The organism is Stenotrophomonas sp. I18B00994, from assembly GCF_014145825.1.
In the GTDB taxonomy this organism is placed as follows: Bacteria; Pseudomonadota; Gammaproteobacteria; order Xanthomonadales; family Xanthomonadaceae; genus Stenotrophomonas; species Stenotrophomonas maltophilia.
Genome location: NZ_JACIUW010000002.1, coordinates 278161 through 335434 on the forward strand (window position 1 = coordinate 278161; position 57274 = coordinate 335434).

Annotated in this window: 50 protein-coding genes (2 of these 50 running past the window's edge); 32 read left to right on the forward strand and 18 right to left on the reverse strand. The window is 67.0% G+C overall.

The features are described 5' to 3' along the window. From H4O10_RS03245 to creB, 7 genes are all read right to left on the reverse strand, one after another. Positions 1–96, reverse strand: partial view of a Fur family transcriptional regulator gene (locus H4O10_RS03245; RefSeq protein ID WP_049403563.1) — the 5' portion only. Its footprint begins 396 nt before the window's first position; only the first 96 of its 492 coding nucleotides appear in the window; its start codon is at positions 94–96; the stop codon falls past the left edge of the window. Positions 97–130: 34 nt separating this feature from the next. Further along, complete coding sequence (gene gltX / locus H4O10_RS03250) at positions 131–1534, reverse strand: glutamate--tRNA ligase (protein ID WP_049403562.1); 1404 nt, start codon at positions 1532–1534, stop codon at positions 131–133. A gap of 153 nt (positions 1535–1687) precedes the next feature. Further along, on the reverse strand, positions 1688–3265 hold the full coding sequence (locus H4O10_RS03255) for a M20/M25/M40 family metallo-hydrolase (RefSeq protein ID WP_033835533.1): 1578 nt from the start codon (positions 3263–3265) through the stop codon (positions 1688–1690). 169 nt (positions 3266–3434) lie between these two features. Continuing rightward, positions 3435–3845, reverse strand: coding sequence for a hypothetical protein (locus tag H4O10_RS03260; protein ID WP_049452253.1), 411 nt, complete (start codon positions 3843–3845; stop codon positions 3435–3437). A gap of 10 nt (positions 3846–3855) precedes the next feature. Further along, complete coding sequence (gene creD / locus H4O10_RS03265; RefSeq protein ID WP_049397509.1) at positions 3856–5175, reverse strand: cell envelope integrity protein CreD; 1320 nt, start codon at positions 5173–5175, stop codon at positions 3856–3858. 81 nt (positions 5176–5256) lie between these two features. Further along, positions 5257–6717 (reverse strand): two-component system sensor histidine kinase CreC, encoded by a 1461-nt coding sequence (creC, locus tag H4O10_RS03270; protein WP_049433040.1) that lies wholly within the window; start codon positions 6715–6717, stop codon positions 5257–5259. A gap of 3 nt (positions 6718–6720) precedes the next feature. Beyond that, complete coding sequence (gene creB, locus H4O10_RS03275; protein ID WP_080047689.1) at positions 6721–7446, reverse strand: two-component system response regulator CreB; 726 nt, start codon at positions 7444–7446, stop codon at positions 6721–6723. Positions 7447–7481: 35 nt separating this feature from the next. On the opposite strand from creB, the gene rlmJ reads away from it, so the two are divergent. The 4 genes from rlmJ (at position 7482) to H4O10_RS03295 (ending at position 13256) form a co-directional block, all read left to right on the forward strand. Further along, positions 7482–8339 (forward strand): 23S rRNA (adenine(2030)-N(6))-methyltransferase RlmJ, encoded by an 858-nt coding sequence (gene rlmJ, locus H4O10_RS03280; protein ID WP_005408683.1) that lies wholly within the window; start codon positions 7482–7484, stop codon positions 8337–8339. Between the two features lie 95 nt (positions 8340–8434). Continuing rightward, positions 8435–8980: a GNAT family N-acetyltransferase gene (locus H4O10_RS03285; RefSeq protein WP_004150340.1), complete on the forward strand. Its 546-nt coding sequence runs from the start codon at positions 8435–8437 to the stop codon at positions 8978–8980. A gap of 149 nt (positions 8981–9129) precedes the next feature. Continuing rightward, entirely contained in the window at positions 9130–12594 is a 3465-nt protein-coding gene (mfd, locus tag H4O10_RS03290; RefSeq protein ID WP_049453700.1) for a transcription-repair coupling factor, read from the forward strand. 44 nt (positions 12595–12638) lie between these two features. Further along, a complete protein-coding gene (locus H4O10_RS03295) occupies positions 12639–13256 on the forward strand; it encodes an HD domain-containing phosphohydrolase (protein WP_033835529.1) in 618 nt (205 codons plus the stop codon). A 199-nt stretch (positions 13257–13455) separates the two neighbouring features. On the opposite strand, the gene H4O10_RS03300 is transcribed toward H4O10_RS03295, so the two are convergent. Together H4O10_RS03300 and gpmA are read right to left on the reverse strand one after the other, a co-directional pair. Continuing rightward, on the reverse strand, positions 13456–15549 hold the full coding sequence (locus H4O10_RS03300; protein WP_033834514.1) for a M13 family metallopeptidase: 2094 nt from the start codon (positions 15547–15549) through the stop codon (positions 13456–13458). A gap of 161 nt (positions 15550–15710) precedes the next feature. Continuing rightward, entirely contained in the window at positions 15711–16460 is a 750-nt protein-coding gene (gpmA, locus tag H4O10_RS03305; RefSeq protein WP_033834513.1) for a 2,3-diphosphoglycerate-dependent phosphoglycerate mutase, read from the reverse strand. Between the two features lie 94 nt (positions 16461–16554). On the opposite strand from gpmA, the gene nfi reads away from it, so the two are divergent. After that, a complete protein-coding gene (gene nfi, locus H4O10_RS03310; RefSeq protein ID WP_033834512.1) occupies positions 16555–17229 on the forward strand; it encodes a deoxyribonuclease V in 675 nt (224 codons plus the stop codon). Between the two features lie 38 nt (positions 17230–17267). Here the strand turns inward: nfi and H4O10_RS03315 are convergent, their stop codons facing one another. Then, complete coding sequence (locus tag H4O10_RS03315; RefSeq protein WP_049404787.1) at positions 17268–18248, reverse strand: cation diffusion facilitator family transporter; 981 nt, start codon at positions 18246–18248, stop codon at positions 17268–17270. 221 nt (positions 18249–18469) lie between these two features. Here H4O10_RS03315 and H4O10_RS03320 point away from each other — a divergent pair, with 221 nt between their 5' ends. Next, positions 18470–19396, forward strand: a complete 927-nt coding sequence (locus tag H4O10_RS03320; protein ID WP_005408676.1) for a hypothetical protein — start codon at positions 18470–18472, stop codon at positions 19394–19396. A gap of 45 nt (positions 19397–19441) precedes the next feature. Here H4O10_RS03320 and H4O10_RS03325 read toward each other — a convergent pair whose 3' ends face one another. Next, a complete protein-coding gene (locus H4O10_RS03325) occupies positions 19442–21691 on the reverse strand; it encodes a TonB-dependent siderophore receptor (RefSeq protein ID WP_049452113.1) in 2250 nt (749 codons plus the stop codon). A 287-nt stretch (positions 21692–21978) separates the two neighbouring features. On the opposite strand from H4O10_RS03325, the gene H4O10_RS03330 reads away from it, so the two are divergent. Next, positions 21979–23394, forward strand: coding sequence for a GGDEF domain-containing protein (locus H4O10_RS03330; RefSeq protein ID WP_049452114.1), 1416 nt, complete (start codon positions 21979–21981; stop codon positions 23392–23394). A gap of 82 nt (positions 23395–23476) precedes the next feature. On the opposite strand, the gene H4O10_RS03335 is transcribed toward H4O10_RS03330, so the two are convergent. Further along, entirely contained in the window at positions 23477–24691 is a 1215-nt protein-coding gene (locus H4O10_RS03335; protein WP_049452107.1) for an MFS transporter, read from the reverse strand. A gap of 78 nt (positions 24692–24769) precedes the next feature. On the opposite strand from H4O10_RS03335, the gene H4O10_RS03340 reads away from it, so the two are divergent. From H4O10_RS03340 to map, 15 genes are all read left to right on the forward strand, one after another. Then, complete coding sequence (locus H4O10_RS03340) at positions 24770–25219, forward strand: helix-turn-helix domain-containing protein (protein ID WP_005408672.1); 450 nt, start codon at positions 24770–24772, stop codon at positions 25217–25219. A 73-nt stretch (positions 25220–25292) separates the two neighbouring features. Continuing rightward, positions 25293–26420, forward strand: coding sequence for a metallophosphoesterase (locus tag H4O10_RS03345; protein WP_049452108.1), 1128 nt, complete (start codon positions 25293–25295; stop codon positions 26418–26420). 131 nt (positions 26421–26551) lie between these two features. Then, on the forward strand, positions 26552–27235 hold the full coding sequence (locus tag H4O10_RS03350) for a response regulator (protein WP_005408670.1): 684 nt from the start codon (positions 26552–26554) through the stop codon (positions 27233–27235). Next, positions 27232–28611 (forward strand): sensor histidine kinase, encoded by a 1380-nt coding sequence (locus H4O10_RS03355; RefSeq protein WP_049404778.1) that lies wholly within the window; start codon positions 27232–27234, stop codon positions 28609–28611. The genes H4O10_RS03350 and H4O10_RS03355 overlap by 4 nt, the downstream gene beginning before the upstream one ends. A 79-nt stretch (positions 28612–28690) precedes the next feature. Next, positions 28691–29527, forward strand: a complete 837-nt coding sequence (locus H4O10_RS03360; RefSeq protein ID WP_049404776.1) for an alpha/beta fold hydrolase — start codon at positions 28691–28693, stop codon at positions 29525–29527. 1 nt (position 29528) lies between these two features. Beyond that, complete coding sequence (locus H4O10_RS03365; RefSeq protein ID WP_049404774.1) at positions 29529–29888, forward strand: EamA family transporter; 360 nt, start codon at positions 29529–29531, stop codon at positions 29886–29888. Continuing rightward, positions 29885–30283, forward strand: coding sequence for a DMT family transporter (locus tag H4O10_RS03370; protein ID WP_005408666.1), 399 nt, complete (start codon positions 29885–29887; stop codon positions 30281–30283). Before H4O10_RS03365 ends, H4O10_RS03370 begins: the two co-directional genes overlap by 4 nt. Positions 30284–30293: 10 nt before the next feature. Beyond that, positions 30294–31496, forward strand: coding sequence for a DegT/DnrJ/EryC1/StrS family aminotransferase (locus H4O10_RS03375; RefSeq protein ID WP_049452109.1), 1203 nt, complete (start codon positions 30294–30296; stop codon positions 31494–31496). Positions 31497–31670: 174 nt separating this feature from the next. Next, positions 31671–32387, forward strand: a complete 717-nt coding sequence (locus H4O10_RS03380; protein WP_005408664.1) for an MtnX-like HAD-IB family phosphatase — start codon at positions 31671–31673, stop codon at positions 32385–32387. Between the two features lie 63 nt (positions 32388–32450). Beyond that, positions 32451–33851, forward strand: a complete 1401-nt coding sequence (locus H4O10_RS03385; RefSeq protein ID WP_049452110.1) for an aminotransferase class III-fold pyridoxal phosphate-dependent enzyme — start codon at positions 32451–32453, stop codon at positions 33849–33851. A gap of 29 nt (positions 33852–33880) precedes the next feature. Beyond that, entirely contained in the window at positions 33881–34945 is a 1065-nt protein-coding gene (locus H4O10_RS03390; RefSeq protein WP_049452111.1) for a GNAT family N-acetyltransferase, read from the forward strand. 3 nt (positions 34946–34948) lie between these two features. Further along, positions 34949–35833: an arginase family protein gene (locus H4O10_RS03395; RefSeq protein WP_049404767.1), complete on the forward strand. Its 885-nt coding sequence runs from the start codon at positions 34949–34951 to the stop codon at positions 35831–35833. Positions 35834–36040: 207 nt separating this feature from the next. Beyond that, a complete protein-coding gene (locus tag H4O10_RS03400; RefSeq protein ID WP_049452177.1) occupies positions 36041–36400 on the forward strand; it encodes a VOC family protein in 360 nt (119 codons plus the stop codon). Positions 36401–36467: 67 nt separating this feature from the next. Further along, a complete protein-coding gene (locus H4O10_RS03405) occupies positions 36468–36680 on the forward strand; it encodes a ParD-like family protein (protein ID WP_005412680.1) in 213 nt (70 codons plus the stop codon). Positions 36681–36690: 10 nt separating this feature from the next. Continuing rightward, positions 36691–37473: a type I methionyl aminopeptidase gene (gene map, locus H4O10_RS03410; RefSeq protein ID WP_176425428.1), complete on the forward strand. Its 783-nt coding sequence runs from the start codon at positions 36691–36693 to the stop codon at positions 37471–37473. Here the strand turns inward: map and H4O10_RS03415 are convergent. Further along, positions 37470–38084, reverse strand: a complete 615-nt coding sequence (locus H4O10_RS03415) for a LysE/ArgO family amino acid transporter (protein WP_033834501.1) — start codon at positions 38082–38084, stop codon at positions 37470–37472. The genes map and H4O10_RS03415 overlap by 4 nt on opposite strands. A gap of 106 nt (positions 38085–38190) precedes the next feature. On the opposite strand from H4O10_RS03415, the gene H4O10_RS03420 reads away from it, so the two are divergent. From H4O10_RS03420 to H4O10_RS03440, 5 genes are all read left to right on the forward strand, one after another. After that, complete coding sequence (locus H4O10_RS03420; protein ID WP_012479551.1) at positions 38191–39087, forward strand: LysR family transcriptional regulator ArgP; 897 nt, start codon at positions 38191–38193, stop codon at positions 39085–39087. Positions 39088–39165: 78 nt separating this feature from the next. Beyond that, positions 39166–40566: a TolC family protein gene (locus tag H4O10_RS03425; RefSeq protein ID WP_049452175.1), complete on the forward strand. Its 1401-nt coding sequence runs from the start codon at positions 39166–39168 to the stop codon at positions 40564–40566. Continuing rightward, positions 40559–41572: an efflux RND transporter periplasmic adaptor subunit gene (locus H4O10_RS03430; protein ID WP_033834499.1), complete on the forward strand. Its 1014-nt coding sequence runs from the start codon at positions 40559–40561 to the stop codon at positions 41570–41572. The genes H4O10_RS03425 and H4O10_RS03430 overlap by 8 nt, the downstream gene beginning before the upstream one ends. After that, the gene (locus H4O10_RS03435) at positions 41557–42744 is read left to right on the forward strand and encodes an ABC transporter permease (RefSeq protein WP_033834498.1); all 1188 of its coding nucleotides are present in this window, start codon (positions 41557–41559) and stop codon (positions 42742–42744) included. Before H4O10_RS03430 ends, H4O10_RS03435 begins: the two co-directional genes overlap by 16 nt. After that, a complete protein-coding gene (locus H4O10_RS03440) occupies positions 42741–43868 on the forward strand; it encodes an ABC transporter permease (protein WP_033834497.1) in 1128 nt (375 codons plus the stop codon). Before H4O10_RS03435 ends, H4O10_RS03440 begins: the two co-directional genes overlap by 4 nt. A gap of 128 nt (positions 43869–43996) precedes the next feature. On the opposite strand, the gene H4O10_RS03445 is transcribed toward H4O10_RS03440, so the two are convergent. Together H4O10_RS03445 and H4O10_RS03450 are read right to left on the reverse strand one after the other, a co-directional pair. After that, on the reverse strand, positions 43997–44365 hold the full coding sequence (locus H4O10_RS03445) for a glycine zipper 2TM domain-containing protein (protein ID WP_049452172.1): 369 nt from the start codon (positions 44363–44365) through the stop codon (positions 43997–43999). A gap of 165 nt (positions 44366–44530) precedes the next feature. Continuing rightward, positions 44531–46753, reverse strand: coding sequence for a methyl-accepting chemotaxis protein (locus H4O10_RS03450; protein WP_088470601.1), 2223 nt, complete (start codon positions 46751–46753; stop codon positions 44531–44533). Positions 46754–47033: 280 nt separating this feature from the next. Between H4O10_RS03450 and H4O10_RS03455 the strand changes: the two genes are divergently transcribed. Then, positions 47034–47393, forward strand: a complete 360-nt coding sequence (locus H4O10_RS03455) for a ribonuclease inhibitor (RefSeq protein WP_033834496.1) — start codon at positions 47034–47036, stop codon at positions 47391–47393. A 29-nt stretch (positions 47394–47422) separates the two neighbouring features. Here H4O10_RS03455 and H4O10_RS03460 read toward each other — a convergent pair whose 3' ends face one another. After that, positions 47423–48415 (reverse strand): glycosyltransferase, encoded by a 993-nt coding sequence (locus tag H4O10_RS03460; RefSeq protein ID WP_049404756.1) that lies wholly within the window; start codon positions 48413–48415, stop codon positions 47423–47425. Further along, positions 48415–49692 carry an O-antigen ligase family protein gene (locus H4O10_RS03465; RefSeq protein WP_033834494.1) on the reverse strand — a complete coding sequence of 426 codons (1278 nt, stop codon included), beginning with the start codon at positions 49690–49692 and terminating at the stop codon, positions 48415–48417. The genes H4O10_RS03460 and H4O10_RS03465 overlap by 1 nt, the downstream gene beginning before the upstream one ends. Before the next feature lie 340 nt (positions 49693–50032). On the opposite strand from H4O10_RS03465, the gene mutS reads away from it, so the two are divergent. The 4 genes from mutS (at position 50033) to H4O10_RS03485 (ending at position 57080) form a co-directional block, all read left to right on the forward strand. Next, positions 50033–52588 carry a DNA mismatch repair protein MutS gene (gene mutS, locus H4O10_RS03470; protein ID WP_049454356.1) on the forward strand — a complete coding sequence of 852 codons (2556 nt, stop codon included), beginning with the start codon at positions 50033–50035 and terminating at the stop codon, positions 52586–52588. Between the two features lie 199 nt (positions 52589–52787). After that, positions 52788–54545, forward strand: coding sequence for a hypothetical protein (locus H4O10_RS03475; protein ID WP_049404752.1), 1758 nt, complete (start codon positions 52788–52790; stop codon positions 54543–54545). Positions 54546–54857: 312 nt separating this feature from the next. Continuing rightward, a complete protein-coding gene (locus H4O10_RS03480) occupies positions 54858–56369 on the forward strand; it encodes a catalase (protein ID WP_012479536.1) in 1512 nt (503 codons plus the stop codon). Between the two features lie 108 nt (positions 56370–56477). Next, a complete protein-coding gene (locus H4O10_RS03485) occupies positions 56478–57080 on the forward strand; it encodes a DUF937 domain-containing protein (RefSeq protein WP_005408604.1) in 603 nt (200 codons plus the stop codon). A 38-nt stretch (positions 57081–57118) separates the two neighbouring features. Here the strand turns inward: H4O10_RS03485 and H4O10_RS03490 are convergent, their stop codons facing one another. Next, positions 57119–57274: the 3' end of an RNA-binding S4 domain-containing protein gene (locus tag H4O10_RS03490; RefSeq protein ID WP_005408603.1), read on the reverse strand. The gene runs 252 nt beyond the window's last position; only the last 156 of its 408 coding nucleotides appear in the window; its start codon lies beyond the right edge, outside the window; it ends in the stop codon at positions 57119–57121.

The window sequence follows — 57274 nt, forward strand, 5'->3', positions numbered from 1 at the left end:
TTCGCGCGAGACGCGCTCGACCACCGCCACGAAATCCGATGCGTCGTGGACGTGGTGGTGCGGGGCGGTACAGGCAATGGCGGTCTTGGCGGGCATGCGTGTTCTCCGGTTCGGGCCTGGCAAGGATGCCTCAGGCCGTTGCTACCTTGGTGATGGCCACATCAATGCGTTTCAAGGCCTGCTCGCGGCCGGCCAGGTACACGGTATGGGAAATGTCAGGGCTGACCTGGGTGCCGGTGATGGCCACGCGCAGCGGCTGGGCGACCTTGCCCATGCCGATCTCCAGCGCTGCGGCCGCGTCATGCAGGGCCACCCCCACCGACTCGGCGGTCCATTCCGGCAGCGCGGCCAGCAGCTCGCGGGCCTTGCCCAGCGCCACCTCGGCACCGGCCTTGAAGTGCTTGGCCACCGCTGCTTCGTCGTACTCGGTCAGCGGCTGGTACCAGACCACGGCCTTCTCGGCCATTTCCTTCAGGGTCTGCACGCGTTCACGCAGGGCGATCACCACATCCTCCGGAGCCGGGCCGGCGGCCACGTCCAGCCCCAGCTTCTGCAGCTGGTAGACCAGGTGCGGCACGATCGCGGCTACGTCCTCGGTCTTCAGGAAGTGCTGGTTGACCCAGCCCAGCTTGGCCATGTCCAGGCGCGAGGCCTTGGAATTGCAGTCCTTCACGTCGAACAGGTCGATCAGTTCCTGGCGGCTGAACAGCTCCTGGTCACCATGCGACCAGCCCAGGCGGGCCAGGTAGCTCAGCAGCGCGTCCGGCAGGTAGCCGGCGTCCTTGTACTGCATCACGTCAGCCGCACCGGTGCGCTTGGACAGCTTGGCGCCCTGCTCGTCCAGGATCATCGGCATGTGGCCGAACCTGGGCACCGGCGCGCCGATGCCTTCATACAGGTTGATCTGGCGCGGGGTGTTGTTGATGTGGTCGTCGCCGCGGATGACCTCGGTGATGCCCATGTCCCAGTCGTCCACCACCACCGCGAAGTTGTAGGTGGGGTAGCCGTCCGGGCGGAAGATGACCATGTCATCGAGCTCGCTGTTGGCGATCTCGATACGGCCCTTGATCAGGTCGTCGAACACCACCGTACCTTCCAGCGGGTTCTTGAAGCGGATGACGCGGTTCGGATCATCCCTGCGCGGCAGGCCCAGCTCGCGCGCAGCGCCGTTGTAGCGCGGCTTCTCCTGCCTGGCCATGGCGGCCTCGCGCATCGCGTCCAGCTCTTCGCGGGTCTCGTATGCGTAATACGCCTTGCCGTCGGCCACCAGCTGTTCGGCCACTTCCAGGTAACGGGCGACGCGGTCGGTCTGGTAGATCGGGCCTTCGTCATAGTCCAGACCCAGCCACTCCATCGCCTCCAGGATCGCGTCGATCGCGCCTTGGGTGCTGCGTTCACGGTCGGTGTCCTCGATGCGCAGCACGAACTCGCCGCCACGGTGGCGGGCCTCCAGCCAGCAGTACAGCGCAGTGCGGGCACCACCGATGTGCAGGTAGCCGGTGGGACTGGGGGCGAAGCGGGTGCGGCAGGTCATGGACGGCTCGAGGAACGGGAATCCCCCGATTTTACCAGCCCTCCGCCCCTGACGGAAAAAGCGGACGGAGGGGATTAGGTCGCGATTGCCCAGCCTGGGGCGCTGCAACCGGGAAACGGAGGGGAGAAACGACTTAATCCCCTCCGTCCCCTTTTACGGTTCCACCTTGCGCGGGAACGGCTGCTCGCGCATCGCGGCGTTGTAGGCGAACGAGGCGACGATGGCTGCGGCCTGCTTCAGGTCCTCCGGTTCGGCGTGGTCCCAGGTGTCCAGGTGGCTGTGGTGGACATTGGTGAAGTAGTCCAGCCGGTCCTGGATGAACTGGAAGCCCGGCAGGCCGATGCGGTCGAAGCTGATGTGGTCGGTGCTGCCGGTGTTGCGGGTGGCCACGGTGGTGGCACCCACGTCATGGAACGGCGCCAGCCAGGCTTCGAAGATCGGCATCGCCGCCAGGTTTTCCTGCGCATAGATGCCGCGGAAGCGGCCCGAGCCGTTGTCCATGTTGAAGTAGACCTGGAACTTGCCGTAATCACGGGTCTTCTGCAGCGCGCCGGTGGGCTCGCGCAGCGAGGCCGGCAGCGCCTTCTGCGCCGGGTCGGTGGGTTCCGGGAAACGACCGAAGTGCTTGGCCACATAGGCCTGCGAGCCGATCAGGCCCTGTTCCTCGCCGCTCCACAGCGCCACGCGGATGGTGCGCCTGGGCTTGGCGCCTGTCGCCTTGAGGATGCGCATCGCCTCCATCATCACCGCCACGCCAGCCGCGTTGTCGGCCGCACCGGTACCGCTGTGCCAGGAATCCAGGTGCGCGCCGATCATCACCACTTCATCGGGCTTGCTGCTGCCACGGATCTCGGCCAGCGTGTTGTAACCGGGCTGGTCGGCCTCATCGGTGAAGCGTGCTGCAACATCCACGCGCAGGCGCACCGTCTGCTTGGCCTCCAGCGCGCGCACCAGCGGATTGAAGTGCTCGCTGATCATCGCCAGCTCGGGGATGCCCACCGACTCGCCGGCCTTGCGCGAACCGCCACCGGCAACGCGGATGATGCCGTTGTCCCAGCTGCTGATGCTGATCGAGGCCAGCGCGCCCTCTTCCACGAAGAACGCATTGACCTTGGTCGCCAGCTGCTGGCGTTCCTGGTACTCCTTGACCCGCTTGGCACGCTCGGCGGTGGCGTCCTTGTCCTTGGGCAGGGTGAACTCCTGCAGGCCTTCCAGCGAGGTGGCGTCGTGGCGATGCGAATCCGCCTCGGTGCCGCGCTTGTACTCGCGCGCCTCGCCCAGCAGCAGGATCTTGCCGCGCAGCTTGCCGCGGTACTTCTCGATGTCTTCGGGCTTCTTGATCTCGACCTGGACCAGCTCGCCCTCAACCGGCCCCTTGGTGCCCGGCGTCCAGGCCTTGGGCAGTGCATGCAGCGGCTGCACGCGGTCGCCCAGCATCTCCACGCTCGCCGAAGTGAACTCCCAGCCGCGCCCGAAGTCGTCGAAGGCCTCGTCGTGGACGTTGTCCAGCTTCCATTCGCTGAACTTGCCGCGGGTCCAGGCGTTGGCGCGGCCCATCGCCGGCGAGTTGGTCAGGCGCGGGCCGATGCGCTCGGTGAGATAGCTGAAGGTGTCCATCACCTGCGAACGGTGGAAGGCCTCCTGGCGGATGCGGCTGACCATGTCCAGGTCCACCGTCTCGCGCTGCTGCGCTCCTGCGTTACCACCCATCGCCAGCGCTGCGGCCAGCATGCCCCACTTCAACACATCGCACCCCTGCCCTTCGGCTCGATCATCAACTCGTCGAGTCTAGCCAGCGGGGGCGCGGGGATACCGTCCCATCGGTCATGGGCGGGAGCGTGCGAACCAAGGTTCGCACCCACAACAGTAGATCCACGCCATGTGTGGATGAACAGCCCAATCACCCGCTCCATCCCAACCACAACTGTGCCCGTTCCGGCAGCAGCAGCAACCAGTGCCGCCGGTCGATGCTGCTGCAGCCGTACACCGCCGCGTGTGCCGGCCAGTCATCCGGAAGGCGACCGATACCGATCTCGGCCAGCGCCTCCGCCCCGGCCTTCCATGGCCGATAGCGCGGCACCCGGCCAGCCACCGCGCCGCGTCCCTGCCGCGCGCCCTGCAGCCAGCGCAGTCCCTGCCCCTGCAATCCTTCGCAGGTCACCGCCGCCAGCTGGAAGCGGACCAGGCCGGGGGCGATCCGCGCCCCCGGCAGGGCCGCCAGCACGCCATGTGCCTGCAGCAGTGCATCCACTTCCAGCAGGGCCGGAATGCCCTGCCGTGCCCGTTGCCGCAATCCCTGGCGCCAGCCCATGGCCTGCTCCTTACTTCAGTTCCGCGCCGAGCGCGTACCAGTCGACCCGGCGGGTCACCCACATCGCCAGCGCCAGGATCACGAACAGCAGCAGCGAACCCATCAGCAGCGCGTTGTTCTCCGACACCAGCAGGCCATACAGCGCGCCGTACAGCACGGTCAGCAGCGCAGCGAAGCCGAGACCGCGCTTCCAGTGGCCCAGCACATTGGCCAGGTACACCGCCTGCAGGCCGATACAGGCCACGGCCGATACCAGGTAGGCCTTCCAGAACGCGATGTGCTCGGACAGGCTGATCAGCAGCAGGAAGAAGATCGCCAGCGCCAGGCCCACCATCAGGTACTGCAACGGGTGGATGCGCAGCGACTTGATCAGCTCGAACAGGATGAAGCCGACGAAGGTGAGCAGCACGAACAGCACGCCGTATTTCGAGGCACGGTCGGCCTGGGTGTAGGTATCGACCGGATCGACCAGCGACACCGTCACCGCCTGCGATTCGACCGCACCATCATTGCGCAGCTGGCGCTGGGCATCGGAGGCCAGCGAGGACACCGCCCAGCGTGCATCGAAGCCCTGCGCATCGACGCGTCGCTCATTGGGCAGGAACGCACCGCTGAACGACGGATGCGGCCAGCTCGAACGTAGCGCGATGTGGGTGTCATCGCCCACCGGCACCACCGACAGCATGCGGCTGCCATCCAGGCGCAGCTCCAGTTCAACCGTGCTGGCAGCCAGCGTGCCGCCCTGATCCGCAGCGAAACCGGCCACCGGTGCGTGCAGGCCTCGCCCCACCTCGCTGGCCGCGCCAACGCCCGGCAGCAACCGCAGCTGCTTGCCATCCACGCGCAGGTTCGGCGTACCCACCAGGCCCCGCACATCGGATACACCAACCGCGACATACGGCTGGCCGTAACTGCGGCCGGCCTTCACCGGATAGTCGTCTGCGGCGAAGGTCGCCTTCATCTGGCCGTTCCAGCTGTACACCGGTACCTTGAACAGGCCGACTTCGCGCTGGCTCGGTAGCATCTCGCCGCCCACCTCCAGCGACGCCGGCATCTGCAGCCAGTGCCCCTCGGTGACCTGTATCTCGGTCTTCTTGACGCCCAGCGGGTCGACCAGTTCAACCTGCTTGCGTTCCACCCATGGCACCACCCGCACCGGGCCCACCAGCTGCTGTGCACCGGCGCGGCTGTCGGCCACCCGCGAGAACGCCTCGTCGCGGTACGCGCTGCGTTCGTTGATGACCCCGCGGATCATGGTCAGCGGCACCAGCAGCAGCAGGATCAGCCCGCCGACAATGGCGAACCTCAGCAGCATCTTCAGGGATTTCATGGTCCATCCTCGTTGGAGAGGGCTGCAGGATGGACCGCTGGGGTGAGCAGGGTTTGTGGCGAATTTGAAGCGAGTGTGAAGTCAGCGGCGCGGGCGCTGGCCCGGCGCACCCGATGGCAGCCACAGGCTGGCCACGGTGCCGCCGCCCTCGCGGACGTCGACACTGGCGCGTCCATCGTGCAGGCGCGCGACTTCCTGCACGAATGGCAGGCCCAGGCCGGAACTGCGCCGCCCGCTGCCGGGCCGCGCCAGCGAATAGAAGCGCTCGAACACCCGTTCGCGCGCATAGTCCGGGATGCCGGCACCGCGATCGGCCACCTGCAGGCGCACGCCCTGCCCGTCCACCTCGGCCTGCAGCGCGATCTCCGCGCCGGACGGCGAGAAGGCAATCGCGTTGTCGATCAGGTTGTGCAGCGCCTGCCGCAGCAGGTAGCCGTCGCCCTGCACCCGCAGGTCGGGCACGTTGCCGATGTGGACCCGCACACCGGCCGCCTGTGCACGCACCTGCGCGGCCGCGGCCGCATCGGCCAGCAATGCCGGCAATGCAATCGGGTCGCGGGTCTGCAGCCAGCCGTGCTGTTCCACTTCGGCCAGCGCCAGCAGCTTGTCGATGGTCTCGGTCAGCCGCTCCTGCTGATCGACAATGCTGCGCGCGAAATGCACGCGGTCCGCTTCGGGCAACGGCTCCTGCAGCAGTTCGGCGGCACCGCGGATCGCCGCCAGCGGGCTCTTCATCTCGTGCGTCAGCGACTGCACGTACTGCTCGACGTAGGCCTTGCCTTCGAGCTTGCGGCGCATCGTTTCCAGCGCCTGGCCGAGATCGCCGATCTCGTCGCGACGGCGCCGTGGTGGTGGCACCGGTTCGCCCGCGCTGACCGCGCGTGCATAGCGGCTGAGCTGGCCGAGACCAGTGGTCAGCCACATCGTCACCAGCACGCCGACCAGCGCCGACAATCCGATGAGCCAGGCACCGCGCTCGATGATGGCGCGCTGGCTGGCAGCGATGAACGGATCAATGCTGCGGTTGGGCTGTGCCAGGCTGAGCACGCCGATCAGGGTGCGGCCATCGGCCGGGTCGTATACCGGCGCCGCCACATGCATCACCGTATCGCCTTCCTCGCCCGGAATCTCGGGGCTGGAACGGGCACCGTACTCGCCACGCAGGGTGCGGTAGACATCATTCCAGCGCGAATTGTCGCGGCCAAGGTCACGGCCCAGCGAGTCGTAGATGACGATGCCCTTGGCATCGGTGATGGTCACCCGGTAATCCAGCGAGCGCTTCGGGAAACGCCAGACCATTGCCTTCAGGTCGCGCTGCCGTGCCTTGGCCAGGTTGCGGGTGAAGCTGCCGCTGCGGATGGTGCCGTCCTTGACGTCGGCGGCGGCCATCTCGGCCAGCACGTTGGCCGCATCGACCAGGGTCGATTCCATCGCCTGGCGCACACCCGGCTTCACTTCGTTGACGAACACGCGCATCACGAAGAAGGCCGCGATGCCGGTGATCAGGAAGAAGCCCAGGAACAGCTTCAGCACCAGGCGCATCGGCTAGACCTCCAGCGCGTAGCCAAGGCCACGGTGGGTGCGGATCGGGTCGTCGCTGGCACCGGCCGCGCGCAGCTTGGCACGCAGCGTCTTTACATGGGTATCGACGGTGCGGTCGGCACTGTCGGCGCTGCTGTCCCAGCCACGGTCCATCAGCTGGGCACGGCTGAGGATGGCACCGGGTCGCTGCAGCAGCGCCTCCAGCAGCGCGTACTCGTAGCGGGTCAGATCCAGTGCCTGGCCACGGAAGCGGATGCGCCGGCCTTCGCGGTCGATGGCGAACGCGCCATGTTCCTGCCAGCCTGCATCGGCGCTGGGCGCTGCGATGACCGGCGCCGCACGGCGCAGGCGTGCACGCACCCGCGCCACCAGCTCGCGCGGCGAGAACGGCTTGGTCATGTAGTCGTCGGCGCCCAGCTCCAGGCCGAGCACGCGGTCCACTTCATCGTTGCGGGCGGTCAGGAAGATCACCGGCAGCTGCGCCACCGGCCCGGGCTGCGCGCGCAGCCGTCGGCAGACCTCGAAGCCGCCCAGGTCGGGCAGGCCCACGTCCAGCACCACCACGTCGATATCCCCGGCCTGCAGCCGCTGCAGCGCCTCCCCGCCCAACAGGCAGTGGCTGGCGGCATAGCCCTCGCTGCGCAGCGCATAGAGCACGGTTTCGGCGATGGCGGCTTCGTCCTCGACTACCAGGACATGGGCAACGGGAGCTGTCATGGCGCGCAGCATAGCCGCTGCGGCCGCCGCCCCGTACACTGCCGGCCATGAACTATCGCCACGCCTTCCATGCCGGCAACCACGCCGATGTGCTCAAGCACATCGTGCAGCTGGCCCTGATCGACAGCTTCAAGCGCAAGGACAGCCCGTTCTTCGTGCTCGACACCCACGGCGGTGCCGGCCGCTACCTGCTGGCCAGCGAAGAGAGCCGCAAGACCCTGGAGGCCGAATCCGGGATCATGCGGCTGATGGCCCAGCCCAAGCTGCCGGAGGTGGTCGAGCGCTACCTGAAGGCGGTCCAGGCCGACAACCCGGTGGGAGCGCTGACCAACTACCCGGGCTCGCCGCTGCTGAGCGCACAGGCGATGCGTGCCCAGGACCGCATGGCGGTCTGCGAGCTGCAGGAAGCCGAAACGGCCACGCTGAAGGCCCTGTTTGCCCATGACAGCCGCGTCGATGTGCGCGCTGGCGATGGCTATGCCCTGCTGCGCTCGCTGCTGCCGCCGAAGTTCAACGGCAGCAAGATCGGTCGTGGCCTGGTGCTGATCGATCCGCCGTACGAGGCGCAGGACGCCGAATACCAGAACATCCTGGCTGCCCTGGCCGAGACCCTGGCACGCTGGCCGCAGGCCACCTGTGCGGTCTGGTTCCCGATCAAGCAGCGCCGCACCATCCTGCATTTCCTGCGCAAGGCCACTGCCCTGCCGGTCAAGTCGGCGATGACGATCGAGTTCCTGGTGCGCCCGGACGACTCGCCGCTGCGCCTCAACGGCAGCGGCATGCTGCTGCTCAACCCGCCGTGGCAGTTCGACCGGGTGGTCGGCCCGGCCCTGCCGGCGCTGCGCCAGCACCTGGGCGAACCGGGGGCCAGCACCCGCCTGGATTGGCTCAAAGCCCCCGAATAACGGCCTTCACGAGGCTGTACCGCCGTGAGCCTTTCGTTCACGGAATGCAGCCCCGGTGATGCCACAATCGATGGACCACCAAGGAATCACCCGGTATGGCCACTCGCAACCGCATGCCGCCCTGGCATGAGATCTTCAAGGCTCCCAGCGGCCACGAGCTGCTGATCCGCCCCATCCGCCCGGAAGATGGCGCACCGCTGCAAGCGGCGTTCAGCCTGTTCGGGCCGGAAGAAATCCGTGATCGTTTCCTGCAGGCGGTGACCGAGCTGTCACCGGAAACCACCCAGCGCCTGACCCACCCCAATCCCAAGACCGAGATCACCCTGGTCGCAGCCGAATCCCTGCCCGCTGGCGAAGCGGTGGTCGGCGCGGTCGCCCGGGCCTCGATCATTCCCGGTACCCGTGAAGCCGAGTACGCGATCCTGATCAGCCGCTTCCTCATTGGCCAGGGCCTGGGCCGGCAGCTGATGCGCAAGCTGGTGAAGTGGGGCCGCGGCAAGTACCTCGACCGCCTGTACGGCGACGTTGCCGCCGAGAACGAGCCGATGAAGCAGCTGGCCGCCTCGCTGGGCTTCAAGCCGGTGCCGCACCCGACCGGTGCCGAAGGCCTGGTGCGGATGGTGCTGGAGCTGGACAACTGACGGATGCGCCGGGCCCTGCCCGGCCATGCCTCCCGGTAGTGCCGGCCGCTGGCCGGCATTGTGTTCCCCCAACGGCTCGTGAGGCTGCCGGCAAACGGCCGGCACGACCCACCGGGCTTCGATCGGGCTTCTGCTAAAATCCGGGGTCCATGTCGCGTACCTCATACCCCGCCCCGCCGCTGCCGCGCACCGGCCAGCTCCGCGCCTGGTGGCGCGCCCCCGCCTCGCCGACCGCCCTGGCCTGGTACCTGGCCCAGGCCGCGCGTGCGCATGACGCCCCGCTGCTGGTGATCGCCCGTGACAACCACGGTGCCAACCAGCTCGAAGCCGACCTGCAGACCCTGCTTGGCGGTGACCCGGCCCTGCCGGTGGTCGCCTTCCCGGACTGGGAAACCCTGCCCTACGACCGCTTCAGCCCGCATCCGGACATCATCTCGCAGCGCTTGTCCGCCCTGCACCGCCTGCCGGCGCTGAAGCGCGGCCTGGTGATCGTGCCGGTGCAGACCCTGCTGCAGCAGCTGGCCCCGCGCAGCTACGTGATCGGTGGCAGCTTCGACCTGAAGGTCGGCCAGCGCTTGGACCTGGACGCCGAGAGGCGGCGCCTGGAAAGCGCCGGCTACCGCAACGTGCCGCAGGTGATGGACCCGGGTGACTTCGCCGTGCGCGGTGGCCTGCTCGACGTGTTCCCGATGGGGGCCGACGAGCCCCTGCGGATCGAGCTGCTGGACGAGGACATCGACTCGATCCGCGCCTTCGACCCGGAAACCCAGCGCTCGCTGGACAAGGTCGACGCCGTGCACATGCTGCCCGGCCGCGAAGTGCCGATGGACGAGGCCAGCATCGCCCGCGTGCTGGCCACGCTGCGCGAGCGCTTCGACGTGGACACCCGGCGCAGTTCGCTGTACCAGGATCTGAAGTCCGGGCTGGCCCCGGCCGGCGTCGAGTACTACCTGCCGCTGTTCTTCGAACGCACCGCGACCCTGTTCGACTACCTGCCCGACGGCAGCCTGCCGGTGGTCTGTGCCGGTGCGTATGAAGCGTCCGTCGCGTTCTGGGCGCAGACCGCGGACCGCTATGAGCAGCGCCGCCATGATGTGGAGCGCCCGCTGCTGCCGCCTTCGGCGTTGTACCTGTCGCCGGAGCTGCTGCGCGAGCGCCTGAACGATGCCCCGCGCATCGAGGTGTGGTCGGCTGACCACGCGCGCATCGCCGATGCCCATGCGCTGGGTGACCAGCCGCTGCCGCCGCTGCCGGTGGCCGCGCGCGAGGCCCCCGCTGGCGACGCGCTGAAATCCTTCCTCGGCCACTATCCGGGCCGGGTACTGATCGCCGCCGATTCGCCCGGACGTCGCGAGGCCCTGCTGGAAGTGCTGCAGGCCGCCGAGCTGAAGCCGCCGGTGGTGGCCGACCTGCCCAGCTTCCTCGCCGACGATGCGCGCTTCGCGATCGCGGTGGCACCGCTGGAAGATGGCTTCGCACTGGACGATCCGCGCATCGCGGTGCTGACCGAGCGCCAGCTGTTCCCCGAGCGCGCCGGCAGCACCCGCCGCACGCGCCGTGCCGGCCGCGAGCCGGAAGCGATCATCCGCGACCTCGGCGAACTGACCGAGGGTGCACCGATCGTGCACGAGGACCATGGTGTCGGCCGCTACCGTGGCCTGATCGCGATGGACGTCGGCGGCATGCCCGGCGAGTTCCTTGAAATCGAATACGCCAAGGGCGACCGCCTGTATGTGCCGGTCGCCCAGCTGCACCTCATCAGCCGCTACTCCGGCGCTTCAGCGGAAACCGCGCCGCTGCATTCGCTCGGTGGCGAGCAGTGGAGCAAGGCCAAGCGCAAGGCCGCCGAAAAGGTGCGCGACGTCGCTGCCGAACTGCTGGAGATCCAGGCCCGTCGCCAGGCGCGTGCCGGCCTGGCACTGCAGGTGGACCGTGCGATGTACGAGCCGTTCGCAGCCGGATTCCCGTTCGAGGAAACCCCCGATCAGCTGGCCGCCATCGACGCCACCCTGCGCGACCTCGCCAGCAGCCAGCCGATGGACCGTGTGGTCTGCGGCGACGTCGGCTTCGGCAAGACCGAGGTGGCGGTGCGTGCGGCATTCGCCGCCGCCAGTGCCGGCAAGCAGGTGGCCGTGCTGGTGCCGACTACGCTGCTGGCCGAACAGCATTACCGCAACTTCCGCGACCGCTTCGCCGATTACCCGCTGAAGGTCGAGGTGCTGTCGCGCTTCAAGAGCACCAAGGAGATCAAGGCCGAGCTGGAAAAGGTCGCTGCCGGCACCATCGACGTCATCGTCGGCACCCATCGCCTGCTGCAGCCCGACGTGAAGTTCAAGGACCTGGGCATGGTCATCGTCGACGAAGAGCAGCGTTTCGGCGTGCGTCAGAAGGAAGCCCTGAAGGCGCTGCGCGCCAACGTGCACCTGCTGACCCTGACCGCCACGCCGATCCCGCGCACCTTGAACATGGCCATGGCCGGCCTGCGCGACCTGTCGATCATCGCCACGCCGCCGCCGAACCGGCTGGCGGTGCAGACCTTCATCACCCAGTGGGACAACGCGCTGCTGCGCGAAGCCTTCCAGCGCGAGCTGGCACGTGGCGGCCAGCTGTACTTCCTGCACAACGACGTGGAAAGCATCGGCCGCATGCAGCGCGAGCTGTCCGAGCTGGTGCCGGAAGCGCGCATCGGCATCGCCCACGGGCAGATGCCCGAGCGCGAGCTGGAAAAGGTGATGCTGGACTTCCAGAAGCAGCGCTTCAACGTGCTGCTGTCGACCACGATCATCGAATCGGGCATCGACATCCCCAACGCCAACACCATCATCATCAACCGCGCCGACCGCTTCGGCCTGGCCCAGCTGCACCAGCTGCGTGGCCGCGTGGGCCGTTCGCACCACCGTGCCTACGCCTACCTGATCACCCCCGACCGCCGCGCGATCACCCCCGACGCTGAGAAGCGCCTGGAAGCGATCGCCTCGATGGACGAGTTGGGCGCCGGCTTCACCCTGGCCACGCACGATCTGGAGATCCGCGGTGCCGGCGAACTGCTCGGCGAGGACCAGAGCGGGCAGATGGCCGAGGTCGGCTTCAGCCTGTACACCGAGCTGCTGGAGCGCGCGGTACGCAGCATCAAGCAGGGCAAGCTGCCCGACCTGGATGCCGGCGAGGAAGTGCGTGGTGCCGAGGTCGAGCTGCATGTGCCGGCACTGATCCCGGAAGACTACCTGCCGGACGTGCATACCCGCCTGACCCTGTACAAGCGTATTTCCAGCGCGCGCGACAGCGATGCGCTGCGCGAACTGCAGGTGGAGATGATCGATCGCTTCGGCCTGCTGCCGGATGCGGCCAAGCACCTGTTCGCCATCGCCGAGCTGAAGCTGAAGGCCAATACGCTGGGCATCCGCAAGCTGGACCTGGGCGAAAACGGTGGCCGCATCGTGTTCGAGTCCAAGCCGAACATCGATCCGATGGCGGTGATCCAGCTGATCCAGAAACAGCCAAACCTCTATGCCATGGAAGGGCCCGACAAGCTTCGCATCAAGCATCCGCTGCCGTTGCCGGAGGACCGCTTCAACGCGGCCCGCGCCCTTCTGACCACCCTCGCCCCGGGTTGATCGCCCCCGAATACCCCGCACCGGTCCCCACCCGGTGCGGGCGGATGACCATGTTTCCTGACGCCGTACCCGCCCCCGACCTGCTGCATGCACAGGCCTGCCTGATCGATGCCCTCTCGATGTCGCTGCAGATGCGCGACGCTTACACCCGCCACCATTGCGACCGCGTTGGCCTGCTCGCGCAGCGCCTGGCCACGCACTGCGATCTGGATGACGATGCCAGTGCGCAGATCGGCCTGGCAGCGCGCTTCCATGACATCGGCAAGATCGGCATTCCCGATGAGGTGCTGCTGGCCCCGCGCCGGCATACCGACGAGGAGCGCGCGATCATGCGCGAGCATCCGGTGCGCGGTGAGCATATCTTCCTGGCCACCGGCCGCAGCGATGCGGCACCGGTTGCGCGGCTGATCCGCGCCCATCACGAGGCGTTCGATGGCAGTGGCTATCCCGATGGGCTGCGCGGCGAGAGCATTCCGTTGGGCTCACGCATCGTCACCGTTGCGGATGCCTATGACGCGATGACCAGCGTGCGTCCCTACCGTGCCGCGATGGAGCACGAGACGGCTCTGCGCATCATCGACGAGCAATCCGGTGGCCTGATCGATCCTTACGTTCTGCAACGCTTCCATCGCCTGCTGGCGCAGGAACCTGAGCTGGCCTGAGATCTTCCCGCACGTGAAACGACCCGCCGGTAGAGTCGACTGTTAGTCGACTATCGCGCGCAGCGCGGGATTTTCGCCATCTGTACGAAGAGCAGTCGACTAACAGTCGACTCTACCAGTCGGCGCTGTGCTGCCGGCCTGGAAGACAAAAGGCCCGGCGTTCGCCGGGCCTTTCGCATCACGCATCACGGGTGATCGGTTACCAGATCACCACGCGCTTGTCGTCGGCACGCACCATCGCGTCGCCGGCCTTGCACTGGAACGCCGCAGCGAAGGACGGCATGTTCGACGGTGCACCGTTGGCTCGGAAGTTGGCCGGCGCATGCGGGTCGGTGTTCAGGCGTACGCGCAGCTCACCGTCGGTGAAGTTGCGGCGCCACACGGTGGCCCAGTTCATGAAGAAGCGCTGGTCCTGGCTGTGGCCATCCACTTCCACATTCGCCTTCGGGTCTTCCTTCAGCGCCATCTGCAGTGCGTCGTAGGCCACGGTCAGGCCACCCAGATCGCCGATGTTCTCGCCCAGGGTCAGCTTGCCCTTCACGAACACGCCCGGCACCGACTCGTAGCCATCGAACTGTGCAACCAGCTGGTCGGTACGCTCGGTGAAGGCCTTGCGGTCGGCGTCGGTCCACCAGTTGTCGAAATTGCCGTTGGCGGCGAACTGGCTGCCCGAGTCGTCGTAGCCGTGCATCATTTCGTGGCCGATGACCGCACCGATTCCGCCGTAGTTCAGCGCCGGATCGGCCTTGGCGTCGAAGAACGGCGCCTGCAGGATCGCCGCCGGGAACACGATCTCGTTCTTGGTGGCGTTGTAGTAGGCGTTGACCGTCTGCGGGGTCATGCCCCACTCGGTCTTGTCCACCGGCTTGCCGATCTTGTCCAGCATGTAGCGGTAGTTGAACGCACGCGCCGCCTGCATGTTGCCGAGGTAGCTGTCGCCGTTGGTCTGCAGGCCCGCCCAGTCACGCCACTTGTCCGGGTAGCCGATCTTCGGGGTGAAGCTGGCCCACTTTTCCAGTGCCTTCTTCTTCGTTTCCTCGCCCATCCACGGCAGCTGCTCCAGACGCGCCTTCAATGCCTGCGACAGGTTCTCCACCAGGTGCTGCATGGCCACCTTCGACTCGGCCGGGAACACGGCGTCGACGTACAGCTGGCCCAGCGCTTCACCCATGCCACCGTTGACGGACTCCAGCACGCGCTTCCAGCGCGGCTGCATTTCCTTCTGGCCGCGCAGGGTGGTGCCGTAGAAATCGAAGTTGGCCTTCTCGAACTGGCTGCTCAGGTACGGCGAGGCGTCGTCGATGGTGTGGAAGCGCAGGTAGGCCTGCCAGGTGCTGGCCGGCACATCGGCCAGCATCTTGTCCATTTCACCGAAGAAGCCCGGCTGGGCCAGCGAGAACTTCTGCGCGGCCGGCACTTTCAGGGTGTCGAACAGCGCGGTCCAGCTGAAGTTCGGGGTCAGCTTGTCGGCGTCTGCGGCGCTGAGCGGGTTGTAGCGCTTGGCCGGGTCACGCATTTCGATGCGCGACATCGAGGCCTTGGCCAGGCGGGTTTCAAAGGCCATCACTGCCTTGGCCTGCTCGGCCGCCTGCGCGGCTTCCACGCCGGACAGGGTCAGCACCTGCGCGATGTACGCCACGTAGGCATCGCGGATCTTGGCCTGCGCATCGTCGAAGTAGTAGCCCTTCTCAGGCAGGCCCAGGCCGCCCTGGCCGACGTAGGCGATGACGTTGGCCGAATCCTTGTAATCAGCATTGGCAAACAGCGAGAACAGCACGCCCTTGCCCTCGGCCTGGCTGTCGCGCAGGTACTGGGTGATGGCGGCGGTATCGTTCAGCGCGGTGATCTTGTCCAGCTGCGGCTGCAGCGGCGCGAGGCCGGCGGCTTCGATCTTGGCTTCGTCATTGCCGGTCTTCCAGATGTCACCGATCTTGGCTTCCACCGAGCCGGCCTTGGCCTGGCTGGCGGCGGCCTGCTGCACCAGCGCGTGCTGCACTTCCAGCGAGCGCTCGCGCAGGATCTCGAAGCTGCCCCAGGTGGTCTGGTCACCCGGCACCGGGTTGGCCTTCAGCCACTTGCTGTTGACGAAGCCATTGAGGTCGGTACAGGCCGAGATGGCCGGATCGAGGTCGGCGCTGTTGAGTGAGATCAGCGGCGTCTTGATCTGCGACAGGTCGAAGGCCTGCTTGGCGTCGGCACCGGCCGCCGGTGCGGTTTCGTTCTTGCCACAGGCCGCCAGCGAGGCAGCGATGGCGATGGTCAGGCCCAGCGGGACCAGGTTGCGGACGTTCATGAGGCTCTCCTGCGGGTAATTTCACAGGGTAGCCGGGGAGGCCCTCCACAGGGACCGGCCAAAGGTCACAGGGGGAACGCCCGTGGTCGCAAGCGGGTGTGTGCGGACCGTTGGTCCGCACACACCCAGCAGAAGAATACCCACCAACGGTGGGTATCTACTTATTTCGCCTTGCCCTGGTTGGCCACGGCCTCAGCAGCCTTGCGTGCCGCTTCCGGGTCGCCCAGGTAGCGGAACGACTGCACGGTCAGGTCATCGTTCAGTTCGAACAGCAGCGGGATGCCGGTCGGGATGTTCAGCTCGAGGATTTCCTCGCGCGAGACGTTGTTGAGGTACTTGTACAACGCACGCAGCGAGTTGCCGTGGGCGGTGACCAGCACGGTCTTGCCGTCCTTCAGCTGCGGCGCGATCGCGTCGTGCCAGTACGGCAGCACGCGGTCCAGGGTGGTGGCCAGCGATTCGGTGCCCGGCAGCGCGTTGCGGTCCAGACCGGCGTAACGGCGGTCATGGATCGGGTGGCCCGGATCTTCCAGTTCCATCGGCGGTGGCGGGATGTCGTACGAACGACGCCAGACCTTGACCTGCTCTTCGCCGTGCTTGGCCGCGGTCTCGGCCTTGTCCAGCCCCTGCAGGCCGCCATAGTGCCGCTCGTTGAGGCGCCAGGACTTGTTCACCGGCAGCCAGTCCTGCTGAAGCTCGGCCAGCGCACCCTGCAGGGTGTGGATGGCACGCTTGAGCACCGAGGTGTGGGCGACGTCGAACTGCAGGCCTTCCTCGCGCATCAGGCGACCGGCGGCGGCCGCTTCCCGGCGTCCCTGCTCGGTCAGGTCGACATCGACCCAGCCGGTGAAGCGGTTGTCCAGGTTCCACTGGCTCTGGCCATGGCGCAACAGTACGAGTTTACGGGTCACTGCAGGGTCTCCAACGCGAGGAAAGGCAGGCCGCCATTGTAGCCCCGGCCGCCACTCACCGGGCCGTGGCGCCACCCATGCGATGCTGTGGCCAATGAATACGGTGATCGACCCCGGACGCTGGGAAGGCAGCGTCGCCGCGGCCCGCGCGCAGCAGCTCCAGCTGGCCGGCCGCGTGGAGCGCCAGGACCGCCTGCCCAACGACGTGCGCTGGCTGGCCGGGCTGGATGTGGGCTTTGAGGACAACGGTGCCACCACCCGCGCCGCAGCGGTCCTACTGGATGCGAAGACATTGCAGCCCGTGGCGCAGGAAATAGCGCGCATTCCCACGGTGATGCCGTACGTTCCCGGCCTGCTCAGCTTCCGCGAGCTGCCAGCGTTGTTGGCCGCGCTGGCACTGCTGCCGCGGGCGCCGGATCTGGTGTTCGTCGATGGCCACGGCATCAGCCATCCGCGCCGGCTGGGCGTGGCCGCGCACTTGGGCGTGGTCACCGACCTGCCGAGCATCGGTGTGGCCAAGTCGAAACTGGTCGGCCGCTTCGTCGAACCGGGCGCCGAAGCAGGCGCGCATACGCCATTGATGGACGGTGACGAGCAGCTCGGCTGGGTGCTGCGCAGCAAGGTGCGCAGCAAGCCGCTGTTCGTGGCCGGCGGCCATCGGGTCAGTGCCGATACCGCGCTGGACTGGGTGCAGCGCACCCTGCGCGGTTACCGGCTGCCGGAGCCGACCCGGCTGGCGGATCGGCTGGCTTCACGTCGGGACGAATAGCTGCGCCGGGCATCTCCCGGCACGCGCGTCATCTTCGATCAGCGATGCACGTGACCGCGATGGCCCTGCGCGTCCTCGCCGTGGTCATGACCTTCATGGCCCTCGTGCTCGCCGCCCTTCACCGGCGCCGGTTCACCACAGGCCTCACCGCAGTGGTCCGCTTCAAGCTGCAGCGTCACGTGCTCGATGCCGAAGTCATCGTGCAGGCGCCCGCTCAGCTCACGGCGCAGCGCATCGGCTTCGGTGCCGTCGCGCATCACGACATGCGCGGTCAGCGCCGGCGTGCTGGAGGCCAGCGCCCACACGTGCAGGTCATGCACGTCCATTACCGCGGCGTGGCTGGACAGGCTGTCGCGCACCTTGGCCACGTCCATGCCCTTGGGCACGCCTTCCAGCAGCACGTTGATCGCCTCGCGCATCAGCACCCAGGTGCGCGGCAACACCCACAGGCCGATCAGCACCGCCAGGATCGGATCGATCGGCTTCCAGCCGGTGAACTGGATCAGCACCGCACCCGCAATCACCGCCACCGAGCCGAGCATGTCCGCCCACACTTCCAGGTAGGCGCCCTTCACGTTGAGACTCTCGCCGCTGCCGGCCTGCAGCAGGCGCATCGAGATCAGGTTGATGACCAGCCCGGCCGAGGCGATCACCAGCATGCCGGTGGAGGCGATCTCCTGCGGCTTGCTGAAGCGCCCGACGGCTTCCCACAGGATGTAGCCGGCAACCACGAACAGCATCGCGCCGTTGATCATTGCGCCCAGCGCTTCCAGGCGCGCATAGCCGTAGGTGCGACGCGCATCCGGCGGGCGCCGGCTCAGCCGCACCGCGACCAGCGCGATCATCAGGGCCAGCGCGTCGGTGGCCATGTGTGCCGCGTCGGACAACAGCGCCAGGCTGTTGGTCCAGAACGCGCCCACCACTTCGACGACGAGGAAGGTGGAGGTCAGGCCGAGCGCCCACCACAAGGGTTTCTCGTGGCGGATCTCGGATGGCAGGTGATCGTGGTCGTGGCCCATGGCAACAGCTCCTTTGCGATGGAGGCAGGCTACGCCGGCGGCCGTGGGGAAACTATCACGGTGTTTATAACATTGCAGACTGCACGTCGCGGCTCGCCGCAGCTTGCGCCCGTGCCGGGCCACACTATGATGACCGCATCCCCTCTGGATGGGGAACGGGCAGCCGGATCGCTTCGGCGTTGCGGCCCGCAATGGACACCCAAGCACAAGGAATCCGGAACATGTGGACTACCAAGACCCCCTGGGTCGCCGTCGCCGTGGCCTGCGCGCTGGGCACGGCCGCAAGCGCCTCGGCCAAGACCTGCCAGCAGAACTTCCAGGCGGTAGGCGATCCCCGCAATGGCCAGTTCTTCACCTCCGAAGTCACCCTCCCCGGCCTGAAGCCCCGCAGCGCCCTGGGCCAGCTGCGCAAGGCAGCGCTTGATGAGGGCAACAACTTCGTCAGCGGAGATGTCATCACCGAGACCGAAGGCCAGATGTACGTGCTGCAGACCGACACCAAGATGCCGCTGGTCAGCATCATCACCGCCTCCAATGGCGGCAACGTGGTGGTCGGTACCAAGCTGTCACGCGGGCAGACCGCCAAGGAAGAGGACGCACGCAGCGCGCTGTGTGGCTGGCTGGACAAGCTCAAGACCGGCCCCGAAGGCGAGGCGATCGCGGAAGCCGTGCGTGTCTCCAGCGGTTTCGACAAGCCGATCCAGGCCACTGCGGTCGGCATGTCCACCGAAATGGGCAAGGACGCCAAGCGGCTGCAGCGGGAAATCAACACCGCACCGCTCAGGGCGCTGTTCTCCGGCACCAGCACCCCGCCGGATACCGATGCGATGTACCAGCCGTTGCTCGTCAAGTATTTCGGCCGTCGTTTCATCATCGATGGCCAGGTGTACACCGCCCAGCCCAACCGCTTTGCCAAGACCTTCGAGGTGGGCTATCTGGTCACCAAGATGAAGGGCATCGGTGGCATCGGCGGACGCCAGTCGAACGACGACAACAATGCCAACTTCACCGTGCACTGTGCGCTTGCGCCGGATCAGATGGCGCTGGGCGCCACCCTGCGCGAGAACGACTGGGTGAAACTGGAAGGCGTGGTCGACAAGATGGACACCGGTGGCGTCCACCTGCGCGATTGCCGGCAGGTGAAGTAGCCTTCAGGCTGCGCCGGGGAACGCCCCGGCGCAGGCCTCATCGGGTCAGAACCCGAAGCGCAGGCTGGCCCAGTACGCGCGGCCCGGCTCGTTGTAGGTCGCCGCGCCGGCATCGCTGCTGTTGGCCTCGCGGAACAGGCGCTTGTCGGCCAGGTTGTTCACGCCGAAGCCGAAGCTGACCGTCTCGGTCACCTTGTAGCGCGCGCTCACGCCCCAGATGTTGTACGCACCGCGATCCTGCAGTGCGATCGATGGGTCGCAGGTGCCGGTGCAGCGCGGATCATTGTTGATGTTGGTGGTGGCCGGCTTCTGCTTGCCGTAGAACGTGCCGGTCAGCAGCAGCGACAGCTTGTCGGTGGCCTGCCAGTCCAGCATCGTGTTGACGGTGTACTTCGGAATCACCGACAGCGGCTGGCCGGTGCGCTTGTTCTCGTTCTCCACCATGTAGGTGAAGTTGTTGCTCCACTTCAGGCGGTTGCCCTGCTCGCCCAGCAGCGGGATCACCAGGTTGCCTTCCAGCCCCTGCACGATCGCCTTCGGCGCGTTCTCCCAGCGGAAGATGCGGCCCCTGGTGTCGGCAGTCAGGCCGATCTGGGTGTAGCCGGCCTGGATCTTGTCCTTGTAGTCGTTATGGAAGTACGTCAACGAGGCCTGCCAGCCGCTCTGCGGTGCCCACTCGATGCCGAGTTCCTTGTTCAGGCTGGTTTCCGCCTTCAGGTCCGCATTGCCGCGCATGTAGCAGCCGGCGCCAAGGCTCGGCAGTGCATTCGGGCAGCCATTGCCACGGGTGTAATACAGATAGTCCGGATTCGACTGGTACAGGTTCGGCGCCTTGAACGCCCGGGCGATGCCGCCCTTCACCACCCAGTCGCCGTTGATGCGGAACTGCGCGTTGAGGCTGGGGCTGGTGTTGTTGCCGAACTGGCTGTGGTGGTCGAAGCGCAGGCCCGGGGTAACGATCCAGCGCTCACCCAGGTAGATGTTGTCTTCGACGAACACGGCGGTGGTCTGCGCATCGGCCTTGCCCCGCGCACGATCGGCCGACAGCCCCGGGATGCCGCCGCCGCTGCTGCTGGACTGGCTCATCGAGTACGGGTCGGTCAGGCGGCTGTCCAGGTATTCAAAGCCAAGCGTCCAGATGTTCTCGGCACCACCCAGCGTGGTCGGGAAGCTCACTTCGCCGTCCAGCTGGTAGTTGCGCAGTCGCGAGGTCGACCAGTCGGTGCCGTTGAAGCTGCCTTCCGGGCCACCGGCCAGGCCTTCGTTGATGCGTGAGTTGTTCACCGCCTCCACCGCAGCTGTCACCCGCGAGGTCACGTCGCCCCAGCGGCCACGATGGGTGATCGCGCCGGTGTTGCGGTACATGCGGTTGGTCTCCGCTTCGCCCTCGGCCAGTGCCGCCAGGTCAACGCCGGTCGAGGTACCGGTGGTGCTGACCGCGCGATCACCAGCGTAGATGTTGCCCTGGCGGCTGGTGCCGGCTTCGAACTCCACCACCTGGTTGGCGGTCACGTCCCAGCGCAGCAGCGCGTTGACATCGCGGTTCTTGACACCCTCGCGGCCGGCCGGCGGCACCGCGTTGGGGTTGGTAGCGTACTGGCGGTTGAGCTCCAGCGAGTCCGCGTCGGTCTTGTTGAGATTGCCGTACAGGCGGAACGACAGGGTGTCGGTCATCGGCCCACTCAGCTGCAGGCCGACGCGTTCGCTGCCACCTTCGGCGCTGTGTTCGGGCACCAGCCCATACAGGTCCACCGCACCGGTCAGGTCGCCGGTCGGGCGCTTGGTGATGATGTTGACCACGCCGCCGGAGGCACCGGAGCCATAGCGTGCCGCCGCCGGGCCGCGCAGCACTTCGATGCGCTCGATCATTTCCGCCGGCACCCAGTTGGTGTCACCGCGGGTATTGCGCTCGCCGCTGCGCCCCATGCGCACGGCATCGCGTGCGCCGATGCGCTTGCCATCGACCAGGATCAGGGTGTTTTCCGGGCCCATGCCACGCAGGTCGATCTGGCGGTTGTTGCCGTACTGGCCCGAGGCGCTGTTGCCGGTCAGGTTGACGCCCGGCATGGTCCGCAACAGCTCGGCGATGTCGTTGGCTGGCGGGCGCCGGGCGATATCCTCGGCGGTGATGGTCGAGGTACCCAGTGCCTGGCGCGCGATCTGCGAGGCGGTAACGTGCACCGTGTCGATATCGGTGGCGTCGGTTTCGGCCTGGGCGGTCAGGGCGCTGCCGGCCAGCAGAGCGGCAACGGCAAGCGCCAGCGGGCGCGGCGAATGGACAACGGCAGGAGACATGATCAGGACCTTCTGGCAGGGCTGCGGGGCCTCTGGCAAAGGGCTTGAGGCAACGACGAGGGGGGAGGCGGAGCCGTCCTGCAGGCACCTGCAGTCCGCTCCGTGCGCGCATTCTCCCATCAATGCGAGTGATTCTCAAATGCGTTCACTCATTGCCGCAGCGGCGTCGATGTGCTTTGCGCACCGTGCAAGCCTGCACCGCGCGTAAACTGGCCGGCTACCCCGCCATCAACCGTATGCCGCCGCGGCCGATACCCGTGGTTTGCCGTACGCAGTCAGAGATCGACGTGGAACCACCCCAACTGGACGATGCCAGCCAGCCGCTGGCCGAGGCCTGGCAGCAATGCCTGCTACAGGCCGGCCCTGCCGCCACCGCGCTGCTCAAGGCCGCTGCCTCCGATGCCCCACCCGCGCTGGCCCAGCGCTTTTACGAAGTGCTGCTGCAGGACGGGCGCGCACGCCGCTTCCTGTCCCACGACCAGGTCAAGCAGCGCCTGCAGCCGGCCATGCAGCGCTGGCTGGTACAGCTGCTGACCACCGACGCCGCTGGCATCGCCACCACGGTCGCCTCGCAGCGGGTGATCGGCGACGTACACGCACGGGTCGGCATCCCGGTCGACCTGGTCACCCGCGGTGCGCGCGTGCTCAAGCACGAGCTGTTCGTGCGCCTGCGCGACGACGCGCCCGACAGCGCGACCGCGTTCGCCGCCATCGCCTGCCTCAGCGCGATCATGGACATCGCCATGGAAGGCATGACCCTGGCCTACACCCATGCGCGCGAGCGCTCCACCCGTGCCGACGCCGCCTACCGGCTGTTCTCGCTGGTACAGAACGTCGGTACCGAACGCGAGCGCCAGCGCGCATTGCTGCTGGACTGGGAGAACGCCCTGCTCTATGCCCTCGCCGGCCACGTGCAGGCCAGCGACAACGCCAGCCTGGCCACCTCGGACTTCGGCCTGTGGTTCACCCACAAGGGCATCCCCAGCTTCGGCGAAAGCAGCGAAACGCAGCAGGTGGGCCAGTTGATGGCCCGCATTGACGGCCACCTGCAGCGCGCCAGTGGCGATGCTCCGGCGCAGCGACTGGCGGTGCTGCCGGCCATCCGCGAGGACCTGGCCGCCATCCGCACCCTGATGACGCTGCTGTTCGAGCGCATCGGCGAACTGGATGCCGGCAGCGACGCGCTGACCAACCTGCTCAACCGTCGCTTCCTGCCCACCGTGCTGCGCCGGGAAATCGAGCTGGCCACGCGCAACCGCACACCGTTCTCGCTGCTGCTGCTCGACCTGGATCATTTCAAGGCAATCAACGACGGCCATGGCCACGATGCCGGCGACCGTGCGTTGCAGCACGTGGCCGGCCTGCTCGGCCAGCTCACGCGTGGCAGCGACTACCTGTTCCGCTATGGCGGCGAAGAATTCGTGGTGGTGCTGGTGGCGGCCAGCGAATCACAGGCGACCGTGATCGCCGAGAGCCTGCGCCGGCAGATCGCGCAGTCGCCGGTGGCATTGGCCAACGGCCAGGTGCTGGAGCTGACCGCCAGCATCGGCGTGGCCGGCCATGACGGCCACCCGGACTACGAACGGCTGATGGCACGTGCCGACGCGGCGATGTACGAGGCCAAGCGCAGCGGCCGCAACCGCGTGGTGGTCGCCAGAGCGGACCTGCAGGAAGCCCCGGGGCGGCGTGCACTGCAGCGATGACGGCAGGACAGGTAGAGTCGACCGCTGGTCGACTATCGCGCGCAGCGCGGGATTTTTCGCCGTCGGAACGAAGAGCAGTCGACTAACAGTCGACTCTACCGGTTCGCGCGCCAGCCGATGCATTGAACGCCCCCACCCGCCACGCTGCCCACCACAGCAGCGCCAGCAACGCGATGCCAGCCCCCAGCAGGCACACAGCGGGCCAGCCATGCCGCACCTGCATCCAGGGCCCCGCCGCCGCTCCCGCACCGCTGCCCACCGCATAGAACAGCATGTACAACGCCACCAGGCGCCCATGCTGTTCTGCCGGTGCACGCAGCAACGATGCCTGGTTCGAGACATGCAGTGCCTGGCCGCCCAGGTCGAGCACGACCACACCCAGCAACAGCAAGGACAGCGAATGCGGCAGGCCCAGCAGCGGCCACCACGCGACCAGCATCAACAACAGCGCGCCGAGGCTGACCCGATGCGCGAAACCACGGTCCATCCAGTGTCCGACCCGCGCCGCCATCAGCGCACCGACCACGCCGGCCAGGCCGAGCGCGCCGATGGTTGCGGTCGACCAGTGCAGCGGCGGTGCCGACAGCGGCAAGGGTGCCGCCGCCCAGAACACATTGAGGCCGGCAAACAGCAGCAATGCCAGCGGCCCGCGCTCGCGCAGCGTTCGATCGCGGCGCAGCATGCCCAGCATCGAGCCCAGCAGCTCGCGCCAGCGTGGAGGGACCGACGGCACCGGTACTGCGGGCAGGCGCCGCCACAGCAGCGCCGCCAACGCTGCCATCACCACCGCTGACAGCAGGTAGACCCTCTGCCAGCCAAAGGCCGCCGCCACCGTACCGGACACCACGCGCGCCAGCAGCAGGCCGATGAACACGCCGCCCTGCACCACACCGACCACGCGACCGCGCTGCTCGGGCCGTGCCAGCATGGCGGTATAGGCAATCAGGCCCTGGGTCAGCGCGGTGCCCAGCAGGCCTGCCAGCAGCATGCCCGACAACAGCCAGCTCGCCGTGCGTGACGCCGCCAGCCACAACAGGGCCAGCACCAGCGCGATCAACTGCAGCCGCAGCAGGCGTCGCCGGTCGCCGCGGTCCGCCAGCGGCAGCAGGCCAAGCAACGCCAGCACGCTGCCGGCCTGGGTTGCAGCCAGCACTGCGCCGGCCACGGCCCGGTCCATCGCAAAGGCGCGTGCAAGCTGATCCAGCAGCGGCTGCGCGTAGTAGACGTTGGCGACGCTGGCGCCGGCGGCAGCCGCAAGCAGGACCAGCAGCGGGCGGGGAAGCGATGTGGCACTCATCATATGGTTGCAATTTGAAACCAGATGCAGGCTATCGCCATTGGTTTTAAACTGCAACCACATTCGGAGATACCCAGCATGCACGCCGACAGCCCCTGCCCTGTAGCCCGCAGTGCCGACCTGCTCGGTGACCGCTGGGCATTGCTGGTGATCCGCGACGCCTTCGACGGCATCACCCGCTTCGGTGATTTCCAGCGCAGCCTCGGCGCGGCGCGCAACATCCTCAGCGACCGCCTGCGCCGGCTGGTCGAGGCCGGCATCCTGCAGCTGCAGCCAGCCTCCGATGGATCGGCCTACCAAGAGTACGTGCTCACCGCCGCAGGCCTGGAACTGTTCCCGCTGCTGGTCGCACTGCGCCAGTGGGGGGAGCGCCATCGCTTCGGTGCAGGCGAAGCCCATTCGCAGCTGATCGAATTGGCGACGCGGCGGCCGCTGCCCTACATGCAGCCGCGCGGGCGCGATGGCCAGCCGCTTCAGCCCACTGCCACCCGTGTGCGCAAGCTCAAGGACGACGGGCGCGACACCTGATCCGCCCATTCGCGCACACCGACGGACGCCCGCGCCGGTTAGCATCGGATCTTTCCGCCGCTGGATGCCGCCGATGTCGCGCTGTCGCCCTTCCCTGCTGACCGCCCTGCTGTTGCCGCTGCTGGCCTGCGCCACAGCAACCACGCAGGCCCGTGAGGTTGCCGCGCCCGCCGACCACGTGCAGGCCGATGGCCCCTATGTGTTCCGCCAGGGCAACCAGCTGCAGGCCAGTTGGATCTGCGACGACAAGGTCGAGTCGCACACACTTGCCACGCAGGCCGCAGGCGCCGACATCGCCCCGCGTTGTGGCTACGAACACAGCGTGCACGTGGCCGCCCCGAATGCGCCTTCGGTCTCCGTGCTGCCGGCCGTGCCGCGCATCGTGGCGCTGTCCGACATCCACGGCCAGTACGGGCTGCTGGTGCGCCTGCTGCGTGCCCACCAGGTCATCGACGCACAGGACCGCTGGGCGCTGGGCAAGGACACCCTGGTCATCGCCGGCGATGTGTTCGACCGCGGCCCGCAGGTAACCGAAGCCTTCTGGCTGCTGTATGGCCTGCAGCAGCAGGCGGCCGCCGCCGGCGGCGCGGTGCACTTCGTGCTCGGCAACCACGAGACCATGGTGCTGTACGACGACCTGCGCTACGTCAACCCGAAATACCTGCGCGGCGCCCAGCTGCTCGGTCGCAGCTACCCGCAGCTGTATGGCGCCGACTCGGTAATCGGCCAGTGGCTGCGCACCCGCCCGGTGCTGCTGAAGATCGGCGATAGCCTGTTCCTGCACGGCGGCATCTCGCCCGAGGCGGTGCAGCTGGCGCTGGACCCGGCACGCACCAACGCGGCCTATCAGGCCTCGCTGGGCCTGCCCAAGGCCGAAGTGAAGGCCGACCCGGCCACCGCACCGCTGTACGACGGCAAGACCAGCCCGATCTGGTACCGCGGCTATTTCGATGGCCGCCTCGACACCGCGGGTGTGCAGGCTGTGCTCGACCGCCTGCAGCTCAAGCGCATCGTGGTTGGCCATACCTCGATGCCGCACGTCAGCAGCTTCCACGGCGACCGCGTGATCGCCATCGACAGCAGCATCAAGAACGGCGAGAACGGCGAACTGCTGTTCATCGAGGGTGGCAAGCTCAGCCGTGGCCTGCTGGATGGTTCGCGGGTGCCGCTGGCGCTCGGTGAGCCGGGCCTGCAGGACTGAATGGAGGGACAGCGCGACGGTGCCGGGAGGTGCCGACGCGCTCCACCTGCAGCCGGTTTGCGGCTACCCTCGGCAGCCGAGAGGCCCACCCCGTCCATCCGGTGGGCCTGACCGTTACAGGAGCCCCGCGCATGCGCGTTCTGATTGCTGAAGACGACCCGGATATCGCCTCCGGCCTGTGCGCCTCGCTGCGCCGGCAGGGGCACGTGGTCGACCACGTCGACAACGGTGCGCACGCCGATGCTGCATTGGGCTCGACGCAGTACGCGCTGCTGGTGCTGGACCTGGGGCTGCCGCAGCTGGATGGCCGCGACGTGCTGCAGCGCCTGCGCCAGCGCGGTGATGGCCTCGCAGTGCTGGTGGTGACCGCCCGTGACGGCCTGGCCGAGCGCGTGCGTGTGCTCGACCTGGGTGCCGATGACTACCTGGTCAAGCCGTTCGCGCTGGACGAGTTCGAAGCGCGCGTGCGCGCCCAGCTGCGCCGGGTCACCAGCAATGGCAACCCGGACCTGCGCATCGGCCGCCTTCGCATCGACCTGGCCGGGCATCGGGTGTGGATCGACGACCAGTCGCTGGAACTGACCGCACGCGAGTTCGGCCTGCTGTCGGCACTGGCAGTGCGCGCCGAGCGCATCGTGTCACGCGCGCAGTTGGTGGAAGCGCTGTGCGACTGGGGCCAGGACCTGACCGACAACGGCCTGGACATCGCCCTGCACCGCCTGCGCCGCAAGCTGCAGCCCGGCGGCATGGGCATCCGCACCGTGCGCGGGCTGGGCTACATGCTGGAAGACGCGCAGGACGACAGCACCCCGTGATCAGTGGACCGCCCAGCCTGCGCCGGCGCCTGCTCGCCTTCCTGGCGCTGCCGATGCTGGGTCTGCTCACCTTCAACACGATCCTGGCCTATTACGTTGCGCTGGACTATTCCAACCGCATCCACGACCGCAACCTGATCGACGACACGCATTCGTTCGCGCAGATGCTGAGCACCATGCCGGTGACCAGCGACCTGTCGCCGCAGGCGCGCTTCCTGATCGAGTACGACCCCGACGGCCATCGCTACTTCAACGTCGACAGCAGCCGCATGGGGACGCTCAGCGGCAATGCCGACTTCAGCCCGTATGCCCCTTCGCAGGACTGCACCGGCGTGCATCCGGCCCTGTACGACGGCAACCTCAATGGCCAGCAGGTGCGCATGGCCACGGTCTGCACGCAGGCGATGAACGATCCGCAGGACCAGCTGGCGGTGACCGTGGCCGAGAGCATGGCCGACCGCCGACAGCGCGCGCGCGAGATCCTGATGATCATCATCCCGCTGATGACCATGCTGGCGCTGGGCACCGCAGCGCTGGTCTGGTTCGGCGTGACCTACGGCCTGCGCATCCTCACGCCACTGAGGACCCGCCTGGCGCAGCGCCGTGGCGAACTGGCACCGATTTCCGATGCCGACGTACCGGAAGAGATCCAGCCACTGATCAGCACCATCGACGATCTGTTTGCCCGCCAGGCGGAAATGATCACCCTGCAGAACCGCTTCATTGCCGATGCCGCGCACCAGCTGCGTTCGCCGCTGGCGGGCATGGCCCTGCACGTGGACCAAGCTCTGGCACACGGTGATCCCGATACGGTGCGCGAGGCGCTGCAGCACATCCGCCGGCTCAACCAGCGCACTGCCCGGGTCAGCACCCAGCTGCTGGCGCTGAGCCGGGCGCAGACCGTGCCCGATACCGTGGAAGCACTGGACCTGGGCGAGCTGGTGCCGCAGTGGGTTGGCATGCGCGTGCCGGAAGCGATCCGCGATGGCATCGACCTCGGCTACCGCGGCAGCCCCCATCCGCTGCGTGTGCTCGGCAACGGCGCCATGCTGCAGGAGGCCCTGGACAACCTGATCGACAACGCCCTGCGTTATGCCGGCCGCAATGCCACCGTCACGGTGGGCGTGCATGCGCTGGACGACAATGATGTCGAACTCTATGTGGAAGACAACGGCCCCGGCGTGCCCGACGACGTGATGCCACGGCTGGGCGAGCGCTTCTTCCGGGCGCCGGGCACCGCTGCCAGCGGCACCGGCCTCGGCCTGGCCATCGCGCACGAGGCGGTAGAGCACTTCGGCGGCCGCCTGAGCTTCCTCAACCGCCCGGGCGGGGGGCTCAAGGTCGCCATCACGCTGCCGCTGCTGAAGGCCCCCTGACCCGGCCCGGCGCGCTGAAAGGCTGGTGAAAATCGCGCTTGCGATCCTGCCATCCCCACTGCCGTCCCGGAGCCGCCAGGTGACCGAATCGCACGACTTCTTCCTCCCCGGTGGCCCCCAGGGCGTGCTGCTGGTCCATGGCCTGACCGGCACCCCGGCGGAAATGCGCATGCTGGGCAAGGGGCTGAACAATGCCGGCTTCACCGTCCACGGCGTGCAACTGCCCGGCCATTGCGGCACCGTGGATGACCTGCTGGCGACCACCTGGGAACAGTGGTACCAGGGCGTGGAAGATGCGGCGGCCGCCCTGCGCGGCAAGGTCGACCAGCTGTTCGTGGGTGGCCTGTCGATGGGCGCGGTACTCTCGCTGGCGTTGGCGGCACGTCGCCCGGAGTGGGTGTCCGGCGTGGGCGTGTACGGCGCCACTTTCCGTTACGACGGCTGGAACATTCCCGCCGTGGCCCGCTTCTCGTTCCTGCTGCCGTGGTTCAAGCGCTTCAACATCGGCCGCGACCGCATGTTCATGGAAGAACCGCCGTACGGCCTGCGCGACGAGCGCCTGCGCGCGCAGGTCAGCGCCGCAATGCTGTCCGGCGACAGCGCGGCTGCCGGCCTGCCGGGCAACCCCTGGCATGCGCTGGCCGAGATGCGTGCGCTGAGCAACTGGACCCGCCGCCACCTGCACCAGGTCATCGCACCGTGCCTGGTGATGCACGCCCGCGAAGACGATGTGGCCAGCATGGGCAACGCTGAGCTGGTGATGTCGCGGGTCAGCGGCCCGAAGGAACTGGTGGTGCTGGAAGACAGCTACCACATGATCACCATCGATCGCGAGCGCCGCGATGTGATCCGTCGCAGCGCGCGCTTTTTCACCGAGATCGGTGAACGCACGGGCGTGCTCAAGGCGGTGGCCTGAGATGGGGGCACTCGCCACCCTGCTGTGGCTGGCCAATGTGGTACTCGATACCGGTGGCCAGCTCGCCTTCAAGGCCGCCGCCAGCGATCCGCAGGAAGGTGAAGGTCTGCAACGCTGGAAATACATGCTCAGCCGCCCTTGGCTGTGGATCGGCATCGCCTGCTACGTGCTCGAGTTCGTGGCCTGGATTGCGTTCCTGTCGCTGGTGCCGCTGTCCGAGGGCGTGCTGCTGGGCTCGATCAACATCGTTGCGTTGATGATCGCCGGTCGTTTCCTGTTCCGCGAGAAGCTCACGCCGCTGCGGGTGGCCGGCATGCTGCTGGTCACCGCGGGCGTGGCGGTGGTGGGGGCCGGCTCATGAGGCGCCTGTATGTGATCGGTTTCCCGCTGCTGATGGCCTTCGACACGCTGGCCCAGCTGTGCTTCAAGTACGCCGGTGACGCCGCGCTGCCGGTCGAGGCCAACACCGCCTGGCTGCTGCGCGTGCTGTCGCAGCCGTGGGTGTACGGCGCCATCCTCGGCTACGTGGGCGCGTTCTTCACCTGGATGAGCCTGCTGCGCCATGCGCCGATCGGCCCCGCGTTTGCCGCCTCGCACCTGGAAGTGATCAGCGTGCTGCTGCTGTCGGCGTGGCTGTTGAACGAGCCGCTGACCCTGCACCATCTGTTAGGTGCGGTACTGATCGTGGCCGGCATCGTCTGCCTCGGCCGCGCTGAAGCGGACGACCCGCACAGTCCCGCCGAAAGCGCGTCGTGAGCGGGCTGCGATGAGCCTGTTCGCGCGCGAACTGCCACCTACCGCTGGCCTGCCGATTCAGGCCAGCGATTTCCTGCCCGGTGGTGGCGACCTGCGCGAAGTCCTGGCCAGCCAGCTCGCCACACCGCCACTGCAGCTGACCTGTTCCGGCACGCACGCGCTGCTGATCGCGCTGCGTACGCTGCGCAAGCGCGCGCCAAGGCGCGACACCGTGATCATGCCGGCCTATACCTGCCCGCTGGTGCCGATCGCGGTGCACAGCCTGGGCCTGCGCGTGCAACTGTGCGATACCCGTCGTGGTCACTTCGACTTTGATCCCGGCCAGCTCAGGCGTCTGGCCGATGCGCGCACGCTGGCGATCCTGCCGACCCACCTGGGCGGGCGCATCGCCGATGTCGAACTGGCCTGCGAAGTCGCCCGCAACGCCGGCGCCTGGGTGATCGAGGACGCCGCACAGGCACTCGGCGCACGGGTCGGCAACAGCAGTGTCGGCCTGCGTGGCGATATCGGATTCTTCAGCCTGGCTGCTGGCAAGGGCCTGAGCCTGCATGAAGGCGGCCTGCTGGTCAGCCGTGACGACGAACTGCGTGCCGGGCTGGCCGAACATGCCGTCCAGCACGTTCGCCCCAGCCTGCGCTGGGAGCTGCTGCGCAGCGTGCAGTTGATCGGCCTTGCTGCCTGCTATCGCCCTTCGCTGCTGTCGCTGGTGTATGGCAATCCATTGCGCAGTGCGCTTCAACGCGACGATCTGGAAGAAGCGGTCGGTGACATTTTCCCGCTTGATATACCGCAGCACCGGGTCAGCCACTGGCGGCAGAACATCGGCGCGCGTGCCGCGTCGCGCTTGCCGGCGTTCCTGCAGGCCGGTCGCCTGCGTGCGTTGCAGCTGCGCGTGCAGCTGGCACAGCTGCCAGCCGTTGAGGTGGTCGACGGCCTCGCCGGCAGCGGTGGCACCTGGCCACTGCTGATGCTGCTGCTGCCCAGCCAGCGCGCCCGCGATGCCGTGCTGAAGGACCTGTGGCCACGTGGTCTCGGCGCCAGCCGCATGTTCATCCATGCCCTGCCCGGCTACGCGTACCTGCGCGGCATCGTGCCGCAGGACGACATGCCCAATGCACGCGACTTCGCCGCACGCATGCTGACCCTTGGCAACAGCGCCTGGCAGACCCGCGAAGAGACTGCCGAAATACTGCAGGTCCTGGCCCGCGCCTGACCCGAACGTGCACGCGTGGCCTGCCCTCCGCGCATTCATCCGTGCACCTTCCTGAACGTTTTCCCAGCCTGTCAGAAGAGCCTTTCAACAGGAAAGGAACGAGAAAGGCGGCCTGCCTACATTGAGCCTGCCCCGGCATCGGGCCGGGCGTTTCTTTCATCGACGGACCTGCCCATGCACTGGAGCATCCTGTGTGACTTCGACGGCACCATCAGCCTCGAAGATGTCATCGACTCGCTGCTGGAAAAGTACGGCCAGCCGGGCTGGCAGGAACTGGAAGACCAGTGGAAAGCGGGAAAGATCGGCTCGCGTGAATGCATGCAGGGCCAGGTGCGGCTGCTGAAACTGGACCCGGCCACGCTCGACGCCCATCTGGACCAGGTACAGATCGATCCGGGCTTCGCCGCCTTTGTCAGCCGTGCCGAACAGCTGGGCCTGCCGCTGCGGATCGTCAGTGACGGCCTGGACTATGCGATCCACCGCATCCTGGCCAACCACGGCCTGTCGCAGCTGCCGGTGGTGGCCAACCACCTGCGCTGGTGCGAAGACCATTGGGAACTGGAGTCGCCCTACCAGGCCGAAGGCTGCCGCAGTGGCACCTGCAAGTGCACCTGCGCCGCGCAGGCGCGCGCCAACGAAGCACCGCGCGTGCTGATGATCGGTGACGGCAGCTCGGATTTCTGCGTGTCCGAAGACGCCGACTTCGTGTTCGCCAAGCGCCGCCTGATTACCCATTGCACGAATGCCGGCATCGAGCATGCCGCCATCGACACCTTCCACGATGCAGTCGCACTGTTGCCGCGCCTGCTCGATGGCAGCCTGCTGCAGCCACGTCGCATCGACGCCCGCCCGCAGCCCGCCGCACTGCCCCCACTGCTGGCCACCGCCTGAGCACTCCCTCCAAGCACGCTCCCCCGTCGCCCCTTTCGAACGTCCTTCACGGAACCGAACTGCATGAACATTTTTGACAAGAACGCCGACGCCGCTGCCTCCGACGCGCAGCTGCTGGCCGACGAAGCCCGCTACAGCTCCTTCGGCGATACCGTCCACTACGTCGACCCGCCGAAGATCTTCCAGCGCGGCGAAGGCAGCTACATGTTCGACGGTGCGGGCGTGCCCTACCTCGATCTGCAGATGTGGTACTCGGCCTGCAACTTCGGCTACAGCAACAAGCGCCTGAATGACGCGCTGAAGGACCAGATCGACACCCTGCCGCAGGTCGCCAGCCAGTACCTGCATCCGACCCGCGTGCAGCTGGCCAAGACCATTGCCGTGGACATGCACGAAAAGTTCGGCCTCGACGGTCGCGTGCATTTCAATGTCGGCGGCGCGCAGGCCATTGAAGACTCGCTGAAGATCGTTCGCAACGCGCGCGGCGGCAAGAGCCTGATGTTCGCCTTCGAAGGCGGCTACCACGGCCGCACCCTGGGTGCCTCGTCGATCACCTCCAGCTACCGCTACCGCCGCCGCTACGGCCACTTCGGCGAGCGCGCGATGTTCATCCCGTTCCCGTACCCCTTCCGTCGCCCGAAGGGCATGACCCCGGACGAGTATTCCGACCACTGCGTGTGGCAGTTCGAGCGCCTGTTCGAAAGCGAATACAACGGCGTGTGGGACCCCAAGGTCGGCCAGGCCGAGTACGCCGCGTTCTACGTCGAGCCGATCCAGGGCACCGGCGGCTACGTCATTCCGCCGCGCAACTTCTTCACCGCCCTCAAGCGCGTGCTGGACAAGTACGGCATCCTGATGGTGGTCGATGAAATCCAGATGGGCTTCTGGCGTACCGGCAAGCTGTGGTCGATCGAGCACTTCGGCGTGACCCCGGACGTGCTGGTGTTCGGCAAGGCGCTGACCAACGGCCTGAACCCGCTGTCTGGCCTGTGGGCACGCGAAGAGCTGATCAACCCGACCGTGTTCCCGCCGGGTTCCACCCACTCCACCTTCAACTCCAACCCGCTGGGCACCCGCCTGGGCCTGGAAGTGTTGAAGCTGGGCAAGGAAATGGACTACGAGCGCACCGTGCCGGAAAAGGGCGCATACTTCCTCGACGGCCTGCGTGGCCTGCAGAAGCGTCACCCGGAAATCGGCGACGTCGACGGCTTGGGCCTGGCCCTGCGCGCCGAAATCTGCCAGGCCGACGGCTACACCCCGAACAAGGAACTGCTGGACCGCATGGTCGACATCGGCCTGGCCGGTGACCTCCTGCACGACGGCAAGCGCATGGGCCTCGTGCTCGACGTAGGTGGCTGGTACAAGAACGTGATCACCTTCGCGCCGTCGCTGGACATCAGCTACGAAGAGATCGACCTGGCGATCACCCTGCTCGACCAGGCGCTGACCAAGGCCAAGGGCTGAGACTGGATGGGCTGCCGGTTCCCGTGCCGATGGAGATGACGTCACGCGCATCCAGCACCGCGCTGGAACCGGCCGCGCTGCTGGAGGGCTTCCTGGCCCACCCGCCGCTCGGATTCGAGGCAGGCCGCCTTCCCAGCGGCCTGCCGACGTTCCGTGCGCCGCTGGACCTGATCACCACGATGGACGACGCGCTGCGCAGCAAGCTGCTCGGCCTGCCTCTGTCGCGCCTGTGGCGGCCTTGGATCACCTGGAAGACCCGCTTCGTCGGTGCCACCAGCACCGAGTACACCCCGCTGCCGGCGCACGTGGCGCCGGAGGCGCTGGCCGAGGACGTGACGCGTCACGCGATCGGCGATACCCGGCTGCTGGTGGTCAAGGACCTGGCCATCGATTCACCGCTGCTGGACGACGCGGCCAATGCGCACAGCGCGGCGTTCCTGCAGGCCTTGCTGGCGCGCGGCTTCGTTGAACTGGAAGGCATGCCGCTTGCCTGGGTGGCGATCGATTTCGATTCGCTCGATGGCTACCTCGGCCGCCTGTCGCCCTCGCGCCGCAAGAACATCCGGCGCAAGCTCCGTTCGCGTGATGACCTGCAGATCGACTGCATCGCCACCGGTGATCCGGCCCTCGCCGACCCGCAGCTGCAGGCCGAACTGTATGCGCTGTACCTGGGCGTGTATGCGCAGAGCGCGGTGCATTTCGACCAGCTCGACCTGCCCTACTTCCAGCATCTGCTGGCCGACAACCAGGGCCAGGGACGGATGTTCCTGTATCGCCACCAAGGGCAGCTGATCGGCTGGAACCTGTGCTACATCCACACCGGAAAGCTGGTGGACAAGTACATCGGGCTGGCCTATCCGCAGTCGCGCGAGCACAACCTGTACGCGGTCAGCTGGATGCACAACCTTGAGTACGCGCTGCAGCACGGCCTGAGCCACTATGTGGCCGGCTGGACCGACTCGCGGATCAAAGCCGAGCTGGGCGCCCGCTTCACCTCCACCCGGCACGCGATCCACGCCCGTTCCCCGCTGCTGCGCGCTGCCCTGCGCAAGCTGGCGCCGCATCTGCAGGGCGAACCTGATGGAGGCGGCTGAGCGATGCCGTTGCGTTCTCCGTTGATCCTCGACCTGGACGGTGGCGTGCTGCCGCTGCCCCAAGCGCAGACCCTGGCCCTGCCGCAGTGGCACGACCCTCTGCGCTTCGCCTGCAGCAATGCCACCCTGCACCGTTTCGCCGCCGAAGTGCTGGCGCCGCTGCCCGCGCAGCTCGGCACCGTGATGCTGGGCAGTGGCGACTTCCATCATCTCAGCCTGCCGCTGTTGCGCCGCATGCGCACACAGGCGCCGTTCCAATTGGTAGTGCTGGACAACCATCCGGACAACATGCGTTTTCCGTTCGGCATGCATTGCGGCTCATGGGTGAATGCCGCCAGCAAGCTGCCGCAGATCTCGCACACCCATGTGCTCGGCATCACCTCCAGCGACATCGGCCTCGGCCATGCCTGGGAGAACCACTGGCGCCCGCTGCTGGGCGGTCGCTTGACGTACTGGTGCATGGACGTGGATGTCAGCTGGGGCCATCGCCTCGGCATGGGCCACGCGTTCCGCCGCTTCGAGCACCCCGAAGCGCTGGTGGCCGCGTTCGCTGCCGAACAGGCCAAGTCGCCGCAGCCGGCCTACCTGTCGATCGACAAGGACGTGTTCGCCGAGGACGTCGCGCGCAGCAACTGGGACCAGGGCCGATTCCAGCTGGAAGACGCACTGGTGGTGATCGAGGCGCTGCGTGCCGGCGGCCTGGTCGGCAGTGACATCACCGGGGAAGTGTCGCTGGCCAACTACCAGAGTCGCTTCAAGCGCTGGTTGTCGTCGCTGGATGGCCAACCGGACATCAGCGCCGAAGATCTTCCTGCTTGGCAGGCGCGTCACCAGCAGGTGAACCGCGAACTGCTCGCGGCAATCGCCGCCGTACCGACGGCCTGCTGACCGCGCCGGTCGTGCCAGCCGCTGGCCGGCATGGCTTCGGTAGTGCCAGCCGTTGGCCGGCATGGCTTCGGTAGTGCCAGCCGTTGGCCGGCATGGCTTCGGTAGTGCCGGCCGCTGGCCGGCAATGCCAACCAAGGTTGGCATCTACCGGACCAATGCCGGCCAGCGGCCGGCACTACACTGGACTCCCGTCCCGGAGCCCTCGTCATGCCCCAGACCGTCATTCCGCAGCTGCGCATGCGCCACGCCGACACCACCCTGCCGTTCTACGTGCAGGGGCTGGGCTTCGTGGTCGACTGGGAACACCGCTTCGAACCCGGCTTCCCACTGTTTGCCCAGCTCACCCGCGACGGCCAGACGATCTTCCTTACCGAACACAGCGGCGACTGCGAGGTCGGCGGCGCGGCGTACTTCATCGTTGACGACGTCGACAGCCTGCACCGCGCCTTCGGTGCCGCCAACGTCCCAATCGAGCAGCCCCCGCATGACACCGAATGGGGCAGCCGCGAAATGCTGCTGCGCGACCCGGATGGCAACCGGCTGCGCTTCGCCACCCACACGGACTGAATGACGTAGGCTTGAGATGAATATACGAAACATATACGCTTCGTATATTCATACTTCGAGGCCACCCATGGGCATCGTCAACATCGATGACACCCTGCACGACCAGCTGCGCCGTGCCTGCACCGTCTCCAGCCGCTCGATCAATGCCCAGGCCAACTTCTGGATCCGGGTCGGCATGCTCTGCGAGCTGAACCCCACGCTGAGCTTCCAGGACATCGTCGCCAGCGAGCTGCGCGCGGCCGGTGTGCAGCCGCCGCTGCTGCCCCCGGGCCAGGTCTGAGCCGATGGGCATCATCAAGCGCCCCGACGAGATCGCGCTGATGGCCGAATCGGGTCGCCTGCTGGCCCAGGTGTTCGCCGCACTCGACCAGCTGCCGCTGCAGGGCCGCAGCACGATGGAGGTCAACGATTTCGTCGAACGCATGATCGTCGATGAACTGCAGGCGCGGCCGGCCAGCAAGGGCCAGTACGGCTTTCCCTACGTGCTCAATACCTCGATCGACAACGTGATCTGCCACGGCGTTCCCAGCACCACCGACGTGCTGCGCAACGGCCAGATCGTCAACCTCGACATCACCCTGGAGAAGAACGGCTACATCGCCGACTCCAGCACCACCTACCTGGTCGGTGAGGTCGACTACGCCGCGCGCAGGCTGGTGCAGGCCGCCTACCAGGCGATGTGGAAAGGCATCGCCGCGGTGCGCCCGGGCGCACGCCTGGGTGACATCGGCCACGCCATCGCCCGCCACGCGCGCAGCCACGGCTACAGCGTGGTGAAGGAATACTGCGGCCACGGCATCGGCCAGGAAATACACGAGGAACCGCAGATCCTGCACTACGGCCACCCCAACACCGGCATGGTGCTGGAAGAAGGCATGGTGTTCACCATCGAGCCGATGCTCAACCAGGGCAAGCCGGCCATCCGCCAGCAGCCGGACGAATGGCCGGTCTACACCCGCGACGGCAAGCTGTCGGCGCAGTTCGAACACACCGTGGCGGTCACCGGCAGCGGCGTGCGCGTGCTGACCCTGCGCCCGGGCGAAACACCGTTGTGCGCGGTGGATGCCGCCTAGAGCGGGCGCAACAGCAACAGCATGGCAAGGCAGAGCATGAACATCGCCACGCCTGCATCCAGCACCCGCCACGCAGACGGCCTGCGGAATACCGGCTGCAGCAGCCGCGCGCCATAGCCCAGTGCACAGAACCAGATCACGCTGGCTGCGCAGGCGCCGGCGGCAAACGCCCAGCGCAGATCGCCCGGGTAGCGCGTGGACAGGCTGCCCAGCAGCACCACCGTATCCAGGTAAACGTGCGGATTGAGCAGAGTGAAGGCCAGACAGGTCAGCAGCACCTGCCGTCGATCGCCACCGTCCACGTCACCCGCCGCCAGTGCACTGCCACCGCGCCACGCACGCATCCCGGCCTGCAGGCCATACCAGAGCAGGAAGACCGCACCACCGATGCGCAGCACCTGCAGCAGCAACGGCCACTGCAGCACCAGCGCGCCCATGCCGCCCACGCCGGCCAGGATCAACGCGATATCCGCGCCGGCGCAGGCCAGCACCACCCTGCCCACATGACGTTGTTGCAGGCCCTGGCGCAGCACGAAGGCATTCTGTGCGCCGATGGCGATGATCAGGCCGGCGCCCGCGAAGAGGCCGGCGACGGTAGCGGCAATCCACATCGGGACAGGCCAGGCAACAAGGGGACGCGCAGGGTGCGGCCAACAGCCTTGTTTAGACAAACTGATTTTTCTTTATCCTGTGCAGGAAAACTGAAGAGGCACCGGCATGGACCTGGTACACCCGCAACTGGCCGCGTTTGCCGCGGTGCTGGAGGAAGGCAGCTTCGAGGCTGCGGCACGCCGCCTGTCGATCAGCCCATCAGCACTGTCGCAGCGGATCAAGGCTCTGGAAGACCGGCTCGGGCAGGTGCTGGTGGTGCGCCAGGCGCCATGCCGCCCCACCGCCGCCGGTGAGGCGCTGCTGCGCCGGGTGCGACCGATGCAGGCGCTGGAGGCCGAGGCATTGGCCGAGCTGCTACCCGAGCGTGGCAGCAGCGACGCTGCGCGCACCCCGATCCCGCTGGCGGTCAATGATGATTCGCTCGATACGTGGTTCGTGCCGGCCATCGCCGACCTGCACCAGCGCCATGGTTACCTGTTCGACCTGCGCATGGACGACCAGGACCACACCCTGCGGTTGCTGCGCGACGGCAGCGTGCTGGGTGCGGTCACCGCCGAAAGCCAGCCGGTGAAGGGCTGCAACGTGCACCCGCTCGGCGCCATGCGCTACCAAGCGATTGCTTCGCCCGGCTTCGCCCGCCAGTACTTCAGCGATGGCATGGACGCCACGGCACTGGCACGCGCGCCGATGCTGGTGTTCAACCGCAAAGATGAACTGCAGTGGCGCTTCGTGCGTCGCCTGACCCGCGCGCGGCTGCAGCCGCCGCTACACTACCTGCCCTCCTCCACCGGTTTCGTCGAAGCCGCCGCGTGCGGACTCGGCTGGGGCCTGGCCCCGGAAACCCTGGCCGCGCCCGCTGTGCGCGCCGGCCGCGTGGTGGTACTGGAACCCCGCCGCTGGCTCGATGTGCCGTTGTACTGGCAGCATGCCGCCGTGCGCTCAAGCACGCTGCAGCACATCACCCAGGCGCTGCGTACTGCGGCCAGCGGCACCCTTCGTTGAGGAAAGACCGATGACCGCAGACCCGGGCTTCACACCATGCGCACTACCGTTTGCGCACTTCTTTACCACTGGGACGGCATGGGCGTGATCGGCCGACGTACAAGGATGCACAGCGCGAAAGTCGCGTTGACCCTGGCAGCCTGCCTGCCGCTTGCGGCGGCAGCGCAGAGCAGTGCCGATGCACCCGCACTGGACTGGGAACAGGCGCGGCAACGCCTGGAGCAGGTCTCCGATGCGCTGGCCGCTGCCGGTGCAGCCGTTCGCAACAAGCAGGACCTGCAGGACGCCACCCGGCTGCTGCGCCTGCCGGAGATCACCGGCGAAGTGCGCCGCCTGCAGTTCCAGAAGACGCTCACTCTGCCGCTGGGCTCACTGGCGCCGGTGGCTGAAGCCTTCGGCATCGATTCGCCGCTGTCGTTCACCGAGCGCGACTGGCGCACCCGTCCAGTGGTCACCGCGGTGCTGCCGCTGTACACCGGCGGCGTGATTCCGGCCGCGCAGCGTGCGGCCAGTGCGGCCCACGAACAGGCCAGCGCCGAGCGCGAAGCACAACGTCAATCGCTGACCGTGCAGCTGGCCCAGGCCTACTTCGGGCAGCGCCTGGCCGAGCAGGCGGTGGACGTGCGCCGTGACGTGCGCGATGGCCTCAACCGCCACCTGTCCGATGCAGAGAAGCTGGAACGCGAGGGTTTCGCCACCCGCGCGCAGCGCCTTCAGGCCACCGTGGCCCGCGACAAGGCCGAGCGCGAATACCAGAAGACAGTGAACGACCTGGCCACGCTGAAGGCCGCGCTGGCCACGCTGCTGCGCAGTGGGGGCGAGGTGCAGCCGGTTTCGCCGCTGTTCGTGCAGCGCGTGCCGCTGGAACCGGTAGCCAGCTTCGAGCGTACTGCGCAGGCGCGCCAGCCGCAGATCGCACGCCTGCGGGCCATGGTGGCGCAGGCCGAACAGGGCGTGCGCGTGCAGCAGGCCAAGCTGAAACCGCAGATCTTTGCCTTCGGCCAGTACGACTTCCGCCGCCGCGACGAAATGCTGACCGATCCGGACTGGGCGTTCGGTATCGGCCTGAAGTACACCTTCCTGTCGCCGAACTCGCGGCCGGCACAGATCAGCGCCGCGCGCGCGCAGCTGGACCAGGCCGAAGCGGGCCTGCGCGAGGCCGAGAACCAGGTCGCGCTGGGCGTGCGCAAGGCCTGGAACGAACTGGAGACCGCGCGCCAGCAGTACGTGCTGCTCGACAGCAGCATCACCCAGGCACAGGAAAACCTGCGCCTGCAGGAGCTGGCGTTCCGCGAGGGCCAGGCCACCTCGCTGGATGTGATCGACGCGCGGCTCGGCCTGGGCGGTGCCCGTGTAGAGCGCGCACAGGCCGCCTACCAATACGATATTGCGCTGGCGCAGTTGCTGGAGGTCAGTGGACAGATGGACCGTTTTGAAGAATTCCGGCGCCGTGCGGACGAGGTGATCGACCATGAGTGATGTGCTGCACGACGATGCGACAACACCCCCGGCCAAGCGCCGCCTGGGCCCGATCCTGGTAGTGGTGCTGCTGGTCGCGGTGGTGCTCGGCCTGTGGCTGGCCTGGCGCAGCCCGGCCGACCAGATCCAGGGCATGGCCGACGCGGACACCATCAACGTGGCCGCCAAGATCACCGCGCGCGTGGCGGAGTTGAAGGTGCGCGAGGGCGACCGCGTGCAGCCCGGGCAGGTGCTGTTCCTGCTCGACAGCCCCGAAGTGGCCGCCAAGGAACAGCAGGCCCACGGCGCGTTGGCCGCCGCACAGGCGGTGGCCGACAAGGCCGACGAAGGCGCGCGCAGCGAAGACATCCGCGCCGCCGAAGCGAACTGGAAGCGCGCCGAAGCCGGTGCAACGCTGGCCGAAGCCACCTACCAGCGCGTGCAGAACCTGTTCAACGAAGGGGTGATGACCCGGCAGAAGCGCGATGAAGCGCATGCCCAGGCCACCAGTTCGCGCGAACTGGCCCGTGCCGCGCGCGCGCAGTACGACATGGCGTTGGCCGGCGCACGCGAGCAGGACAAGCGTGCCGCTCAGGGCCAGGTGCAGCAGGCGCAGGGCGCGGTGGCCGAAGTCAACGCCGCCCGTGCCGAAGTCGAAGGACGCGCGCCTGTGGCGGGCGAGATCAACAAGCGCATGGCCGACCCGGGCGAACTGGTGCCGGCCGGCTACCCGGTATTCACCCTGGTCGACATCGATCGCATGTGGGTGGCGATGAACCTGCGCGAATCACAGATGCAGGGCCTGAAGATCGGCAGCAAGCTGCAGGGCAACGTGCCGGCACTCGGCCTGGACGGCGAGTTCGAGGTCTACTTCATCAACCCTGCCGGCGACTATGCGACCTGGCGTACCACCCGCCAGTCGTCCGGCTACGACGTCCGCAGTTTCGAGGTGCGGGTGCGCCCGGTACGCCGCATCGAGGGCTTCCGCCCCGGCATGAGCGTGCTGTTTGCATGGCCCCAGCACTGAGCCCGGACCGCAACGGCTTCGCTGCTTCGTGGCGGCGCGAGCTGCAGTCGCTGCGCGGCAACCGTGCCGACCTGCTGCTGGTCACCGTGCTGCCCCTGCTGATGCTGGCGGTGATGGCGTGGATGTTCTCGCCGTCGGTGATGCGCGACATCCCCATTGCCGTGGTCGACCTCGACCACAGCAGTGACAGCCGCCTGCTGCTGCGCATGCTCGATGCCAGCCCCGGCGTACGCATCGCCAGCCAGCCGGCGGACCTGGAGGACGCGCGTTCGCAGCTGCGCAGGCTGGACGTGTTTGCCATCGTACTGGTGCCGCGCGATGTCACCCGGCAGGCGCTGCGTGGACGCCAGGGCACGGTGTTCGCCTATTACAACGCCACCTACATGACCACCGGCCAATCTGCGTCGCGCGATATCGGCGACGCAGTCTCGGCCTGGAACGCACGCCTGCTGCGCGAACGCATCGGCCTGCAGGTCGGCCCCGGCAAGCTGCGTGCGGCACCGATCGCGGTGCAGTCGGACATCCTGTACAACCCTGCGCGCAGCTACGAGTTGTTCCTGCTACCGCTGATCTTCCCAGCCGTGCTGTCGCTGGTACTGGCACTTGCGGTGGCCGGCAGCCTCGGCCGCGAGATCCGCGACGGCACCCTGCCCGCCTGGCTGGGTCGAACGCCGTGGTCGGCGATTGCCGGCAAGGTCGCGCCGTACATCCTGCTGTTTTCGCTGTATGGCGCGCTCGGCATCGGTTACCTCGCCTGGCTGCGCGGCGATGGTGTGGCCGGCAGCGTGCTCCTGCTGCTGCTCGCACAGCCACTGTTCTACCTGGCCACGGCCGCCTACGCGTTGTTCTTCGTCGGCGTCACCCGCGACATGGGTACCGCGCTGTCCGCGGTCGGCCTCAGCATCGGCACCGCACTGGCGTTCTCCAGCGCTACCTTCCCAGTGCTGGATGGCCCCCTGTTCACCCGCATCTGGCATCAGCTGCTGCCACTCAGCGCCTACATCAAGCTGCAGACCCAGCAGCAGTTCATCGGTTCGCCGCTGCAGGTTTCGGTGTGGCCGTTGGCCACATTGCTGCTGATGGCGGTGGTGGCAGGAGGCATTGGCGGCCTGCGCCTGATCGCCTTTGCGCGCACGCCGAAAGCCGCGCAGCCTGCGGGAGCTGACGCATGAGCGTGCTCTGGCGCAGCCTGCGGCAGACCCTGATGGCGGTGCTGTGCGACCGCTACGCGATCGTGGTGATGGTCGGTGCGGTGATCCTGTATTCGTTCTTCTATCCAGCCGCCTACCGGCACCAGGTGGCCGGCAACCTGCCGGTGCTGGTGGTGGACGAAGACCATAGCGCGACCAGCCGCGAACTGCTGCGCAAGCTCGATGCGCTCCGCGTCGCACACGTGGTCGGGCAACCGGCGGACATCGACAGTGCGCGTCAGCAGCTGGAAGCCGGCCATGCCGAAGGCATCGTGCTGATCCCGGCCAACCTGGAGCGCGACATCCTGCGCGGCCACCCGGCCAAGCTGGTGCTGCTCGGCAACGGCGCCTACCTGGGCCGTGCCAGCTGGGTGCTGGGCAGCGTGGCCGATGCACTGGGCGCGTTCGGGCGTGACGCCGTGGTCGGCCAGGCCGCCTTCATGGGCGCGCCACAGGCGCCGCCGGTCACCCTGGTGCAGCGCCCGCTGTACAACACCCAGGAAGGCTATGGCAGCGCCATCGTGCCCGGTGTGGCTGAGCTGATCGTACACCAGACCCTGCTGATGGGCATCGGCGTGCTGCTCGGTGGTCGTCGTCTTGCACTCGGCCGGCGCCTGCGCTTCGACCTCCCGACCCTGGCCGGCATGGCGATGGGCTTCGGCCTGATCGGCCTGTTCGGCCTGTTCTGGTACGCCGGGTTCACCGCCTGGGTGCAGGACTATCCGCGCGGCGGGAACCCACTGGGCCAGCTGCTGGGCGGCACCCTGTTCATCGCCGCTACCGTGGTTTTCGGTCTGTTCGTCGGCAGCTTCTTCCGCACCCGCGAACGCGCCTTCCAGTACATCATCGCCACCTCGATCCCTCTGTTCTTCCTGGCCAACCTGTCGTGGCCGGCAGTGATGACGCCGCAACCGCTGGTCTGGCTGGCGCAGCTGCTGCCTACCACCTCCGGCATCAACCTGATGGTGCGGCTGAACCAGATGGACGCCAGCCTGGCCGACGTCAGCCACGAACTGATCACCCTCACCGTCCTGCTGCTGCTCTACGGCAGCCTCGCCACCTGGCGCCTCCTCGCAAAAAAGGGGACGGAGGGGATTAAGTCGTAAACGGCAAGGTTGGGGGATTGCGACTTAATTCCCTCCGTCCCCTTTTTTCTGCAACGAAGAACGCCGGCGTGGGGCCGGCGTTCGGGTACTGCGGTGTGGAAGGGGATACGGGGGCCTTCGGCGATCGATCAGCGGTAGACGCGTTCGCAGCGACGTTCAATCACGCGGTCACCGTTCTTCTGCTGCTGGTTGCCTTGGATCTGGCGGCCGGCAGCACCACCGGCCACAGCGCCGGCCACCGTTGCAAGCTTCTTGCCGTTACCGCCGCCCACCTGGTTGCCCAGCAGGCCGCCGATCACTGCGCCGGTAGCGGTACCCGTGATGCGGTTCGGATCGCGCGAGTTGCGCTGCACTTCCACGTTCTTGCAGACCACGCGACTGCCGTCGTTGAACTTGCGTCCCTCATCGCGCGGCCCATACGTCTGCGCACCGGCCACCGACGAAGCCGCCAGCAGCGTGCCCAGCACAAGCAATCGGGTCGAGGTCTTCATGGCCATCTCCTGAGTTCCGGTATGGCGCAAGTGTCCTCCTGCGGTTGGCAACCGGAAGTGAAATGCGCGTGTCCGCCGCCTCATCGGCCATCGCGCGTTCAGGAAGAAATCCGAGCCCATCACGATCAGCCAGCGTGATAGGCGCTGTCTTCCTACCGGCATTGCCCTCTGCTAGAACTCTTCCCAACCGCCCGCATTGGCGGCCAGCGTCGGTTCCATCCGCGGCGGCAGCACCGCCGGCCGGCGTACCGGTGCAACCGATGCCGCCACGGCTGCCAGCGCCGGGCGGACCGCTGCGGCGGCGGTCACCGCCCCCGTGCGGAACACCGAAACTGCTTCGGCCAGCAGGTTGGCCTGCTCCTCCATGGAGCGTGCCGCCGCGCTGGCTTCTTCCACCAGCGCCGCATTCTGCTGCGTGGTCTCGTCCATCTGCACCACCGCCTGGTTCACCTGTTCGATACCAGAGCTCTGCTCCTGCGAGGCGGCAGAGATATCTGCCATGATGTCGGTCACGCGCTGCACCGAGGCCACGATCTCGCCCATCGTGGTGCCGGCCTGACGAACCAGCGCCGATCCATCGGCGACCTTGCCGACCGAATCCTCGATCAGGCCCTTGATCTCCTTGGCCGCACCGGCCGAGCGCTGCGCCAGCGTGCGCACCTCACTGGCCACCACCGCAAAGCCCCTCCCCTGCTCGCCGGCACGCGCAGCTTCCACCGCCGCGTTCAAGGCCAGGATGTTGGTCTGGAACGCGATGCCGTCGATGACACTGATGATCTCGGCGATCTTCTTCGACGAGGCTTCGATGGCCGACATGGTGGTGACCACCTGGCCGACCACCTCGCCGCCCTGTGAGGCGACGCCATGCGCACCGATGGCAAGCTGGTTAGCCTGGCGTGCGTGCTCGGCGTTCTGTTTCACGGTGGAGGTCAGTTCCTCCATCGACGCAGCCGTCTCTTCCAGGTTCGCCGCCTGCTGCTCGGTGCGCCGCGACAGATCGGTGTTGCCCGAAGCGATCTCGCCTGCCGCCAGGTTGATGCTGGACGCGCTGGACTGGATACGGCCGACAATCTGCTTGAGCTGATCGACGGTGGCGTTGCAGTCATCACGCATGCGGGCGAACACGCCGTGGAAGTCGCCCTGCATGCGTACAGTGAGGTCACCGCGCGAGATCGCCTGCAGCAGGGTCGACACCTGCACCAGGTTCTCGTCGGTGGTCTGCATCAGGCGATTGAGCCCGGCCACCATGTCGCGGAAATCATAGGCGAAGCGATCTTCATCGCCGCGCAGGCTGAAGTCGCCGGCGGCTGCGGCCGTCGCCAGCCGGCGGATCTCACCGTTGATCGCCGACAGGCTGGTCTTGGTTTCGTCCATGGCCTGGGTGATTGCGGCCTTCTCGCCCGGCAACGGATCCATGTCCACTGACAGATCACCGCAGGCGTAATGCTTCATTACTTCGATCAGCCGGTTCTGCACCTGCACATGCGAGCCGACCAGCGCATTGGTCTCGTGCACCATGCGCCCGTAGTCGCCAGGAAAAGCACTCTCGTCCATGCGATAGCTGAGGCTGCCCGCGTCGTGCTGGCGGGCCAGTTCACCCTGCGCCGCCATCACCGACTGCAACTGCGCCTGCATGCGCTGCATCGACCTGAGCAGCTGCGTCACCTCATCGTTGCCGGACGCGTCGATGCTGTTGTCCAGCCGCCCGTTGGCGATGCCGTCGGCCAGCTTCACCGCACCTTCCAGCGGGCGGGTCAGGCTGCGGGTGATGGCCCACGCGGCCAGCGAGCCCAGTACCAGGCTCAACGCGCCGAACACGATCGACAACGTGCCGGTCCAGGATTCGGTTGAACGGTATTCCTCGCGACTGCGCTCGGTCAGTGTCTCCTGATGCCGCAGCAGGGTCGAGATCGCCTCATTCCATGCGGTGGCCAAGCCGTGCTCGGCGAGCAGTTCCTTGGCCGCGCCGTCGAAATCACCGGCCTTCATGCGCTCGTGCAGATGCTGGGTGGAGGCGTCGGTGGCCTTGCGTGCCGCGTCGATTTTCGCCACCAGGGCATCACCAGTGGCGTCGCGTGGAATCTTGATGTACTTGGCCCAGATACCGTCGTAGGTCTGCGACAGCTCCTGCGCCTTCTGATAATCCTTGTCGAAATCCTCACCGCGCTTGATCACCATCAGCCGGCGATGCATCAGCACCGCGTTGTTGGTATCCAGCATGTCGTTCAACAGCCGCATCTTCACCATGTTGACGTCCACCACTTTCTCGAACTGGGCGGACTTCAGGTGGTTTCCGTACAGCACGAGGCCAACGATGGCCACGATGAACAGCAGCAGCAAACCGAACCCGGCACCCAGCCGGGATCCCACTCGGAGGTTGCGTAAGGCGAGCATCTCAATTCCCTTGATCATGGCCGTATGAAGGGTGACGGCGCAGCGGAGGGAAACTTTACGGGACTTTATATATGGACCGATCCAAATATATGGAACTGTGCAGGCAGTCAGAAAATGCAGCGACCAATAATGGCGCCACATCATTACCGAATGCCACTGACACGCCAGCGCCCGATGAAAATTACACAAATTGACACCATAATCACGCCTACCCCATCCAAGGCGGCCCGGATTATCTGCGCCGGACACAACCGTCGCCCGGGCGGGCTACAGTCTGCAGATGACACGGATCCCACACATCGAAGGCGCGTCCATCAACGACATCATGGCCAACGAAGACTGGCAGCTGGGCGCAAGCCTGGACGCGCTTGATGACCCGCTGCACGGCAGCTACGGCGCGCTCGCCGGTCATGCCGCCACCACGATGGTGTGGCGTGACATCGCCCACGGCCGCGAGGCACTGGGCCGCGAGACCACGCGCGCCTGGCTGCGGTCCAAACTCGATCAGGACGGCAGGTTCAACGGTCCGGTCATCCAGCCTCAGTTGACGGCACTGTCGATTGGCCAGGGACAGGCCTACTTCGAGATCGTCATGGAGATCTTCGGCAGCCATCCGCAGATCACCCTGGTGCCAGGCTGAGCACTCTGCAGCAACCAGCCCCCATCAGCTCAAAGCTTGGCCAGGGCCTCGCCCAGACGGCGTGGGAACGCCACTTCGCTGGCCAAGTGCCATGCGCGTGCATTGGCGCCCAGCCGGGTCCACTCGGCCTCATCCATCGCCAGCGCACGCTCGACGGCCTGTTCCAGCGCCTTCTCATCCACATGCCAGGTTCTGGACAGATGGCAGGGCTCGCCCTCGTGCGCGGCGACCAGGATACCGCGGCTGTCGTCGATCATCTGGTTCATCGGCGCGCCGTCGCAGGTGATCACCACCGCGCCGCAGCTCATCGCTTCCACCAGGTAATGGCCCCAGCCTTCGGTCTGCGACAGGCACAGGTGAAACGCATGTTCGTTCTGCAGGCGCTGCACCTCCTGGTCGGGCAGCCGCTCGCGGACGATCCGCAGGTTCGCGGCCCCGCCCTCATCTTCGTCCGAAGGGCCGCCGCGCAGGATGGTCAGCAAGGGCCACTCAGGGTGCCGCTTCCAGACATTGACGAGTGCAGCCGTCCCCTTCATGCGACTGGTACCGGCCGCATGCAGGAAGCTGCGCGGTCTGCGCGGCACCGCTGGGTCGTAGCGGTCACGGCTGCAGAAACCGACTTCCAGCGCGCGCATGCCCAGTGCGTTGAAGATGCGCGTGGCTTCTTCGGTCTTGGTCAACAACGCATCGAACCGCGGCAGGATCCGCAGGCTGCGTGCGGACACCCATTCCGGATTCGGAATCAACAGATTGACCTCGGCCAGTCCAAAGCTTGCCGGCCGGACATGCTCCAGCGAGATGTTGATGTCGAACCGGGCCGGCGTGCGCCCCAAGCTGAGCCACGAGGCCAGCAGCCTGCGCAGGCGCATCCCGCGCAGTTTCCAGGCACCACCATTGCGCACCGCGTCCAGACGGCTGACCGTCACCGTGTGCCCGAGCTGCTGCAATGAGCGCTCGATCACCTGGATGTCATGGGACAGGCCACGCTGGTTGTCGGCGGCCAGTAGATGGATATGCGCCATCAGGACGGACTCCCTGGCCGATGCAGGTTACGCGCCGGCAAGGCGGTCGCCATCATGAAGCCCAGCACCAGGTAGAAATAGAACGAATGCGGCATCGCCCGGTAGAACACGTTGTCCGTGAACGCCGAAAGCGCATAGACGATGACCACGGCAAGTCCGGCGATGGCGATCGTCGCGGTGATGTCGTCGGCGTGGCCGAGGCGCCGCACGAAATGAATGCCGGGCAGGATGAAGACCAGCAGCATGATCAGCAGCAACGGCACGCCACCGGTCACCGCCGCTTCCAGGTACTCGTTATGCGGGTGGTTGTAGCGGAAGATCGACTCGGACACCTCGCCGCGGGCGATGCCCTCACGTGCATAGGTACCGAACTGGTTCAGGCCCACCCCCGCCACGGGATGCTCGGCGAAGGCGTCGACCGCCACGCCCCACATGGCGATGCGCTCGCGGACCGAGCCGACCTCCTTTTCCTGGTTGAAGCCGGAGATCTCGCCACTGACCTCACCGAAGCGCTGGATCACCTCGTGGTTCAGCACCGAGGTGGCGCCGACCACGCCGATGGCCAAGGCACCGACGAAGACCAGTGCCCCCCGCCAGCGCCGGGTTCGCCGGACGTGCACCACAATCACCATCAGCATGGCGGGAATGAACGCCAGGATCGGCCCGCGACTCTGCGCCAGGATCGAACCGTAGACGCCGACGGCGATGGCCACGCCGTGCAGCCAGCGTTCGGCCGGATGCACATTGGGCTGGATCAACCGGATGACCGAGAACAACGCCATGCACAGCGTCACCATGGTGAACTCGATGGCCGTCCATTCGCCGCCACTGAAACCGTGCGCGCGTTCAAGACCCATCACGTGGTGCTGCACGATGCACGACCCGCCGAAGACCAGGGTGGAAACGGCGAAGATCTTCCAGATCAGGCGCCAGTCCAGCGCAGTGGCGAACACAGCAGCGGTACCCAGGTAGAGCAGTGTCTGCGCCGGCAGATCCAGCTCGTTCCAGCGCAGCCCGTGCCAGAGGATGCTGTAGAAGGCATAGGCCAGGCGCAGGAAGCAGACGATCACGATGAACCGGGCGATGCGGTAGCGCAGGCGGACATCGGGCTGGCGGCGAATCAGAACCACGCCGGTGACCAGCAGGGCCAGCAGCAGCACCGCCTTCAGCAAGGTGTAGGGTGCGGAGCCGGCAAGCGGAACGATGGCGACCAGGATGCTCAGCAGGACGGTACGCCAAGTGTAACGAGGTTCGGCGGCCATGCAGGCTGCAGTCATGCTTGTTCTTTCCATCAACGCCCGCCCGGGGACAAGTCGCCCCGTTTTCCATGGAGGCCGCTTGGCGGAGATCGCCGGGGCTGACACTACCGTGGGACCCTGGGGAAATCAACCAAAGTGCCGGGGCAGGGGCGCAGGCGTTGGCACACGGACAGCCTCCAGGCCCAGCGCGGGTGCCGCGGATCATCGACCGCCCCAGGTCGCTACACTAATGACCTCTCCGGCCATGCCTGCGCGTGGTCACGCCCCGACGCCCTGCCCAAGACGCGAAACGCCCCAAGTGACTGATACAAAAGACAACACCAGCAACGCCAAGGCGTCCAAGGATCACACCCCGCTGATGAAGCAGTTCTTCGCAGCCAAGTCCGACTACCCGGACCTGCTGCTGTTCTTCCGCATGGGCGACTTCTACGAGCTGTTCTACGACGACGCGCGCAAGGCCGCGCGGCTGCTCGACATCACCCTGACCCAGCGTGGCAGCTCCGGCGGCGCGCCGATCCCGATGGCCGGCGTGCCGGTGCATGCCTACGAAGGCTACCTGGCACGGCTGGTGGCGCTGGGCGAGTCGGTGGCGATCTGCGAGCAGATCGGCGACCCGGCGCTCGCCAAGGGCCTGGTCGAACGCAAGGTGGTGCGCATCGTCACCCCCGGCACGGTCACCGACGAAGCGCTGCTGGACGAGCGCCGCGACACCCTGCTGATGGCGCTGTCGCGCAGCAAGCAGGGCTACGGCCTGGCCTGGGCCGACCTGGCCGGTGGTCGCTTCCTGGTCAACGAGGTGGAAACCGACGACGCCCTGGAAGCCGAGCTGGCACGGCTGGAGCCGGCCGAGCTGCTGGTGCCCGACGAGGAGAACTGGCCGGAGTTCCTGCGCCAGCGCACCGGCGTGCGCCGCCGTGCGCCTTGGCTGTTCGACGCGGACAGCGGCCGCCGCCAGCTGCTGAACTTCTTCAAGCTGCACGATCTGAGCGGCTTCGGTATCGATGACAAGCCCCGTGCCACCGCCGCCGCCGGCGCCCTGCTCGGCTATGTCGAGGAAACCCAGAAGCAGCGCCTGCCCCACCTGACTTCGATCGCGATGGAAACCGCCGGCGAGGCGATCGCGATGAACGCCGCCACCCGCCGCCACCTGGAATTGGACACGCGTGTCGACGGTGATACCCGCAATACCCTGCTGGGCGTGCTCGACAGCACGGTGACACCCATGGGTGGGCGCCTGCTGCGCCGCTGGCTGCACCGCCCGCTGCGCCTGCGCGAGGTGCTGGTGCAGCGCCACCACGCGGTGGAAACCCTGATCGATCGCGGTGCGGACGCCGACATCCGCGAGCAGTTCCGCCGCCTCGGCGATCTGGAACGCATCCTCACCCGCGTCGCGCTGCGCTCGGCGCGCCCGCGCGATTTCTCAACCCTGCGTGACGGCCTGGGCCTGCTGCCGGCGGTGCGCGAAGTGCTGGCCCCGCTGGACTCGCCGCGCCTGCAGGCCCTGCACGCGGCGCTGGGCGAACACGACGCGTGCGCGCAGCTGCTGGCCAGCGCCATCGCCGAGATGCCGCCGCTGAAGCTGAGCGACGGCGGCGTGCTGGCCGATGGCTTCGATGAAGAGCTGGACGAGCTGCGCCGGCTGTCCACCCATGCCGACCAGTTCCTGGTCGACCTGGAACTGCGCGAGCGCGAGAGCAGCGGTATTCCCACCCTGAAGGTGGGCTACAACCGCGTCCACGGCTACTACATCGAAATCAGCAAGGGCCAGTCCGATCGTGCGCCGGTGCACTACACCCGCCGGCAGACGCTGACCAATGCCGAGCGCTACATCACCGAAGAACTGAAGGCATTCGAGGACAAGGTGCTGTCCGCGCGCGACCGTTCGCTGTCGCGCGAGAAGTACCTGTACGAGCAGCTGCTGGACACCCTTGGCGGGCAGTTGGAACCGCTGAAGCAGTGTGCCGCTGCGCTGAGCGAACTGGACGTGCTGGCCGCCTTCGCCGAACGCGCGCAGGCGCTGGACTGGGCGCGCCCGGAGCTGCAGGCCGAGCCGTGCCTGAAGATCGAACGCGGCCGCCATCCAGTAGTCGAAGCGGTACGCGAACAGCCGTTCGAACCCAATGACCTGGACCTGTATCCGGACCGTCGCATGCTGGTCATCACCGGCCCGAACATGGGCGGTAAATCGACCTACATGCGGCAGAACGCGCTGATCGTGCTGCTGGCCCACATCGGCAGCTTCGTGCCGGCCAGCCGGGCGGTGATCGGCCCGATCGACCGCATCCTGACCCGCATCGGCGCCGGCGACGACCTCGCCCGCGGGCAGTCGACCTTCATGGTCGAGATGGCCGAGACCAGCTACATCCTGCACCACGCCACCGCCCATTCGCTGGTGCTGATGGACGAGATCGGCCGTGGCACCTCCACCTACGATGGCCTGGCGCTGGCCGACGCGGTGGCCCGCCACCTGGCCTACCAGAACCGCTGCTACACGCTGTTCGCCACCCACTACTTCGAGCTGACCGCGCTGGCCGACGAACAGCACGAGGGCGGCCGCAGCGGCATCGCCAACGTGCACCTGGACGCGGTCGAGCACGGCGAAGCGCTGGTGTTCATGCACGCAGTGAAGGACGGCCCGGCCAACCGCAGCTTTGGCCTGCAGGTGGCCGCACTGGCCGGCCTGCCGCGCGCCACCGTGGCGCAGGCACGGCGTCGACTGGCCGAGCTGGAACAGCGCGGCGCTGAAAGCCACGCCGCCGAGCTGGCGCCGCAGGCGCTGGATGCCCCGCAGCAGTTCGGGCTGTTCGCGGCGCCATCCAGCAAGGCGCAGGAAGCGCTGGCGGCGATCAATCCGGACGAACTGACGCCGAAGCAGGCGCTGGAAGCGCTGTATCGGCTGAAGGCACTGCTGTAAGTGCGCCTGGCCAGGGGGCACCATGCCCCCCTGGAAGCCACCGCGGAGAATCCTGCATACTCGGCCACGCAGACCGCCACAGGGGAGCTGGGGCGCCGTTCCGCACAGTCACTGAAACTGCGATCCCAGCGGCATGCAATGGGGCCGGGCAACATGCCGCGGCATCGAAGCGAAGGGATTCGATCACGAGGGAACGAACATGCGGCGTACGGTTCTAGCGTTGTTGCTGGTGTGTGGCGTGGCCGATGCACAGGAATTCGTAAGCAGCGAGCGTACCTACGACGAACGCCTGCGGGGTGCGCGGGTCTCGGCGCTCGGCGATGATCTGTTTGGTGATTCCCTAAACAGGAAGGATGGCACGCTGCAGTTCTCGCAGACCGATGTCGTGGTGCCGACCAGCAGTGGAATGCGGGTCGCATTCACCCGCACAACGCCGAAGCAGAAACAGGGACTGGATCGCGCTGCCGCCCCGCTGGGGGCGTCCTGGGAGATCGATGCCCCCTACATGATGGGCTCCTACGATCAACGCCGGGGCTGGAACGCGGCGGGCGGCGGCCGCTGCAGCGGCAGCAACCTGTCCCCGACCGAGTGGGTGGGCCCGTCACCGGACTTCAACACCCGGGTCATCCCGAAGCACACCTATTGGAGCGGCATCTTCATCAACCTCCCTGCGGTCGGTTATGAATCCCTGTTGCTGAAGGAAGCAGGGGCAAGCCTGCCCCAGGATGGGGCAACCTACATTGGTACCTCGGCCAGCCAGTGGCGCGTCAGCTGCCTGCCAGCCATCAGGAATGGAACCGGCGAAGGTTTTGTGGTGCGGACCACCGATGGCACCCGTTACTTCTTCGATTGGATGGCGGTCCGCGACCAGCACGACGTGCTGGCCAACGAGTACTATCGTGATGGCAATGGCAATGGCACATCGCAGCCCTACCTGCTGGTTCCGGTCGTCGATGTCTTCCTCTACGCGACACGTGTCGAGGACCGCCACGGCAACTGGGTCAGTTACAGCTACGACGGTGCCAACCCGACCCGCCTGCTGGCGATCATTTCCAATGACGGAGCCCGGATCGATATCGACTATGACGCGCAGGGCAAGATCGGCGCCGTCCGGGCCGGGGATCGCACCTGGCGTTACAACTACGTCGACAGCTACTGGGGGCGCACGCTCAACGAAGTCGTACTTCCCGACCAGTCGCGCTGGACCTTCTCCACCGACCGCCATGTGGGCGCCATGCCGTGGACGATGGTGCCCCCCGTCCTGAATCCAGGCTTCTACATGAATTCCTGCGCGCAGAATGCAACGGGATTCCGCTCGGAAGATGCCGGCGACCCGGCCTTCAACGATGTGATCACCATGCGCCATCCCAGCGGTGCACAAGGGGTGTTCTCGCTTCGCCAGTTGATCCACGGATCGGACAATACGCCTGGCAGCTGCGGCATCATCGGCACTAGTTCCTCCAACTTCGGGTTTGGCTCATTCGGCATTCCCAATGCCTACATGGCCAAGTCGCTGGTATCCAAGACCCTGTCCGGGCCCGGCATCCAGCCCGCCTCCTGGACGTACACATACTCACCACACTGGTCATTCACCGGTGGCTGCACCTCCAACTGCGTTTCAACAACCTGGGAAAACCGGCCCGACGGCGTGCAGGCCGAGTATGTCTTCGGCAACGACTACACCGCCAACATCGGCGACCTGCAGATCGAGCGCCTTCGCCGTGCCGGCCTGGTGGTACAGGAAACCCGGTATGTGAAGGCAGGCGCATCGGGGCCCTACCCCGCACGCTATGGAACGCAACTGGCGCCACGCGGGAATCCGCTGACCACCCAGATCCGGCCGATGCAGGACACCCAGCTGCGCCGGGACGGGATGCTTCATCGTCGTTATGTGGATGCATTCGACGGCCTAGCGCGCCCGGTGCGCATCGTCGAATCGAGCACTGCTGGCCCATGATCGGAGCGTGTCGGGACGCGAGCCGCCGGGCGACCGGAACAAGGCCCCGGCAATGAATTCCCGACAATCTATAGACAGAAGCTATAGAAGTGAATGATTCATTCGATTATTCATTTCATCTGGCCATAGCTAAAGTCGAGTGAAGATGTTCCACCCCGTCTTCACCCGCAGGAGCCAGCCATGAGCCAGTCCGATAACAACAGCCCCAAGTGCCCGTATCACACCGCGCCGTCGCCGGCGGAAGGCGCCCAGCAGCAGCGTGAACTGAGCACCACGCCCAAGCAGAAGCACGGCGATGATCCGGTCACGCCGATGACAACGGCCTTCGGCGCACCGGTGGTGGACAACCAGAACAGCAAAACCGCCGGCCCACGTGGCCCGCTGCTGATGGAAGACGTCTGGCTGCTGGAGAAGCTGGCCAACCTCAACCGCGAGATCATTCCCGAGCGCCGCATGCACGCCAAGGGCTCGGGCGCGTTCGGTACTTTCACCGTCACCCACGACATCAGCAAGTACACCCGCGCCAAGCTGTTCGAGAAGGTCGGCAAGCAGACCGAGATGTTCGCGCGCTTCACCACGGTGGCCGGCGAGCGTGGCGCCGCCGACGCCGAGCGTGACATCCGCGGCTTCGCGCTGAAGTTCTACACCGAAGAAGGCAACTGGGACCTGGTCGGCAACAACACGCCGGTGTTCTTCCTGCGCGACCCGCGCAAGTTCGCCGACCTCAACAAGGCCGTGAAACGCGACCCGCATACCAACCTGCGCAGCGCGCGCAACAACTGGGACTTCTGGACGTTGCTGCCCGAAGCCCTGCTGCAGGTGACCGTGGTGATGAGCGACCGCGGCATCCCGCGCAGCTTCCGCCACATGCACGGCTTCGGCTCGCACACCTACAGCTTCACCAACGCCGACAGCGAGCGCTTCTGGGTGAAGTTCCACTTCGTCAGCCAGCAGGGCATCGAATCGCTGACCGACGCGCAGGCGCAGATCCTGGTCGGCCATGACCGCGAAAGCCACGGCCGCGACCTGTTCGCCGCAATCGAGAAGGGCGACTTCCCGAAGTGGAAGCTGTTCATCCAGGTCATGCCCGAGCTGGAGGCGGAAACCTACCGCATCCATCCGTTCGACCTGACCAAGGTGTGGCCGAAGAGCGACTACCCGCTGATCGAAGTCGGCCAGTTCGAACTGAACCGCAACCCGGTCAACTGGTACCAGGACGTGGAGCAGTCCGCGTTCGCACCGAGCAACCTGGTGCCCGGCATCGGCCCGTCGCCGGACAAGATGCTGCAGGCACGCCTGTTCGCCTATTCCGATGCGCAGCGCTACCGCTTGGGCGTGAACCACCACCAGATTCCGGTGAACGCCGCACGCTGCCCGGTGCACAGCAACCACCGCGACGGTGCGATGCGCGTGGACGGCAACTACGGCGGCCTGCCGCACTACGAGCCGAACAGCTACGGCCAGTGGCAGGAACAGCCGCAGTACCGCGAGCCGCCGATGAAGATCCGCGGTGACGCCGACTTCTGGAATTTCCGTGAGGACGACGCCGACTACTTCAGCCAGCCCGGTGCGCTGTTCCGCAGCTACAACCAGGCACAGAAGGACCGCCTGTTCGCCAACACCGCCCGCGCCCTGGGCGATGCGCCGGACTTCATCAAGCAGCGCCACATCGACAACTGCAGCAAGGCCGACCCGGCCTATGGCGCTGGCGTTGCCGCAGCGCTGAAGGCGCTGGCCAGCCAGCCGTCGGATCCGTTCAAGCCGGCGCAGCCGGAAGCGGACTTCCCCACCGCGACCCCGGGCGCCGAAGACATCGAGCTCTGATCGCCCTGCCCCGTGAACAGCACGCCGCCTCCCCGTGAGGCGGCGTCGCCGTTTTAACGGTCCGCGTCGTACCTTCTGCACGCCCCACCCCAATCAAGGATTCCGCAGATGAGCCTCACCGACGAACTTCTCGCCAAACTGCAGGGCGCACCGCTGCAGCAGGTGTCGCAGCAGCTCGGCATCAGCGACACCCAGGCTTCCGGTGCGATCAGTGCCGCGCTGCCGGTGCTGATGGGCGCGCTGGGCAACAACGCCTCGCAGCCGCAGGGCGCGCAGGCGCTGCTCGGCGCGCTGCAGAACAACCACAGTGGGCTGGACCTGGGCAGCGTGCTCGGTTCGGTACTGGGCGGCGGTGGCGGTGGTGCCGCCAGCGACGGCGCCGGCATCCTCGGCCACATCTTCGGCGGCAACCAGCAGAAGGTGGAAACCGGCCTGGCCCAGGCCACCCAGCTCGACAGTGGCCGCACCAGCCAGCTGCTGCAGATCCTCGCACCGATCGTGATGGCTTTCCTCGCCCAGCGCCTCGGTGGCGGCCAGGCCGACGCCGGCTCGCTCAGCCAGGCCCTCGGTCAGGAAAAGCAGCAGGTGCAGCAGCAGGGCGGTCTTGCCGGCGGCCTGCTCGGCAGCCTGCTGGACCAGGATGGTGACGGCCAGCTCGGCGTGGGCGATCTGCTGAAGATCGGCGGCAGCCTGCTGGGCGGCAAGCGCTGAGCCAAGGGGGCGCCGGATCCGGTCTGGCGCCCTGCTGCTTACAACGCGTCGATATCGCCGAGCGCGCGGATCAACCGCCGTGCGCGCTTGTCCGGCTTGTGCTCCGGCGGCTGGAAACCATCGCGCGCCGCGATGCGCAACGCGCGCTGTTCGGCACGGCGCGCCTTCGAGGCCTCACTCTCGGCATACAACTG

Bases quoted from the DNA above. Each gene is read 5' to 3' on its own strand.
- H4O10_RS03350 (WP_005408670.1), top strand. From the start codon at position 26,552: ATGCGCGTTCTGATTGCTGAAGACGACCCGGATATCGCCTCCGGCCTG.
- H4O10_RS03455 (WP_033834496.1), top strand. From the start codon at position 47,034: ATGACACGGATCCCACACATCGAAGGCGCGTCCATCAACGACATCATG.
- H4O10_RS03415 (WP_033834501.1), bottom strand. From the start codon at position 38,084: ATGTGGATTGCCGCTACCGTCGCCGGCCTCTTCGCGGGCGCCGGCCTG.
- creC (WP_049433040.1), bottom strand. From the start codon at position 6,717: ATGCGCCTGGTGCTGAAGCTGTTCCTGGGCTTCTTCCTGATCACCGGC.
- H4O10_RS03315 (WP_049404787.1), bottom strand. From the start codon at position 18,248: ATGGGCCACGACCACGATCACCTGCCATCCGAGATCCGCCACGAGAAA.
- H4O10_RS03430 (WP_033834499.1), top strand. From the start codon at position 40,559: ATGAGTGATGTGCTGCACGACGATGCGACAACACCCCCGGCCAAGCGC.
- H4O10_RS03435 (WP_033834498.1), top strand. From the start codon at position 41,557: ATGGCCCCAGCACTGAGCCCGGACCGCAACGGCTTCGCTGCTTCGTGG.
- H4O10_RS03405 (WP_005412680.1), top strand. From the start codon at position 36,468: ATGGGCATCGTCAACATCGATGACACCCTGCACGACCAGCTGCGCCGT.
- H4O10_RS03385 (WP_049452110.1), top strand. From the start codon at position 32,451: ATGAACATTTTTGACAAGAACGCCGACGCCGCTGCCTCCGACGCGCAG.
- nfi (WP_033834512.1), top strand. From the start codon at position 16,555: ATGAATACGGTGATCGACCCCGGACGCTGGGAAGGCAGCGTCGCCGCG.
- H4O10_RS03340 (WP_005408672.1), top strand. From the start codon at position 24,770: ATGCACGCCGACAGCCCCTGCCCTGTAGCCCGCAGTGCCGACCTGCTC.
- H4O10_RS03260 (WP_049452253.1), bottom strand. From the start codon at position 3,845: ATGGGCTGGCGCCAGGGATTGCGGCAACGGGCACGGCAGGGCATTCCG.
- H4O10_RS03255 (WP_033835533.1), bottom strand. From the start codon at position 3,265: ATGCTGGCCGCAGCGCTGGCGATGGGTGGTAACGCAGGAGCGCAGCAG.
- H4O10_RS03485 (WP_005408604.1), top strand. From the start codon at position 56,478: ATGAGCCTCACCGACGAACTTCTCGCCAAACTGCAGGGCGCACCGCTG.
- rlmJ (WP_005408683.1), top strand. From the start codon at position 7,482: ATGAACTATCGCCACGCCTTCCATGCCGGCAACCACGCCGATGTGCTC.
- H4O10_RS03295 (WP_033835529.1), top strand. From the start codon at position 12,639: ATGACCATGTTTCCTGACGCCGTACCCGCCCCCGACCTGCTGCATGCA.
- H4O10_RS03440 (WP_033834497.1), top strand. From the start codon at position 42,741: ATGAGCGTGCTCTGGCGCAGCCTGCGGCAGACCCTGATGGCGGTGCTG.
- mutS (WP_049454356.1), top strand. From the start codon at position 50,033: ATGAAGCAGTTCTTCGCAGCCAAGTCCGACTACCCGGACCTGCTGCTG.
- H4O10_RS03380 (WP_005408664.1), top strand. From the start codon at position 31,671: ATGCACTGGAGCATCCTGTGTGACTTCGACGGCACCATCAGCCTCGAA.
- H4O10_RS03365 (WP_049404774.1), top strand. From the start codon at position 29,529: ATGGGGGCACTCGCCACCCTGCTGTGGCTGGCCAATGTGGTACTCGAT.
- H4O10_RS03345 (WP_049452108.1), top strand. From the start codon at position 25,293: ATGTCGCGCTGTCGCCCTTCCCTGCTGACCGCCCTGCTGTTGCCGCTG.
- H4O10_RS03325 (WP_049452113.1), bottom strand. From the start codon at position 21,691: ATGTCTCCTGCCGTTGTCCATTCGCCGCGCCCGCTGGCGCTTGCCGTT.
- creD (WP_049397509.1), bottom strand. From the start codon at position 5,175: ATGAAATCCCTGAAGATGCTGCTGAGGTTCGCCATTGTCGGCGGGCTG.
- H4O10_RS03395 (WP_049404767.1), top strand. From the start codon at position 34,949: ATGCCGTTGCGTTCTCCGTTGATCCTCGACCTGGACGGTGGCGTGCTG.
- H4O10_RS03400 (WP_049452177.1), top strand. From the start codon at position 36,041: ATGCCCCAGACCGTCATTCCGCAGCTGCGCATGCGCCACGCCGACACC.
- H4O10_RS03460 (WP_049404756.1), bottom strand. From the start codon at position 48,415: ATGGCGCATATCCATCTACTGGCCGCCGACAACCAGCGTGGCCTGTCC.
- H4O10_RS03375 (WP_049452109.1), top strand. From the start codon at position 30,294: ATGAGCCTGTTCGCGCGCGAACTGCCACCTACCGCTGGCCTGCCGATT.
- H4O10_RS03465 (WP_033834494.1), bottom strand. From the start codon at position 49,692: ATGACTGCAGCCTGCATGGCCGCCGAACCTCGTTACACTTGGCGTACC.
- H4O10_RS03285 (WP_004150340.1), top strand. From the start codon at position 8,435: ATGGCCACTCGCAACCGCATGCCGCCCTGGCATGAGATCTTCAAGGCT.
- H4O10_RS03320 (WP_005408676.1), top strand. From the start codon at position 18,470: ATGTGGACTACCAAGACCCCCTGGGTCGCCGTCGCCGTGGCCTGCGCG.
- H4O10_RS03450 (WP_088470601.1), bottom strand. From the start codon at position 46,753: ATGCTCGCCTTACGCAACCTCCGAGTGGGATCCCGGCTGGGTGCCGGG.
- H4O10_RS03445 (WP_049452172.1), bottom strand. From the start codon at position 44,365: ATGGCCATGAAGACCTCGACCCGATTGCTTGTGCTGGGCACGCTGCTG.
- H4O10_RS03390 (WP_049452111.1), top strand. From the start codon at position 33,881: ATGGAGATGACGTCACGCGCATCCAGCACCGCGCTGGAACCGGCCGCG.
- H4O10_RS03300 (WP_033834514.1), bottom strand. From the start codon at position 15,549: ATGAACGTCCGCAACCTGGTCCCGCTGGGCCTGACCATCGCCATCGCT.
- gltX (WP_049403562.1), bottom strand. From the start codon at position 1,534: ATGACCTGCCGCACCCGCTTCGCCCCCAGTCCCACCGGCTACCTGCAC.
- H4O10_RS03480 (WP_012479536.1), top strand. From the start codon at position 54,858: ATGACAACGGCCTTCGGCGCACCGGTGGTGGACAACCAGAACAGCAAA.
- H4O10_RS03475 (WP_049404752.1), top strand. From the start codon at position 52,788: ATGCGGCGTACGGTTCTAGCGTTGTTGCTGGTGTGTGGCGTGGCCGAT.
- creB (WP_080047689.1), bottom strand. From the start codon at position 7,446: ATGCTGCGCGCCATGACAGCTCCCGTTGCCCATGTCCTGGTAGTCGAG.
- mfd (WP_049453700.1), top strand. From the start codon at position 9,130: ATGTCGCGTACCTCATACCCCGCCCCGCCGCTGCCGCGCACCGGCCAG.
- H4O10_RS03425 (WP_049452175.1), top strand. From the start codon at position 39,166: ATGGGCGTGATCGGCCGACGTACAAGGATGCACAGCGCGAAAGTCGCG.
- H4O10_RS03370 (WP_005408666.1), top strand. From the start codon at position 29,885: ATGAGGCGCCTGTATGTGATCGGTTTCCCGCTGCTGATGGCCTTCGAC.
- H4O10_RS03420 (WP_012479551.1), top strand. From the start codon at position 38,191: ATGGACCTGGTACACCCGCAACTGGCCGCGTTTGCCGCGGTGCTGGAG.
- H4O10_RS03335 (WP_049452107.1), bottom strand. From the start codon at position 24,691: ATGAGTGCCACATCGCTTCCCCGCCCGCTGCTGGTCCTGCTTGCGGCT.